This window comes from Pyxidicoccus sp. M15, from assembly GCF_056858435.1.
This window is the reverse complement of the sequence record NZ_CM166495.1, coordinates 11,102,391-11,160,061: the sequence shown is the minus strand read 5'-3', so window position 1 is coordinate 11,160,061 and position 57,671 is coordinate 11,102,391. Positions and strand designations below refer to the sequence as shown.

Genomic DNA, 57,671 nt, shown 5'->3' with positions numbered 1-57,671 from the left:
GCACGCCCATGACGTCCGCCGCGAGGCGCGCCGCCGTCAGGGTGCGGATGAAGTGGCTGGTGGGCACCAGCACCTTGCCGCCCATGTGGCCACACTTCTTCTCGCTGGCCAGCTGGTCCTCGAAGTGCACGCCGGCCGCGCCGGCCTCAATCATGCCCTTCATCAGCTCGAAGGCGTTGAGCGGGCCGCCGAAGCCGGCCTCCGCGTCCGCGATGATGGGCGCGAACCAGTAGCGGTCATTGCGGCCTTCCGCGTGGTCAATCTGGTCCGCGCGGCGCAGGGCGTTGTTGATCTTCTTCACCACCGCGGGGACGGAGTCCACCGGGTAGAGGCTCTGGTCCGGGTACATCTGCCCGGCCGAGTTGGCGTCCGCCGCCACCTGCCAGCCGGAGAGATAGATGGCCTTCAGGCCCGCGCGGACCATCTGCACCGCCTGGTTGCCCGTGAGCGAGCCCAGCGCGTTGATGTAGTCCTCGGTGTGGAGCAGCTCCCAGAGCTTCTTCGCGCCCAGCTCCGCCAGCGTGTAGCTGACGGTGATGGAGCCGCGCAGCTTCTCCACGTCCTTCTGGGTGTAGTTGCGGGTGATTCCCTCGAAGCGCTGAGCGTGGAGCTTGGCGTGAGGGGAGGCTTCGGTGGTCGTCGGCGTGGCGTCGTACATCGCAGGCTCCTCGCTACAGTTGAAGTGGTTGAAAGACGTGCTGCGCAAGTCAGCCCTGTGCGTCCAGGGCCTCGTAGGCCGGCAGGGTGAGGAAGTCTTCGAAGGTGGAGGCGGTGGACAGCTGCTCGAAGAGGGCGCGGGCGCGCTCCAGGTGGGCGGCGCCGTAGCGCTCCTTCGCGCCCTCCTTCTCAATCCGGGCCATCTCCTCGCCGAGCAGCGTGCGGAACAGCTCGCCCGTCACCTTGCGGCCGTCGTCCAGCGAGGCGCCGTGGTGAATCCACTGCCACACCTGGGCGCGGGAGATTTCCGCGGTGGCCGCGTCCTCCATGAGGTTGTAGAGCGGCACGCAGCCCAGGCCGCCCAGCCACGCGGAGGTGTACTGGATGCCCACGCGGATGTTGTGGCGCAGGCCGTCCTCGGTGCGCGTGCCGGACGGCACCTTGAGCAGCTCCGCCTCGCCGATGCGCACGTCCTCGCGCTTGTTGGCGATTTGATTCGGCCCCTTCATGTTCGCGTCGAAGATGTCCTTGGCCACCGGGACGAGGCCGGGGTGGGCCACCCACGTGCCGTCGTGGCCGTTCTTCGCCTCGCGCAGCTTGTCGGTGCGGACCTTCTCCAGCACCGCCTCGTTGGCGGCCGCGTCCCCCTTGATGGGGATGAAGGCCGCCATGCCGCCCATGGCGTGCACGTTGCGGCGGTGGCAGGTCTGGATGAGCAGCTGCGAGTAGGCGTTGAGGAACGCCTTGTCCATGGTGACCTGGCCACGGTCGGGCAGCACGACGCTGGTGTCCGACTGGAGCGTCTTGATGAAGCTGAAGATGTAGTCCCAGCGGCCGCAGTTGAGACCGGCCGAGTGCTCGCGCAGCTCGTAGAGGATTTCGTCCATCTCGAACGCGGCGGGCAGCGTCTCGATGAGGACGGTGGCCTTGATGGTGCCGCGCGGGATGCCCAGCTCCGACTGGGCCAGGTGGAACACGTCGTTCCACAGCCGGGCCTCCAGGTGGCTCTGCATCTTCGGCAGGTAGAAGTACGGGCCGGTGCCGCGCGCCAGCTGCTCGCGGGCGTTGTGGAAGAAGAAGAGGGCGAAGTCGAAGAGCGAGCCGGAGATGGGCTTGCCGTCGATTTCCACGTGGCGCTCGGGCAGGTGCCAGCCGCGGGGGCGCACGAAGAGGACGGCCGTCTTCGGGTTGAGGGCGTAGTGCTTGCCGCCCTCGGCGGTGAAGCTGATGGTGCGGCGGACGGCGTCGCGCAGGTTGAGCTGCCCGCGCACCACGTTGTCCCAGGTGGGGCTGTTGGCGTCCTCGAAGTCCGCCATGAAGACGTTCGCACCCGAGTTGAGCGCGTTGATGATCATCTTCCGGTCCACCGGGCCGGTGATTTCCACGCGGCGGTCCTGGATGTCCGCGGGCAGGGGCGCCACCGTCCAGTTGCCCTCACGGATGGCCTTCGTCTCCGCCAGGAAGTGGGGCCGCTCGCCCTTGCGCCACGCCTGCTGCACCACCTTGCGGCGCTCCAGCAGGGCCTCTCGGCGCTCCCCGAAGGTGCGCACCAGCTTCGCGACGAACTCCATCGCCTCGGGGGTGAGCACCTCGGCGTAGTCGGGGTGCCAGAGGCCCTTCACCACCACCCCCGCGCCGAAGGACGGGGTCTTGTTCGAAGGGGCTGCCGCGCTCATCCAGACTCCTTGGCCTGATGCGTTGTAAATCGCTCCGACGGTCCCAAAAATGGATCCTCAGAGGGAGGAAGGGAAGTGTTGGTGAAGTTGTGCCTGCTTGCCTGTAATCCTGTCAACAAGCGGTGGATTAAATCTGTAAATCAACAAACGGGCGGGGTGGGGCGGCGATGACCCACCGGCGGCGAGGCAATGCCGGGCGGGCGCAATCGGGAGCGCCGACTTCCGTAGGTAGGGACGAGGGCCGCTGACGCCAAGGGCGGCCCACTGGGGAGTGACACACCATGGACGCCATGAAGCGCTGCACGGCCTGTGTGGAGGAGATGAAGGTGGAGGCCACGAAGTGCCCGCACTGCGGGACGCGGACGGAGCCGATGCACCGCGGGGTGGAGGGGCGGACGCTGTCCGGCGTGTGCGCGGCGCTGGCGCGTCAGTTCAACCTGGACCCGGCGCTGGTGCGCGTGGCCTTCCTCGTGTCGCTCCTCTTCTCCTTCGGTACGACGATGCTCGTGTACCTGCTGCTCTGGGCCTTCACGCCGTCGTCCCCGGTGAGCAAGGCCCCGTTGCAGAGCACGGTGGACTGGCTCGGCAGCCTGGGGAACTCCGACGAGGCGCGCGTCGAAACGCGCGTGTAGCGCCCGTGGGCGGCCCGGGCCTCAGGGCAGCTTCGGGCGGATGATGCGCGGCGCGTCCGGATTGACGTCCAGGAGCCGCACGCCGTCACCCTCGCGCACCGTGCCGCCCCGCAGCACCTTCGCGAGCTGCCCGCGCCGGCCCCAGCTCTCCTTCAGGAGGCCGGGGCGCAGCGCGTCCAGCTTCCAGCACGGCACGCACGGCTCCGTCAGCTCCACCAGGACTTCCTCCCCCAGGGCCAGCCGCTGGCCCGGGGGCAGGGTGTCCAGCGACAGCCCCTCCACCAGCACGTTCTCCTTCAGCGCGCCCACCGGCACGTCCAGCGCCGCGCGCGAGGCGTCGTCCAAGAGCAGCACCTGGCGCTTGTGCCCGAGCGCGCGCTGGGAATGGCGGTCTCCCTCCAGGCCCCGCCCCTCGACGGCCCGGGCCTCGGGGACGCGGAGCATGGGCGTGCCCCGCGCCTGGGCCAGCAGGAGGGCGCGGATGGTGCCGCTTGCGGTGGGAGTGCTCACGTCCCAACGGTAATCACGCCGGGACGGCGGCCGCGAGCCCGGGCCTGTTATTCCCTGGCGCCCCGCATCCCCCTTTCGAGGAGTCCCCCGCGTGAGCACGAAGAACGTTCGCATCGAAAAGGACACCTTCGGCCCCATCGAGGTGCCCGCCGAGCACCTCTGGGGCGCCCAGACGCAGCGCAGCCTCCAGAACTTCGCCATCTCCACCGAGCGCATGCCGCCCGCGCTCATCCGCGCGCTCGTGCTGGTGAAGAAGGCCGCAGCGCTGGTCAACATGGAGAACGGCACCCTGCCGCGCGAGAAGGGCGACGCCATCGTCAAGGCCGCCGACGAGGTGCTGGCCGGCCGGCACGACGGCGAGTTCCCCCTGAGCATCTGGCAGACGGGCAGCGGCACCCAGACGAACATGAACGCCAACGAGGTGCTGGCCAACCGCGCCTCGGAGCTGCTCGGCGGCGAGCGCGGCGAGGCGCGCAAGGTCCACCCCAACGACGACGTCAACAAGGGGCAGAGCTCCAACGACGTCTTCCCCACCGCGATGAGCGTGGCCGCCGCCACCGCCCTCGTCGAGCAGGTCCTCCCCGAGCTGAAGTCCCTCCGGGACGTGCTCGCGGAGAAGTCCCGCGCCTTCAAGGACATCGTCAAGATTGGCCGCACCCACCTCCAGGACGCGACGCCCCTGACGCTGGGCCAGGAGCTGAGCGGCTACGTGGCGCAGTTGGACCACGCGCGGGGGCACCTCGAGATGGCGCTGCCGCACCTGTACGAGCTGGCCCTGGGCGGCACCGCCGTGGGCACCGGCCTCAACGCGCCGAAGGGCTACGCCGAGCGCGTGGCGAAGGAGATTGCCCGCCTCACCGGCCACCCCTTCGTCACCGCGCCCAACAAGTTCGAGGCGCTCGCCGCCAATGACGCCCTCGTCCACGCGCACGGCGCCCTCAAGGGCCTGGCCGCCTCGCTCTTCAAGGTGGCCAACGACGTGCGCTGGCTGGCCTCCGGGCCCCGCTCCGGCCTGGGCGAAATCACCATCCCGGAGAACGAGCCGGGCAGCTCCATCATGCCGGGCAAGGTGAACCCCACGCAGAGCGAGGCGCTCACCATGCTGTGCGCCCAGGTCATGGGCAACGACGTCGCCGTCTGCGTCGGCGGCGCATCCGGCAACTTCGAGCTGAACGTCTTCAAGCCCCTCATCATCCACAACGTCCTGCAGAGCTGCCGGCTGCTGGCGGACGGCATGCGCAGCTTCCGCCTCCACTGCGCCGTGGGACTCGAGCCCAACATGCCGCGCATCCGGGAGAACCTGGAGCGCAGCCTGATGCTCGTCACCGCCCTCAACCCGCACATCGGCTACGACAACGCCGCGAAGATTGCGAAGAAGGCCCACAAGGAGGGCAAGACGCTCAAGGAGGTCGCCGTCGAGCTGGGCCTGCTCACCGCCGAGCAGTTCGACCAATGGGTCCGCCCGGAGGCCATGACGGGCCAGAAGGACTGACGCCCCGGCTTCGTGTGCGAGAAGGTGAGCCGGGCCTTCATCGGCCCGGCCCCCGGACTCGCAGGGCGGGAGGGCGGCCGGGAGGGCGTCGTGGGACGTCCGGAGCCGAAGCGTGGGGCAGCGCACGCTCCGGGAAGAAGGGACGGGCGCGCCGGGACGAGGGGGATTAGGGTACTGGGGCCATGAACGTCCCCTTCGTCATTGAGACCACGCACCGCGGCGAGCGGGCGTACGACCTCTACAGCCGGCTCCTCAAGGACCGCATCATCATGCTGGGCACGCCCGTCAACGACGACGTGGCCAACATCATCGTGGCCCAGCTCCTGTTCCTGGAGTCCGAGGACCCCGACAAGGGCATCAACCTCTACATCAACTCGCCCGGTGGCTCGGTGACGGCGGGCCTGGCCATCTACGACACCATGCAGTACGTGAAGTGTCCGGTGTCCACCATCTGCGTGGGGCAGGCGGCCTCCATGGGCGCGCTGCTGCTGCTGGCCGGCGCCAAGGGCAAGCGCTACGCGCTTCCCAACAGCCGCATCATGATTCACCAGCCGCTGGGCGGCGCGCAGGGCCAGGCCACGGACATCGACATCCAGGCCAAGGAAATCCTCCGCCTGCGCAGCTACATCAACGGCCTCATCGTGAAGCACACGGGCCACACCATCGAGCGCATCGAGAAGGACACCGAGCGCGACTACTTCATGAGCGCCGAGGACGCCCGGCAGTACGGCCTCATCGACGAGGTGGTGGAGAAGCAGCGCATCATGACCCCCACCGCCGGGAAGTAGTCCCTGGCTGGCGCCGCCCGTCCGCTCCCACGAGCGGGCGGCCGGCTGCCCCGGGACGTCGTCGTGAAGCACGTCAGGACGCGGGCAGGGGGGCGCTGGAGGCCCTGGCCGGCGCCTGGGGAGCGAGCAGCCGCGCGATGAGCTCCGCTCTCGCTCGGACGCCGAAGCGCCGGTAGATGGACTTCGTGTACTGGTTCACCGTGAAGCGGCTGATGCCGAGCTGGCCGGCGATGTCCTTGTCCGTGAGCCCGCCCAGAAGCAGCTCCAGCGTCTGACGCTCGCGCGGCGAGAGCCGGGCCCGCAGGCGCTCGTCCTCCGTGAGCTCCGGCATGTCGAGCATCCGCCCGCATTCGGCGTGGAACAGGTGCATCAGCTCGCGGTCCGCCTCGTCGAAGGGCCGCTCGTTCCGGCCGCGGTAGAAGCCGAGGCCCTGCACCACCGACGGCACGTCCGTGCGGTGAATCGAATACAGCGAGTCGTCGAGGTGCGCCGGCCAGACGTGGTGCTCGAGGAAGGGCGAGCCGTACCAGGTCCGGTCTCCGGTGAGCTCGCGCCGCGTCGCGGTGATGATGGCGCCAGCCTCGGGGCGCCGCTTCATCAGGGCGCGGATGCTCGGGTTGAAGGCGCTGCCGTTCTGCCCGAGGACCCGAATCGCGGTGAGCGTGGAGTCGTCCCAGCCATCCAGCACGATGGATGTGAAGTAGCCGTGTCCTCCCGGTCCGAAGTCACGGTCCAGGACGCAGGCCCCCACGGCGGCGCCCAGGATGCGGCGCATGCCGGCGAGCAGGTGCCGAGGTCTCTCGGTACGGCCCACCTCGTGGGCCTCGTTGAGCAACCGCACCAGCGCACGGACCTGGGAAACTCGGAGCTGGCCCTCGGCCATGGGACCTCCAGGAGTCGTTGAGCGCGCGGAGTATACTTCATGATTTTATTGAATTCCTGATTGAGCAGGCTTGGCGAGGGTTTGTCGCGTGAAACATCTCGACGCGGTTGAAGCCCTGAAGGGGCGGTGCGGGTTCCGGCACGGGGATGATTCCCGCGAGGCACCGGCGCAGACCCTGCGCTGGTAGCCCGGGCAGGCGCAGGTTCTTCGCGCCGGCAACGCGTGCTCCCTCGCCTGCGCGTGGCACGGTCCATGCTCAATCTCAAGGTATGCCTCCGCCCCGCCCCCGCTTCGTCCTGCGCATGCTGCTGCCCGGCGCCATCCTGGCCAGCGGCGCCTGTGCCACCAGTCCCACCGGCAGACCGCCCGAGCCTCCTTCGGCGTATTCCGTCCAGCAGGAGCTCGGGCAGCGCGACGTCATCCAGGCGGGGCAGGAATACGCCCGGAACAACAGCTTCCTGGTGGCCGAGGCCCGCAGCGATGCGGTGGAGCTGCGCCCCAACTACTGGCGCATCCGCTTCGGGTTGGCGGACAAGCCGGGGCGCGGGGTGGAGCTGGAGTTCGACGAGCTGGCGCGCCGGGTGACGAGCATCCAGGAAATCGAAATCATTCCGGGCGAGCTGCCCGAGCAGGGCGCGGGCGGGAGCGGGTTCAGCGTGCCGGGCGGGAGTCAGGGCCGCGGGGTGCCGCCTCCCTGAGGTCAGGCGTTGTCGTCGAAGAGGCCGGTCGGCAGCCCGTCGAGGCTGCGGACGTTCTTCTGGCGCCGGTAGGTGTCGAGGCCTTCCGGGCCCTTGGCCTCGGCCCACTTCGTGAGCGTGGGGCGCTCGCCTTCGTACGCGTAGAGCGGCACACCATAGCCGCACGAGGTCTGCACCAGCTCGACGTCCAGCTGGATGATCTGCCGTGCGCCGAGCGGCTCCTCACCCCCGAAGTGGGACGTGAGCACGTGCGTGTATTCGGGGCCGCCGTGACGGAGGACCCGGCCGCGCCCGTAGAGGCGCAGAATCATGGGGGGCCCCTCGAAGGCGCAGAACATGATTGTCAGCCGCCCGTCCGCGAGCAGGTGCGCGGCCGTCTCGTTGCCGCTGCCGGTGAGGTCGAGCCAGGCGACCGTCTTCTCGTCGAGCACGCGGAGCGCGTCGAGCCCCTTGGGCGAGAGATTCACGCGCCCGGTGGACGCGGCGGACGCGGTGAAGAACACCCGCTGGCGCTGGATGAACTCACGGTGGGTGGGTTCGAGCTGCGGGAACTGTTTGGCCATGCGGTGGACCTCCTCCCGCATCGTAGTCCTTCTGGCTTCTCCCGGCCGCGTGGACTTGCGGCTCAGGGGATGACGCGGCGGCGCCGGAAGTCGTCGAAGATGCCCAGGAACATCGCCTCCGTGTCCACGTACTCATGGAAGCCGAAGCGGCGCGCCTTCGAGCCGTCGGCGAACATGTCGTAGTTCCAGGAGAAGACGAAGTCGCCGAAGCGCCAGGAGGACACGTCCTTGTAGGCGTGCCGCTCCAGCCCGTGCTTCTCCTGCATCGCCTTCCACAGCGGCTCCTTGTCGGCCATGACGACGTCCAGCGACATGGGCAGCGGCGGTGCCACCTCCAGGCCGAAGTGGCGGGCGATTTTCGGCCACAGCTCGCTCCACCGGAACAGGTCGCCGTTGTTGATGTTGAAGGCCTGGTTGGCGCAGCGCTCGTCGGTGGCCGCCCACACCGTGGCCTTCGCCAGCAGCCCCGCGTCCGTCATCTCCAGCAGCGAGTCGTACGCACCCGGCTTGCCGGGGAAGCGCAGCGGCAGCCCCAGCTCCTTCGAGATGGCGGCATACACGGCGATGACCATCGCCAGGTTCATCGGGTTGCCGAGCGCGAAGCCGCACACCACGGATGGGCGGATGGCGGACCAGCTCCACGCCTTGCCCTTCTGCCGCGCCTCCAGGAACGCCTGCTGGTCCACGTTGAACTCGGGCGGCATGTGGTTCGCGTCCGTCTCACGGGCCGGCGTCTTGAACGGGCCCAGGTGCGCGCCGTAGACCTTGTAGCCCTGCATCAGGCTGACGTGACGCAGGCCGGGGGCGATGGGCTCCACGGCGTCCACGACGTTGACCAGCATGGCGAGGTTGGGAGGCACCAGCTCCGCCCAGGTCGGCCGGTCCTGGTAGGCGGCGTAGAAGAGATGCGTGACGTGGGTGAGTCCGCCCAGCTTCGCGCGGCAGTCGGCCGCGTCGAGCAGGTCCACCTCCACGTGCCGCACGTGGCCCTCCGAGGGGCCGCCCCGCCGCGACAGGCCGATGACGTCCCAGTCGCCGAGCGACGCGAGGTGGGTGACGAGGTTGCGGCCGATGACTCCCTGGGCTCCGACGACCAGGGCGACCTTGTTCTTCGGACTCATGGGCATGACTCCCGTGGAAACGGCGCTGGCGCGCGGGCACGCAGGCAGCGGCCCTCGATGGGGCCTGCCTCGCGGCGACAAGCGCGAACGCTCCTGATAATGGGCTCCGCACCGCTCGTGGACCACGCAGTCACACGGCATAGGACTTGTGAGGTGAACTCACGATGGCGCGTCTGGACGTCAACCGCTCGGGAGAGATGGAGGTGTTCGTGAAGGTCGTCGACCTCGGCGGCTTCTCCGCCGCGGCGCGCGCGTTCCGGATGACACCTTCCGCGGTGAGCAAGCTGGTGGCCCGCCTGGAGGCGCGGCTGGGCGCCCGGCTGGTGAATCGCTCCACGCGGAAGCTCCAGCTCACCCCCGAGGGCGTCACCTTCTACGAGCGGAGCGTCCGCGTCCTCGCCGACCTGGAGGAGGCCGAGCGCGGGGCCGCGGCGAGCACCACGCCCCGGGGCCTGCTGCGCGTCAACGCGAGCGTGCCCTTCGGGAGGCACTTCCTGCTGCCCCTCGTCCCCGGGTTCCTCGCCCGTCACCCGGCCGTCTGCCTGGACCTCGTGCTCACCGACGCGGTGGTCGACCTGCTGGAGGAGCGCACGGACGTGGCGATTCGCAGCGGGCCGCTCAAGAGCTCCGACCTCGTCGCGCGCAAGCTGGGCGAGACGCGCATGGTCATCGTCGGGGCGCCGGCCTACCTGAAGCGCGCCGGCACTCCGGCGACGCCGAGCGAGCTGGAGCGGCACAACCTGCTCCGCTTCGGCTACGCGCGCGCGGTGGAGGGGTGGCCGCTCGTGGAGCGGGGCACGCCCGTCACGGTGATGCCACGCGGCAACGCCCACGCGAGCGACGGCGAGGCGCTGCGCGAGCTCGCGCTCGGAGGGCTGGGACTCGCCCGGCTCGCCGCGTTCCAGGTGAAGGAGGACCTTGCCGCGGGCCGGCTCGTGGCCGTGCTGGAGGACTTCAACGCCGGAGACACCGAGCCCATCCACGCCGTGTTCCTGGGTGCGGGCGGACAGCTCCCCGCCCGCGTGCGCGCGTTCCTGGACCACCTGGCCGCGAAGGTGCGGCTGGACTGACGCGACGTTCCACCCGCCTCCTCCAGTGGTGGAAGGAGGCGGGTGACGCGACGCCCGGCGATTACGGCGCGGGCGGCGGCAGGATGCCGGTGATGCGGTCCAGCGCCGGGACGGGCAGCGGGCTCGCCTGGCTGCTGTTCGTCTTGAGGTAGTTCTCCAGGGCGTCCGTGTCCACGGCGCCGCCCAGGCGGTTGCGGCCCTCGTTGAGCACCGCGAAGCCGTCGCCGCCGGTGGAGAGGAAGCTGTTCACCGTGACCCGGTAGTCGGCGGCCGGGTCGATGACCGCACCGTCCAGGCGCATCTGCGCCGGGTCGATGCGGCTGCCAATGGGCTGGGTGGCGTCGTAGGTGTACGTGAAGCCCGCGGACGGATGGAGGATGCGGGTGATGACGTTCGTCGCCGTCTGCTGCCACTGGCGCTCCAGCAGCGCTTCGAGCTGCGCGCCGGTCAGCGTCAGGGTGACCAGGCTGTTGCCGAACGGCTGCGCGGTGAAGGCCTCGCCGTACGTCACCTCACCCGCGGCGATGTCCGCGCGCACGCCGCCCGGGTTCATGAAGGCGATGCGGGCGCCGCCCAGGTTGGCCGGCTTCGTGGCGGCGAGCTGCGCGTCCGCGATGACGAAGCCCAGCGTGGACTGGCCCACCGGGTCCTTCTGGTTGCCCGGCGTCTGCAGCGTCCCCGCCACGTGGCCGATGACCCGGTTGGCGAGCGGAGCGGAGCGCTCCTGGTACTTCGTCACCAGCGCCTGGATGCGGGTGTCCTCGGCCACGGTGCGGGTGGCGATGACGTTGTTGGCCTTCGCCTCCACCACGTCGCCCGTCGTCTTGTCGAGCTTCAGGTCGATGTCGGTGACGAGCCGGCCCAGCGAGGCGGCGCTGGTGACGAGCTTGCCGTCGATGACGCAGTTGTAGGCGTTGTGCGTATGGCCGCTGACGATGACGTCCACCTCGTCATCGATGCCCTTGGCGATGTCCACGATGGCGCCGGAGATGAGGCCGTCCGCGGTGCCCGTGCCCTTGCACTCGTTGACCAATGCGCCCGAGGCCGCGACGCCGCCCTCGTGGACCACGATGACGATGGTCTCCACGCCCTGCTGCTTCAGCTGCGGGACGAGCGCATTCACCGTCTCCACCTCGTCCTTGAAGCTCAGGCCGGAGACGAACGTCGGCGTGACGATTTCGGGCGTGCCCTCCAACGTCATGCCGATGAAGGCCACCTTCACGCCCTCGAAGGTGCGGATGTCATGGCGGGGGAAGAGGGTGCGGTCCGCGCTGGTCGCCACGTTGGCCGCCAGGTACTTGAACCTCGCGCCTTCGAAGCCATCCCCGTCCTGGCAGCCGTCCACCGGGTGGCAGCCGCCGTTCTGGATGCGCAGCAGCTCCGAGGTGCCCTCGTCGAACTCGTGGTTGCCCACCGCGACGAGGTCGAGGCCCAGCTGGTTCATGGCCTCGATGGTGGGCTCGTCATGGAAGAGGGCCGAGAGGAGCGGGGTGGCGCCGATGAGGTCACCCGCGGACACCACCACGGTGTTGGGATTCGTCTCGCGCAGGTCCGCGATGTGCTTCGCGAAGTACGTGGCGCCGCCCGCATTCACTCGGTCCGGGCCGCCGTCCGGGAGCACGCCCGTCTGGATTTGCCCGCTGCTGCCCGCCGGAGCCTCCAGCTGGCCGTGGAAGTCATTGAACGCGAGAATCTGGACGCTCACCGTGGTGGAGCCGGCGTCCGTGCCGGCGTCCGTCCCGGCGTCCGGCCGGGGCTGCTCGGTGGGCCGCGTCTCGCACGTCTTGTTGATGCAGACCCACTCCTGGCCCTGGGAGGGCGCGCCGTTGTTGTCCTGGCAGTCGGCGGCGCTCTCACAGTCGTCGCTGCCGCAGCCCGCGTGGGTGAAGAGGAGCAGGCCGGTGACGAAGGCTCCGGCGAGCAGGAAGGTGCCAGGCCGCGCGCCGAGGCGCGGTGGGGACGAGGTCGATTGCATCGCAGCGGCTCCTGGAGCGGGAGGGTGGGAGACCCCGCTCGGGTCGGCGGACCTTGTCGTAGCCACGTGGCAGGCAGGTGAAACCCCTGCGGCTGGCAGGTGCCGTTACCGTGGTTCAAAGGACACGGAGCCATTCTCCCGAGTCGCTCTCTCAGGCGCTGCGCGGTGGGAAGCGCGGGCGGGCCGTCAACCCCCAGAACCCGGCGTAGTACTCCGGACAGACACAGTCCACGTTGGCACGGGGAGGTTGGATGAGCCGGTCCAGATAGGGCTGGAGCACTGCCTCCAGGCGCCTGGCATTCTCATAATCCGCCTCGGTGACGTGGACGGAATCGCCTTCGGCTCCCGAGAGAATGAGGGAGAGCACACCGTCCTCGGACTCGAACCGCGCCCCCTCTTCCAGCTCCATCCCCAGCTCCTCCAGGTTCGCCGACAAGGAGCCCTGAAGCTGCGCCAGCTCCGTCTCCCAGGCGCAGCGTAGGGAGATGAGGAACCCGAACCCTTCATCCGGCCCTCCACACGAAGAGTAGAAGCGAAAGTGCTGGAGCCCGGTGGCCCACCGGCGGACCTCCTCCTCGCGGTCGGGCGGGTAGGCGCGGCGGTGGGGCGGCAGGAGCATGCCCGTCACGTCACCAGGAGGAGGGATGGCGTCTGGTGCCGCTCCTGGCTGCTTGTAGAGGCCGGCGATGTAGTCGTGGAAGTGAGAGGCGCCCGGATGCCAGGTGTCGAACTGCCGGAAGCCGTGTGGGTCCCGCTCCTGGATGTCGACATTTCCGGACTCGAGCAGGAAGAGCACGTGCTCGAGGAACGCCGTCCAGCTCGGGGCGACCACGTAGTTGGTGTCCTCGCGGGCCCCGAAGAGGATGACCTGACCTGCCTGGCCCTTGGGGCCTGGCGCCAGATCGATCCCCAGATAATTGCCTCCCGAATCATGAGTGACAGGCACCCAGCCTGGACAGGCGCGGAAGGGCTGGATGGCCCCCTCTGGCTTCGTGGCAACCCCCTGGAGCCAGGCGGGCATCTCCGTGGCCTGGCGCTCGAGCTCCTCCATGCATGTCAGGATTTCGTCCAGCGGCAGGAGCCTGAGCCCGATGACGAGGCCGGTGTTCGATGCGTCCTGCTGCCCGTTGTGAAGCGCGTAGGAGGCCCGGAAGTCCTCGGGCAGGGGGCACCCGAGCCGCTGCTCGAGCTCGGCGAGCTGCGCCTGCGTGGCTCCCGGATTCAGGAGGGGGACCAGCTCCGGGACATAGTCCTGGTACCAGGACTTCAGGCGCTGCCAGACCGCGAGCACGTCAGACATGGACTCCTCCCAGACATGGCGCGCGCAGTATCACATGAGGGCCGTCGGACTGCGTTGGAGGCCGACTCCCTCGCGAGTAGCCTGTCCGTGCGCGGAGTCAGCCGCCTACGAGGCCTTTCATGGAGTCCAACCACCTCAAGCCGGCACGCCTGCCCCCGGGGACGTCCATCGGTCCGTGGCGCCTGCTGGAGCAGCGCGGCCGGGGCGCCTACGGCGTCGTCTACCGGGCCGAGCGCGTGGAGGCGCCTCAGGGCGCCGTGGCCCTCAAGCTGGCCCTGTACCCCGGCGATGCCCGCTTCGTACGTGAGGCCGAGCTGCTCTCCCGCATCCACCATCCGGCTGTCCCGCGCCTCTTCGACCACGGACAGTGGACGCCTCGCGGCAGCGCGTCCTACGCCTGGCTCGCCATGGAGTGGGTCGAGGGCGCGTCCCTCTATGACTGGGCCGTGGCGCAGTGCCCATCGTCACGGCAGGTGCTCCACCTCCTCGCCCGGCTGGCGCGGGCGCTGGAGGCCACCCATGCCGCCGGAGGCGTCCACCGCGATGTGAAGGGCGAAAATGTCCGCGTGCGACGCGCGGACGGACAGCCCTTCCTCATGGACTTCGGCTCGGGGCACCACCTGGGCGCTTCCACGCTGACGTGGCAGCCGTTTCCTCCCGGCACTCCCGCCTACCGCGCTCCCGAGGCCTGGCGCTTCGTGCTGTGCTCCAGCAAACCTCCCGCTGTCGCCTATGCCCCCGGCCCCGCCGATGACGTCTTCGCCCTGGGCGTCACGGCCTGGCGACTCGTCACCGGCAAGTACCCGCCGTCGGCGCATCCGTGTGACGACGATGCCTGGCTGTGGCACCCGGAGAAGCTGGCGCTCTGGACTGCCAGCACCATCAACGCCCGCTGCGCTCCGGAGCTGAGCGCCTGTGTGTCCCGGATGCTCTCGCTACAGCCGGAAGCGCGGGGGAGTGCGCGGGAGGTGGCCGAAGCGCTGGAGCAGGCTGCATGGATGGCGGGGCCTGATGCGGATGTGCCTCTCTTCACCGGCGAGGAGGCGAGGCCCGCAGGCCCCTTTCTTCCGGTCCAGCGCGTCGCGGTGCGGCCACCTCCTCGCGTGGCGAGGTGGCCCCGGCTCGTGGCGGCCAGCCTCGGTGCCGCCCTGGCCCTGGGCGTGGGAATGCTGTTGGGCACGTGGTCCGTCAAGCCGTCCGAGAAGACACAGCTCGCGAAGGGGGAAGAGGCGAAGGATGGAGGCTCGGTCGCCGTCGGAGACGCCGCGCTGACGGCCCCCGTCGCGCCCGAGCGTGCGCCCTCCTCGGGGTCGGCCCTCCAGGCGGAGTTGCCGCCAAAGCCCTTCCCAAAGCAGCGGAGGCCCGATGGTGACGGGCGGTGTTCCGGGAAGGGACTGGTCGCAATCAACGGCGGCTGCTGGGCGAAGTTGCTTGTGGAGCTGAAGGACTGCGAAGCCACGGACGGCTTTGTGTTCAAGGGCGAGTGCTACGTCCCCGTCTGGGTCCTGCAACGCCCTGCCACTTCAGGTTCCACGCATCGCGACAACCCTCCATAGACTCGACCTCAGGGGCACCCATCTAGACATCTCTGGCTGCTGTTTGGCTCGACCGGATGACGGCCGCGTGAAGTCCCCACAGCAGCCCCTGTGTTGTCATTGTCCCGGAGGGGACGGCCCGAGATGGCCGTCCCCTCCGCGTTCTCCAGAGACTGGGTGGACCCAAGAGCTACCTAATACTCATTGAATGGCTGGTGCTCCCGGGCCAACGCGTCAAACGCGCTGCGCTGGGACTGCGCGAGCTTCGTGAGGTCCGTGGCGCAGTACGGGCAGAACTGGATTGGCGTCTTGAGCAGGACGTGAATCGGCGCAAGCCTCCCGCGTTCGTTCAAATACAGAGGTGCCAGCAGCTCACGTGCCGCCTCATCCTGCCCCAGACGCTTCAGGACGTCCGCCTGATGCCTGGTGAAGGGGCGGGAGTGGAGGACGAATTGCGGCTCGCCCCACTCGAGCGACGCGACGACGCTCGTGCCGGCCTCTCCAGCCTGGAGCAGCATGTTCTTCAGCCAAGTGCAGCAGGGTTTGAGCATCGTGTGCCTCGCTACGGTACCAGGAACTGGTTGAGCTTGGCGGCGGTGTCCCCCAGGAAGACCAACTCCTGGGCGTAGCTGCTCGTTCCCTGCAGTTGGTCGAGCCTCGATTGCACGTTGCTGGCACGCTGCATCTCCATCAGCCAGCGGGTGGGAACCTCGAAGCGGTACACCTGGCCTCCGTACTGGTTCGCGTACTGCGTCGCATGGGAGAGGTCCGGGGTCGTGGAGAACTTGCCCGGCCCGACGACGCCATTGACGAGCTTTCCTCCATGGAAGAGGGTCGTCTTCGCGAGGTCCCTGCCCTTGTCGGAACCCGCGCCGCCTCCGAAGAGGGCCGCGAACATCATTCCCCCGCCGTAGACGACCTCGCCCGTGGTGGCCGTGGCGCTCCCCGCGAGGACATAGGCGCTGGAGGCCCCGAGCGTGGCGCCAATCGCGCCGCCCACCAGTGCTCCCTTCGTCACCGCGGCCCAGTCCACCCCGCGCCCCGGCTCGTAGGTGCTGATGGCGGCCCAGCCCGCTCCGATGATGGCCCCACCCGCGGCGGTGACCACGAGAAAGGGCACGCGGCCGCTCGGGTCCGTGTACCCATACGGGTTGTTGAAGACATAGGCGTAGCCATTCGAGCCCTGGGGATTGCTCGCCTCGGGCCAGGCCGTATCGCGGCTGACGAAGCGGCCCAGGGTGGGGGCATACAGGCGCGCGCCGTAGTCATAGAAGCCCGTGTCCGCATCCAGGACGCGGCCGTTGTAGTGGCGGGGGATGGCGGCGTCGGTGGCCGTCCAGCGCTCGCCCCAGGGCTGGTAGTCGAGCCGGGCCACCACGCTGCCCGTGGCGTCCGTGCGCGCCAGGACGCTGCCGGTGAGGTCCGTGTGCAGCCACTGTCGCTCGGCGCAGGGGGGCGCCGAGGCCCCGAGGCACCCTTCCACCGCGACGAGCCGGTCCGCGACGTAGAGGTAGTCCCGCAGCCGCTCCCCCGTGGGCAGCGTCTCCGAGATGAGGCGGCCGGACGCGTCGTAGTGGTACAGCGTCGAGCCGCTGGTGGCTGTCTTCTTCACCCGGTTGCCGCGGCCGTCATACAGGTAGGTCGCGCCATCCGACGTCGAGGCGACCTGGCCCGCGCTGTTCCAGGAGAGCGTGAGCGCGGCGGGCACGTGGGGCCCCGTCGCGGAGGCCAGCCGGTTCTTCGTGTCGTAGGTGTACGTCGTCGTGAAGCTGCCGACGGAGGCCAGGGTGCGGTTGCCGAGCTCGTCGTAGCTGTAGGTCGCGGTGCCCCAGAGCGAGGGGGCCGTCGACACCTCGAGCCGGTTGAGCTTGTCGTACTGCATGCTCCGGCTGGAGCCGGGCACCGCCGCGTTGTCGAGGGACGTGACGTTGTTCACCCCGTCATAGCCGTAGTCCAGCTCGACGACGCCCGCCGTGGTCAGCGTGTCGACACGGCCTCTCGCGTCGAAGGTGACGCTGGTCGCCCTGGCATTGCCATGGGTCATCGCCTTGATGCGGTCCGCCGGGTGGTACGTGACGTTGCTGGCGATGGTGCTCGCTCCCACGGAGACGCGCGTGACACGGTTCGAGGTGTCACACGTCATCGTCAGCGTCGTCCCGGTGGGGTACGTCATCGACGTGAGGCAGCCGGCGCGGTTGTACACATAGGAGGTCGTGTAGCTGCGCCCCTCGTACGTCCAGGTCTGCGTCTCGAGCCGGTTCAGCTCGTCGTAGTCGTAGACGAACGTGCCACCGTTGGTGCTCGCGAGCCGGGTGAGGTTGTGGTCGTCGTCGTACTCCATCGCCACGTTCTCGGCGGAGCCCGTCCCGTACGACACGCCGCGGAGCCGGCTCAGCGGGTCGTTGTAGGTGTACGTCGCGACGACGCCCCGGGCATCCGTGCGGGTGCCCACCTGGCCGAGGCCATTGTGTCCGGCCAGGGTGATGGTTCCCGTCTCGGCGGTGGTCTCGCTCGTCTGGTACTGCCGGGTCGAGTCGTAGGTGAAGGAGCGGTTGCCCCTGGCCACGGGGGCGGTGAAGGTCTTGAGCTTGCCGTGGGTGGAGTAGGCGTACTCCCACTTCTTGTCGTTCCCGTCGGTGACTTCCCGCAGCCGCTGCTCACCGGGGTCTCCGAAAGAGATGAAGCAGTGCTTCCGGGTGAGGGTGTTGCCCGAGGCGCGCTGCTCGTGGGTCGTCGCGCAGTTCTGGGAATAGACGGTGGTGACGGTGCAGGCGCCCGCGACGTCGCAGGTGTTCGTGGCCGGGCGGTATCCCCGGGTCAGCGTGGTGACGCGTCCCAGCCCGTCGAACTCGAACCGCTCCCCCGTCTCGTTGATGGAGCTGTCATGCGGGTAGGACTTGAACGAGGTCCGCCCCATCGTGTCGTAGCGGAGCGTGGACACCTTGCCGGTGGAGTCCGTCACCGAGGTGGTGCGCCCCAGGCCGTCGACGTTCGTGGTCTGCACGAAGCTGCCCCGCGTCAGGGTGCTCGAGGAGCCGTTGGTCGCGTAGGTGTAGGTCGTGGGCTCGTTGTCGCCTGGAGGGGTGATGCTCGTGGGGCGGCCAATCTTGTCGTAGGTGTAGTCGGTGACGTCGCCCCGGCCATTCGTCTCGCTCTTCAGGCGGCCTTCCCACCAGGCGGTGCGCGTGAGGGTGAAGGCGTTGTTGAAGTTGGCGGAGGTGGCAATCCCGTATCCCGCGGCGTAGCCGCTGAGCGTGAGCTTCTGGCCGAGGGGGTTGGTCACCGTGTTCAGGTTCCCATCGGAGAAGTAGTCGAACGTCGTCGTCAGCCCCGCGAGCGTCTCGGTGTCCCTGGCGAAGCCCGGCTCGTTGTACGTCCAGCTGTTGGCGACGCAGTCGGTGCCGATGCAGACCCGCTGGGTGAGGGGACGGCCGTGGACGAGGTTGAGCGTCTTCCCGCTCGCGTCCTGGAGCGCGTAGAAGAACGTCAGCGTGGTGGTGCGGGTCTGCTGGCCAGTCTCGGTGACAGTCTTCGCCTGGCCATAGGCGTCGAAGTTGGAGTAGCCGGTGGTGTACGTCACCCCATCCCGCGTCACCGTCCGCTGCGTCATGACGGGCGACGTGACGGTGTTGTCCCAGACCAGGTACGGCCCGCAGTTGGTGGAGTAGGCGGGGGCGCTGTAGACGGCGTTGGAGAGCGTGTTGCCGGCGCTCCAGGTGAACTTCTCGACCTCGGCCCCGTCGGCTCGGGAGATTTCCGAGGGCAGGCCCACCATCCACGTGCTTCCGGCGGCGTTCTTCCCCGCGACGAAGCCGAAGCCGTGGAGCTTGTGGAGGTCCTTCTTGCCGTCCGGCCGGGTGATGGTGGTCGTATGCAGGGCCGTGCCCGAGGCCGGTGAGACGTAGGCGTAGCTCCAGGTGGCCGGGGTGACGCCGCGGCCCCCCACGGTGCGCCCGGTGACGACCGAGAAGGGGACGCTCTCGCGGCCGGTGAAGAAGGTCGCGTTGCCGTACGTGTAGGTGGTGGTTCCCCCCGCCGGCAGGGTGACGGACGTCAGGGCGTACTGATTCTGGACCAGGGTGTTCTGATATCCGTACGTGTAGAGGTAGGACGGCCCGCTGGGCGGCGTCACCTCCGTCAGGAAGCGGCGCTTGCCCGGCAGGGGCAGCCTTCCCGTTCCTCCCGTGTTGGCCCCCGTGTAGGCGGTGTAGCTGTACTGGTAGACATTGGCGTTGGCGGTGATGGAGGCCAGCCGCTTGCCATCCACGTCCGTGGTGTAGCTGAACGTGACGGTGCGGTTGTAGGTGTCGGTGATGCTGCTGACCGCGCCACTCTGGTCCGCGACGTAGGCCACGCTGATGCGGTTGTTGAAGGAGTCGACGATGCCGGAGGCGGGCCAGACCGGCGTCGTCCCGATGAAGAACTGGTTCGTGGAGGCGTTGGAGAACTCGAGGCGGATGCCGGTGCTCGTCCAGACGCAGGCCCCGTTCCCCGACAGCGCGGCGCAGCCCTTCTCCATGCGCCAGGAGTCCTTGGAGAAGAAGAGGGTGTTGCTCCCCGGCGCCGGGTAGAAGACGTGCGAGGTGCCGTCCGGCGCCTCATAAATCGGAAAGTCTCCGCTGCACGTGCCGGACTGTCCGGAGGCATTGGGATTGCGCAGCCGGCCCATGTGCAGGCTCCAGCCGTAGCCGAGGACGGTGCGCTCCTTCTCGGCGAGCAGGGGCTCCATGTCCAGCGCGTCGGAGCGTCCCCAGAGCTTGCTGCTGTAGGAGCGCACGATGCGCAAATCCAGCCCGGCCTTCCCGGGCAGGACGAGGTCCGTCTGGATGAGCCGCAGCGTGCCCGTGAAGGGGTCCACCGTCTCGCCGGGCAGCTCGTGGACGAAGACCTTGTTCCGGGTCTCCGTATGACGGAAGAACGGGTCGAAGACGTCTCCCGCCGCGTGTCCTTGATTCGTTGCCGCGAGCACTCCGAAAAGGAGCACGCCGACGGCCAGGGTCGTTCGATGAAGTCGAAGCATGTCTGTCAATCCGGGTTCGGCCCTGGTGCTTCAGGGCGAGGCGTTGTTGGTCGTGGCGGTCAGGTTGCCCGCGTCGTCGTAGAGGAACGTCGTCACGCGCGGGCACTGCGGCCCGGTGCCCCGGTTGAATCTGCTCGGGTACTGGAGGTTGGCCCGGCAGTAATAGAAGACGAGGACCCCGTCGAAGTCGTCGTAGAAGTCGAAGGTGTAGCGGATGTCAGCGCGGAAGGGGGCGCTGCCGTAGTTCTGGTTCAGCCACGCCTCTGTCTGCTGGTCACACGGCGGATGGTCGTAGCAGTAGCCCGGCGTGGAGTAGTCGCACCACTGGTATTGGAATGCCGGCTTCTGGGGGAGGGAAGTCCATTCCGCCACGCCGAAGTCACGGTGCTCGCAATATCCATACGTGTTGCAGCCGGGGGTACTGGGAGCGCAGGTGCTCTGGGCGAAGTGCGTCTGATTGGCTCCGGGGCCACCCTGGGGGAGGCCCGAATCGCTGTCGTGGATGGTCGTCGCCGTGAAGATTGCCGCCAGGAACAGCAGGGCTGCTCCCCAGGTGAGGTAATCCATACGACTGGCGCGAGCAGGGGAAGGGGGCCCTGCTGGAGTGGGGGTGGGGCGTCCTCGGGAAAAGAATGTCAATCGCGTAGCCTCCAGGCCGCCGGTGGGGTGAACCGACGGGTATCCTGGATACGAACGCGCGGAGGCTCCTGGTTGGACGAAAGCCGATAAGGCGTTGCTTGTGAATTTCCCGTGCCAATGCAGTCGAGTTGCAAATGGCTGGGCGTGACGGAAATGTTGCTTCAGCCGCCGCAGAAGCGCAGCCCGGCGGGAGTGTCCACGCGGCCCACCAGCACGGCCACCTGTCCGTAGGCGCGGCCCAGGCGCTCGGCCTCCGCGCGAGGCAGGCCTGGGACGAAGAGGCTGTCCTCGGACCAGCTCTCGTCCTCCGCCACGCCGATGGCATCCACCACCCGCCAGCCTCCCGCCGCCAGCTCCGACTTCAACTGCTGCTGGGCGCGGTCGTTCTCATCCTTGTCCCGCGGGCGCGAGCCCGGGTTCCAGGCCGTCAGGAAGGCCCACTCGCGGTGGCCGTGCGCAACGAGCGCGGCGTCAACCTCGGGGTGGAGGGCATCCACTCGCAGCACCCACTCCCTTCCTCCCGTGAGGACGTGGGGACGGACGACGTAGCGCGTGGCCCGGTAGGCCTCTTCCAGTCGCTTCCGCTCGGCGTCGTTCATGCGCGGTCTGCCTCTCGCCTCATCGTGCGGTCTCCGGCGACCACCGGGGGGCGAAGCCTGCTTCTGTTAAATGCCGTGAATATTGGAACCCCCCCGACGTCCGAAGGGCCTGCCACGTTCCATTGCGGAACGTTCTGGTTCGAGGGGAAAGCAAATGATGCGTCGAGTCGTCGCGGGTGCCGCGCTGTTCATGGCGTTTGGAACGGGCTGTGTCTCTGTCAGCCAGGTGCAGACGGCAGACACGCTGGGTTCGGGCAAGTTCCAGTTCGGCATCGAGCCCGGCGTGGGCGGCGCGGCCGTCATCAGCGACGACGTCGGCGGCGGCAGCATCTACTACCCGCACGTCGACCTGTCCGCGCGCTATGGCGTGTCCGACAGCGTGGACCTGGGCGTCCGCTTCGGCTCGTCCCTGGTGGAGCTGCAGAGCAAGTTCCTGCTGACCGACCCGCAGGACCCGGGCAAGGCCATCTCCCTGGCGCCCTCCGTGTCGGGCGTGTTCCTGGGCTCGTCGGAAGGTGACGACAGCAGCATCAGCTACGTCAACGTGTCCCTGCCGCTGCTGGTGGGCTTCAAGACGAGCGGCGGCTCGGAGTTCGTGCTCGGGCCCCGCGTCACCGGCACCCGCCTGTCCGGCAACGCGCTGGATGAGGGCGCCGCCGTCAACATCCTCAGCGTGGGCGCCTCGGTGGGCTACGCGCTGCGCGTCACCGAGGGCTTCCGCCTGATGCCCGAAGTGGGCGTGTCCGTGCCCGTGCTGGGTGAGGTGAACACCTCGGATTCGGACTCCGAGGTGGCCTCCGGCTTCGGCGGCGGCTTCGTGCAGTTCAAGCTCGGCTTCCTGTTCGGCGGCGGCCGCCCCATCAACCGCAACGCCGACATCGACGTCGAGGACATCGACCACGGCGGCGACGACGCCAAGGACGGCTACGAGGACTGAGGTTGCCGCCCGCGCGCTCACGGTGAGGGCTTCACGCCTCCCGTGACGCGCTTCACCGTCTGGCCCGCGGGCAGCGTGTCCCCGGGCTGGACGCCGTTGATGAGTGCCACCTCCTCCACCGGAATGGTGGAGGGGTGCTTCTGGTGGAACTCGCGCACCGTCATGGGCGCCTGGAGCTTCACCAGCTCGATTCGGGCCGGCTGCACGGCCAGCGCGGCGGCGTCCGTCAGCTCGCCGAAGCTGGTGAAGGTGGCGCGGAAGGCGTCGTCGTACGCCGGGAGCTGCTCCGCCGTCGTGTAGCCGAGCAGCTGCAGCGTGGCGCCCGCGTGTGTGAAGAAAGCGGTGACACCGCGCACGACGCCCTGCTCCGTCTGTGCCTGGAAGTACACCGAGCCCTGCGGGTAGCCCGTGGCGGGCGTGTCCGCCACCTGGACGCCCTGCTGCGTGACGAAGGTCTTCAGCGCGTCCTGGGGCGGCACGCTGCCCGCCGACGCCAGGCCGAGGAGGGCGTCCTCCTTCGGGCTGATGGCGAGCACCGCCTGCATCTGGTTCACCGTCTTCCAGCCCTGCGGGAAGGTGAGCTGGAAGCGCAGGCCCGGGTGGAGGAAGCGGCTGCCCTGGAAGAAGCCCTGGCGCGGGTCCTCTCCGTAGGCCATGCCCTGGAGCATGGCGAGGTACTCCTCGCGCCCCTGCTTCAGGCGGGCGACGTCCACGTTGGCCTGCTCGGCGCGCGCGCGCGCCGTCTTCACGCGCTCTCCCGGGTCGGGGTGCGAGGACAGCCAGGAGGGCAGGCCGCCGCCCGCGGACTCCCCCACGCGGCCCAGGGTGACGAAGACGTTGGCCGCCTCGCGCACGTCGTAGCCGGCCTCCAGCATGTAGCGGAAGCCCAGCTCGTCGGACTGGCGCTCGTCGTCGCGGCCGTACTTGAGGAACAGGAGCTGGAGGCCCGCCGCGGCCAGCCCGCCATACTTCGCGATGTCCTCACTGAGGACGCTGCCCACCACGAGGCCGACCTGCGCGAGCTGCGCCTGGGACAGCTGCTCCACCGAGTGCCGCGCGGTGATGTGGCCGATTTCGTGCCCCAGCACCGACGCCAGCTCCGCCTCCGAGTTGAGGTGGCTGAGCAGGCCGCGGGTGACGAAGACGGGGCCACCCGGCAGCGCGAAGGCGTTCACCACCGGGTCGTCCGCCACCTGCACCGTCCACGGCAACTCCGGCCGCTCCGAGCGGCGCGCCATGGGCAGGCCCACCGCCGCCACGTACTCCTGCACCTTCGGCGAGTCGAGCAGGCCGATGGACTGCTTCACCTCCATCGCGCCCTGCTTGCCGAGGGCCACCTCCTCGTCCTGGGACACGAGGGACAGCATGCGCTTGCCGGTGGCGGGGTTGCGCACACAGGCGGTGAGCGAGAGCAGCAGCAGGGACAGCACCCGGAGACGTAGGGCCATGAGACCTCCTGAAAGGGGGGTGTCCCGGGAAGGCCGGGCCCGGGAGCGGGGTTCGACTTAGGGCAGAGGGGCCCGGAGGACCACGGGCGGTGCGGATGGGGTGTCACTGCCGGACAGAAGGGCGCGCGGACGGGGCCGTCTTCCGTTACGTTCAGCCCTTCCCGGCGCACGGGTTTCACGGGCAGGAGGCTCTCGGATGGACACGCTCGAGGCACGGATGGAGCGGCTGGAGCGCCGCTGCCGGTGGTGGCAGGGGCTGACGTTCGCCGCGCTCGCGCTGGGCGGGCTGGGGCTGGGCGCGGCGGCGCTGAGGGACACGGCGGTGCCGTCCGGAGAGCTGGTGGCGTCGCGGCTGGTGCTCACCGACGCGCGCGGGCGCACGCGGGCCACCCTGGGCACCGACGAGGCCGGCAACGCGGCCCTGGTGCTGCGCGACGGCGCGGGCAAGCCTCGCGCGCTGCTGGGCGTGGGCGAGGACGGCTCGCCGAAGCTGCGCTTCTCCACCGCGGCCGGCGAGTCGCTGGCGGAGCTCACCGTGTACTCCGACGAGGCGCCGCGCCTGACGCTGTCCAAGCCCGGCGGCGCGGACCTGTTCTCCGTGGGGCTCCAGGTGGACGGCTCGTCGCGGCTGGAATTGGCGGATGCCAACGGGCGGCCGCGCGCGATTCTGGGCGCGGACGAGCACGGCGCGCCCAACCTGCTGCTGGTGGACCGGCGCGGTCAGGCGCGCGTGGCGCTGCGGGTGAGCGCCGCCGACGCGGCCAGCCTGGTGGTGGAAGGGCGCGACGGCGAGGTGTTCCGCGCGCCCGGCGTGCAGTGACGTTTCAGCAGGCCTTCACTGTGAAACTCAAGGATAAGTCACCCTCATTCCCTGGTGCCCAATGAATAAAGAGACCAACGCACTCGGCCAGTTCTGCTCGATCGCATAGTCTCTCTAGATTTCAGTCCACCGTGCAGGTTGCGGTTGGATTCTGAAGTGCATTCACAAGGCTTTGGCGGACCTCCTCATTTTCCAGTTAAATGGAATAGGCGCCGAGTTGACGGATGTGCCCGAGCCAACGCTAAGATTCAGTTCTCATCGCAGTAATGTGTCGAGGAATTCGATGCCATCGAAGGTCAATCTGGATGCATTGATTAGGCGTGAGGATTTTGAAGTGACGAGTGACCAGCAGCCGGCGCTGGCTATTCAGACACTTCAGGTTCGCGACCTTGAGAGTACGGCCTTTTTCTATCCTGCTCTGCGAAAGCCCGACTTTCAGCGAGAGACTGCGGAATGGACGCCCAATCGAATCTGCGAGCTTGTGACGAGCTTTGTTGATGGCGATCTCATTCCGGCAATAATTCTCTGGCGATCGGGAGCGTATACGTTTGTGATTGATGGTGCGCATCGCCTGAGCGCGCTTATTGCTTGGGTTCAGGATGACTATGGGGATGGTCCGCGCTCCAAGGAATTCTTCGGGGAAAACTTACCTAGTGAGCAGGTTCGGGCGGCGAGAGAAACTCGGGACCTTATTAACGAGAAAATCGGCTCCTACGCTCAGTTCCGCAGTGCCGCGCAGTCGCCGACGGCTGCTAATTCCGACCTTGCACATCGTGCCTTACGGCTTGGCGCCCTTGCCGTCCAACTTCAATGGGTGACAGGGAGTGCTTCAAAGGCAGAGGATTCATTTTTCAGAATCAATCAGTCTGCGGCTCAGATTAATAAGACGGAGTTGATGATTATTAAAGCCCGAAGGCAGCCGCAGGCGATTGCTGCTCGCGCTATTATTCGGGCGGGTACAGGGCATAAATATTGGTCTGCGTTTTCGGCGGTAAGGCAGGCAGAGGTTGAGGCGCTGGCTGGTGACGTTTATAGGTCGTTGTTTCTTCCAGAGGTAAAGAGTCCGATCAAAACGCTTGAGTTGCCAATGGCTGGAAAGGGGTACTCATCCGAGACCCTGTCGTTGGTTGTTGATTTCGTTAAGCTTGCTCAGGGGGACGCGAGTCATGAAGAGGCAGTTGATGACAAGGACGGTGCTGCGACCGTTGCTTGCTTGACTAAGTGTCGCGATGTTGCGCGGCGGATATCTGGAACTGATTCCCGTTCTCTGTCGCTGCACCCGGCGGTGTATTTTTATGCAAGATCGGGAAGGTATCAGCCACCTGCGTTTCTTGCGGTTGTTAGCATGATTCTTGAGCTTGAACGCGAAGGGACCGCAGGATTCAGGCGGTTTATCAAGCTGCGCCGCCCCTTTGAGGATGTTCTAGTCGCACATAAAGGCCTGATTAATCAGTTGGTTAAGAAGCATGGCGCAGGCCTTCGTTCGCATGCGCGTATTGCGGATTTCTTTAAGTCCGCGTTCGTTGCTATTGAATCTGGCGCTCAAAATCCGCGCGCCGTCGTTGAGAAGATTCGTGCAACTGATCCCCGATTCTCTTTTCTCGAAGTCGATGAGTCCGGCGGGGATGACGAAGGAGTGAGTTCCAGTTTCTCCAATGCGTCTAAGTCGGCCGTGTTTCTCCGCCAAGCGCTTGAATCTTCACTGTACTGTGGTATATGCAAAGCACATGTGATGGGATCGACTGCTGCGATTGATCATATTCAACGGAAGGCAGATGGTGGGGCTGGGGTGCCTGAGAATGGTCAGTTGGCGCATCCGTTCTGCAATTCTGTGATTAAGCAGTAGGGCCGGCGAAGAGGTTCGGGCCCCACGGAAGTCGAGAGCAATTCGGTTGGATGCCGCGGTGCTGTGTCCGCAGGTCGCCAAGGCTGAGGAGAGGCTTTCGAAGCGCAGAGCCCCTGCGGGCACGTATGAGGCCGTGTGACACTCGCCAATACCGATAGGGAGGTCATCACGGCTTCGGAGGCACCACCTTGTAGCCGCGCTGAAGGAGGGGGGAGAGCTGATCCGAGATGTCCCAGGCCTCCACCACTTTGCCGTCGCGCATGCGGTACAGCGACTGCCCGTTGAGCAGGAGCGGCTTCGGCTTGCCGGTTTCGTCCAGATTCTTCGGGTCCGAGCCCAGGGCCTTCCAGTGCACCGCTACCAGGTCGCCTTCCGCGACGAGGTGGAGGATGTCGAACTTGAGGTCGGGGAACTGCTGGAAGTGGGCCTCGGCCTGCTGGCGCATGAGGGCCGGGCCCACGACGTTCGGAGGTGTGCCCGGTGAGTGGTCCACGAAGTCCTGGGCGATGAACTCGGGGATGCGGTCCAGCTTGCGGAGGTTGTAGAGTTCCTCGGTGAGCAGCCGCGCGCGCTCCTTGTTCTGAACTTCTAATGCGGCGGCGCGCTCCACGGGAGACAGGGTGGCGCAGCCGGACAGCCATCCCAGGGCACAGAGCCACAGCGTCACATGTCGAGTCATGGGGACAGGGAGTCTGCCCGGGCCACCGCAAGCCCGTCAGCGCCCCGGCCCCGCAATCGTTCACCTCATAGCGCCCATGGGGGGAAGGGGCGGGGGCGTTGTTGGATCCTCTGCACACCCTGGTTCGTGAGCCAGTCCCTTCCCGACTGGGGGCCGGTGCGATAAGCGGGACTCTTGCCGCACTGCATCGACTCCGGGAGCGAGTCCGTCATGGCCAAACTCGAGAAGCTGACCATCAAGGGCTTCAAGTCGATCCGGTCGCTGGAGGGGCTGGAGCTTCGTCAGCTCAACGTGCTCATCGGCGCGAACAGCGCGGGCAAGAGCAACTTCATCGCGTTCTTCCGGCTCTTGAATGAGCTGATCGAGGGACGGCTGCAGCTCCATGTGGCCCAGCGCGGGGGGCCGGACGCGTTGCTGCACTACGGGCGACGAATGACTCCCGAACTCAAGGCCGAACTTTTTTTTGGACAGAACGGCTACATCTTCAGCCTCACTCCTACAGTAGATAATCGGCTGATCTTCTCTGACGAGTCGTTCTGGTTCTCCGATGGTAGGGAGACGTCTACCAGGGGGATCGTATCCGGACATACAGAAAGCCTCGCGCAAGAGGCCAGGGATCTGATGTCTGAGAGGTTCTCCTCTGGGGTTCCGAACGTCCACGCGTGGCGCGTCTACCACTTCCACGACACGAGCGACGCGGCGAACGTCAAGCGGGTAGGGGCCCTCAACGACAACCACTTCTTGCGCGCGGACGCGGGCAATCTGGCAGCCTTCCTCTATCGATTGCAGGTGCAGCACCGGGCTGAGTACGAGCGCATCCGCGACGCGGTCAGGCAGGTGATGCCCTCCTTTGACGACTTCCTGCTGCGCCCCTCGCCGCTCGCCCCCAACTCCATCGAGCTGGAGTGGCGGGAGCAGGGCTCCGACTTTCCATTCCTGGCGCATCAGCTCTCGGACGGGACGCTGCGGTTCATCTGCCTTGCGACGCTGCTGCTCCAGCCCGAGCTGCCGTCCACCATCCTCATCGACGAGCCGGAGCTGGGCCTTCATCCCTACGCCATCAATGTCCTGGCTTCCCTGCTGCGAAGCGCTTCGACCCGGACCCAGCTCATCCTCGCGACCCAGTCCGTCACCCTCATCGACCTGCTGGAATTGGAGGACCTCATCGTCGTGGAGCGGCACGGCGGGCAGTCGACGTTCAAGCGGCTCTCCTCCTCGGAGTTCGCGCAGTGGATGGAGGAGTACAGCCTGGGCGAGCTGTGGATGAAGAACGTCCTGGGCGGGAGGCCCTCCCGGTGATTCGGCTGAACATCATCGTCGAGGGACAGACCGAGGAGACCTTCGTGCGGGACCTGCTCGCTCCCCACCTGGGTGAGCATCAGGTCTTCACAGTGGCTCGTTGTGTCGAGACAGGGCGCCGCAAGCAGCGCATCTACCGGGGCGGGCTGCTCAGCTATGCCAAGGCCCGGCAGGACATCCAGCGCTGGCTGTCACAGGACCCGCAGGCGCTCGTCTCCACCATGTTCGACTACTACGCCCTGCCGGATGATTTCCCGCAGCCAGCCGTGCCTCGGGGCGGCACCCCCATCCTGGAATGGGTAGCGAGGCTGGAGGCGGCCCTGGCCGCAGATATAGGAGGGGGCTCCCGCTTCGTGCCGTACATCCAGGCCCACGAGTTCGAGGCGCTCCTCTTCAGTGACGTGGAGGCGACGAGCCAAATCCTCGGTGCCACCCCCGCGCAGCTCCAGCAGCTTCAGATGATTCGCGGGGACTTCGAGACACCCGAGCACATCAACGACTCACGGGAGACCGCTCCGTCCAAGCGGCTCATCCAGCTCTTCCCCGCGTACGACAAGACCTTCTTCGGTCCGGCGGCGGTGAGCCGGATTGGCCTGACCGCCGTCCGGCGTGAATGCTCTCACTTCGCAGACTGGCTCACGCGCCTGGAGCGCCTGTCCGCACAGCCCGAGGGGGGCGAAGCCACCGGAGGGTAGACCCCGGCGGCTCCGTTCATGGCGCCAGCCGGCCCAGGCCGATGGGCGCGGCGAGGCTGGTGTCCGGAATCCCAAACGCGTCCACCAGGGCCACCGCGTCCGGCCGCACCTCCGCGCACAGCCGCTCCACCTCCTTGCGGATGGCCTTCGCCTTCGAGCCCTCCAGCAGCCCGTGCTCCAGGAACCAGCCGCTGGCCGACTCCAGGCACGACAGGCCATACAAGTCACACATCCGACCCAGCACCGTCTTCAGCCCCGGCTCCTGCACCGCCGCCACGCCCTTGAGGAACTGCTCCAGCACCAGCCGCTCCACGTGCGCGTGCGCCAGCGCGAGCAGGTGCTCCTGGCACTGGTTGAAGGCCTCGAACGCCTCCACCCCCGCGCCCAGCCGCTTGCGCAGCCGCCGCGAGACGGAGGCCAGCAGGTCCTCCTCCCGGTAGCGCAGCACGCGCAGCTGGAAGTCGCCGTCGCGCAGGTGCTCGGTGTCCGTGCGGCGCGTCGAGAAGGGGTTGCGCTCCACCACCCCCGCCGCCCGGTCCGCCAGCAGCTTCAGCACCGCGAAGACGCGGTCGTCCTCGAAGCGCTGCCGGTAGCCCGTGAGCAGGCCCTTCGCCACCAGCTGCATCAGCACCGTGTTGTCGCCCTCGAACGTCGTGAACACGTCCGTGTCCGCCTTCAGCGCCGGCACCCGGTTGGCCGTCAGGTAGCCCTGGCCGCCGCACGCCTCGCGCGCCTCCTGGAGCACCGCCGTGGTGTGCCACGAGGCGTACGCCTTGAGGCCCGCCGCCAGCGCCTCCACCTCGCGCGCGTCCTCCTCCGTGCGCTTCACGTAGCGCTCCACCAGGTACTCCAGCGCGAAGTCCAGCGCGTACGTCTTCGCCAGCGGCTTCAAGAGCCGCAGCTGGTGCGTCTGGTGGTCCAGGAGCCGCACCTCCTGCGCGCCCACCGGGCCGAACTGGCGCCGCATGTCGCCGTAGCGCACGGCGATGGTGAGGCCACTCTTGGCCGCGCTCAGCGCCGCGCACGCCACGCTCACCCGGCCCGCCACCAGCGTGCCCAGCATGGTGAAGAAGCGCTTCGAGTCCCCGGGGATGGTGCTGTGGTACTCACCCTTCGCGTCCACCTGGCCGAAGCGGTCCAGCAGGTTCTGCCGCGGGACGCGCACGTGGTCGAACCAGATGCGGCCGTTGTCCACGCCGTTGAGGCCCATCTTCTCGCCGCAGTCCTCAATCCGGATGCCCGGCAGCACCTTGCCCTGCGTGTCGCGCAGCGGCACCAGCAGCGCGTGCACGCCCAGCGCCTTGCCGCCCACTTCCAGCTGCGCGAACACCGTGGCCATGCGCCCGTGGCGCGCGGCGTTGCCAATCCACTCCTTGCGCGCGCCGTCCGAGGGCGTGTGCACGATGAACTCGCCGGCCTCCGCGTCGTAGCGGGCCGTCGTCTCCACGTCGCGCACGTTGGAGCCGTGGTGCAGCTCGCTCATGGCGAAGCAGCCGGGCAGCTCCAGCGAGGCCACCTTCGGCAGGTACTCGCGGTGGTGCCGCTCCGTGCCGAGGAAGAGGATGCTCGCGCCGAAGAGGCCGAAGTGCACGCCCGCCTTCACCACGAGGCTCAAGTCGAAGAAGGCCAGCGTCTCGAAGGCGGCGATGAAGGCGCCCAGGTCCGCGCGCGTCTCGTCCCCTTCCGGGTAGGCGATGCGGCCCAGCCCCTGGTCCGCCAGCGACTTCAGCCAGGAGAACACCCTGTCGCGGTACGCGTCCGTGTCATGCGTGTCCACGTAGCGGAAGGCCGGCGCCTCCAGCCACGCGCGCACCTTCTGGCGGGCCTCGGGGTACTTGCGGTCCAGCACCGCGCGCAGCGCCTCCGGGTCGAAGGAGGTCGTCTCCGTGGGGCCGTGGCGCGGCGGCGCGGGGGCGGCGGCGGGCACCAGGGAGCGCACGGCCTCCCTGCCGGAGATGCCCAGCGAGTCCTCCAGCAGCTTCAGCGCGCGCGCCAGCTCCGGCATGGGCGCGGGCAGCCCGTCCTTGCCTGTCGCCACCTCCGCCAGCTGCGCGCCCAGCTCCGCGAGGCTCTGCTGCCCACTATGGGACAGTTTCTCGGCGGTGCGCTGGATGTGCTCCCGCACCGCGGCGAGCTCGCCCGCGCTCGGGGGGAGGACGGGGTCCAGCCAGCGCGCCAGCACCATGTTGGAGCGCAAATCCAGCCAGGGCTGCTGCCGGGCCGCGTCGCCCAGCGCGCGCAGCTCCGCGTGGCTCAGCTCGCCGTCCGTCCAGGCGACGTACAGCATGGGCACCAGCGGCGCGAGGCGGGGAAGTGAGAGCAGCTCGTGCGCTGTCGGACGGGTGTCTTCCACCATGGTTGGCTCTCCAGGAGGCGAGGGAACGGGCGCAGTGTGGCCAGCCCGCTCCCTGGCGGCAATGGGAGAGCGTGCTCTTTCGGGGGGCAGGCGGGCGAGCGCCCGGTGGCGGGGGCAGGGAAGCATCCCCACGTTGCCGCGCATGGACGAAATGCAGGAACTGGAGGAGATGCTGCCCCAGGCCGGGGCCCACTTCCTCGACAGCGACAGGGACCGGGCCCGGCACGAGATGCAGGGGCCCTTCATGTTGCCACCGGGGCCCGCGGGGTTCTCCTTCTCGCTGTACCAGTCCGTGGGCGTGGGGCTGATTCCGGGCCACCGGCTGGAGCTGCTGGAGAACGGGACGGTCTTCGACCGCATGCTGGAGGACATCCGCGGCGCGAAGCAGAGCATCCACATCCTCGTCTACATCTGGCGGCCCTGCGAGCTGTCGGACCGCATCGTCGAGGCGCTGGTGGAGCGCGCCCGCGCGGGCGTGCAGTGCCGCGTGGTGGTGGACCCGGTGGGCAGCGAGGAGGTCAGCGGGAACAAGGACTTCGACCTCCAGGTGGAGAAGCGGCTCACCGAGGCCGGCGTGGAGGTGCACTACTACCGGCTGCTCGCGGGCAAGGTGATGGGCCGGCTCCTGGGGCGCACCCACAACAAGATTGTCGTCGTCGACGGACGCATCGGCTACACGGGCGGCTTCGGCATCTGGAAGGTGTGGGAGGGCGACGGCCTCAAGCCCGAGGAGTGGCGCGACACCAGCGTGCGCGTCGAGGGCGCCGAGGTGCGCCGCATGCAGCTGTCCTTCTCGCGCCACTGGCAGGAGTCCGGGGGCGGGCTGCTGCCGCCGAGCGCCTTCCCGGAGGTGGAGGACCAGGAGTCGGAGGGGCCGGCGAGCGCGGGCTTCGTCGACAGCGCGGGCAAGCTGGGCGTCACGGATGCCGAGCGCATGGTCCGCCTCGTCATCGCCGCCGCGCGCGAGCGGCTGTGGATTGCCAACGCGTACTTCACCCCGCCCAACGCGATTCTGGAGCAGCTCGTGGAGAAGTGCCGGCAGGGCGTGGAGATTCGCGTGCTCGGGCCCGGGCCCATCCACGACGTGCCCATCATCCGCGCGTCGCAGCGCTCCACGTACGAGCGACTGCTGGATGCGGGCGTGCGCATCTGGGAGTACCAGCCGTCGATGCTCCACTCGAAGACGATTCTGGTGGATGACTGGCTCGCGGTGGTGGGCTCCACCAACCTGGACGTGCTGTCGCTCAACAAGCTGGGAGAGGGCTCGCTGGTGATGAGCGACCCGGAGTTCGTCCGGAAGCTGGAGCGGTGCTGGGCGAAGGACTTGCGCCACTCGAAGGAAATCACCCTGGAGAACGGGGGCCGCACCAACCCGTGGCGGCGCCTGGCGCGGCGGACCACGCAGATGGTGGGGCGGGACAGGTAGGACGCGCGACGGGCCTTCGCTTCACTTCAGCGCGGGTCCGTCACGCCCACCTGGCGGCAATACTCCAGCACCGGGCACGTGGAGCACTTCGGCCGCGTGCCCGTGCACACGTGCTTGCCGAAGGGCACCAGCAGCCGGTTGATTTCCACCCAGTACGCGCGCGGCAGCTGCGTCTCCAGCGCGGCCAGCGTGGCTTCCGGCGAGCGCGCCCGCACGTAGCCCCACCGGTTCGTCACGCGGTGCACGTGGATGTCCACGCTGATGGCCTCGTGCCCGCAGGCGATGCCGAGCGCCAGGTGCGCGCACTTGGGGCCCACGCCCTTGAAGGACTGGAGCACCTGGGCGTCGCACGGCAGCGTGCCGCCGAACTCGTCGCGCGTGCGCACGGCGATGGCGTGGATTTGACGCGCCTTCGGCTCGTGGAAGGTGACGGGCTGGATGATGGCGTCAATCTCGTCGGGGGTGAGACGCGCCAGCGCCTCGGGCGTGGATGCGCGGCCCAGCAGCGCGAGCGACACCGGCAGGCTCACCTCGTCGCGCGTGCGGATGGAGAGGATGCAGGCCACGAGCTGCTCGAAGAGCGAGTCGTGCCCGTTGGCGGCGAGCGCGAACATCGCGGCGTCCGCGAAGTGGCGGACCTCCTCGCGGATGCGGCCGAGCACCTCGTCGATGTCGAAGGGGGCCTTGTCCTCGCGGGGCGGCGGCTCGGCCACCACCCCCGGGGCCGGAGTCTCCTCCGGCGCCCGGGGCTGGCGGACCGTGCGTGCACTCACCCTCGCGGGGGCGCGCCGGCTAGACGCCCTGCTGTTCCGGGTTGGGCTCATCCGAGCGCGCTTCGCCATTCTTGTTGGGACCACCGTGGGTGCCGAAGTCTCCCGCGTTGCGATTGGCGGGGTAGACGTCCGTGTCGTCGCGGCGCTCACGCCCCTGGCCCGACACGTCTCCGGAGTCCGCCTTGCGGGGCGGGTTCTCCGGCGCGTCAACTCGTCCTTTGTCCTGCTTCTTCGCCATGGTCTGCCTCCTGGTCCCCCAAAGGTGGGGACCGCGGCGGGACATGGCCCGGGCTCGCCCCCGGGCCCGCTGGTAGGGCAGGGGAGCGAGGGTCTTCTGGCGGAGAGGTGACCTGCGAGGTCAGGCGGCCGGCTTCGTCAGGTCCAGCGCGTACCAGTTGTCGCAGCCGAAGTGGCCCGTCTTCCCCATGGGCGCGCAGAGCGGCTCGAAGCCCAGGCGCCGGTAGAGCTTCTGCGCCTGCTTCATTCCCGCGAGCGTCTCCAGGTAGCAGCGAGTGAAGCCCGCCTCGCGCGCGAAGGCCAGGCAGTGGCGGAGCATGCGCTCGCCCGCACCCAGGCCCCGGGCCTCGGGGAGGAAGTACATCTTGCGCAGCTCGCAGACGCCGGGGTCTCCGCCTTCCAGCGGGGCGATGCCGGCGCCGCCGATGACGCGACCGTCGCGCTCCACCACGAAGTAGGCGTGACGGGGGCGCGAGTAGGCCGCGCTCATCGTCGACACCTCGGGGTCATGGATGGCGAAGCCGGGGCCGTCCGCGCCGAACTCCGGCATCACCGTGCGGATGATGGAGGCCACCGCCGCGTCGTCCCGGGGCTCGATGGGACGGAGGACCAGGGTTTCCGTGCTCGTGCTCATGGGGACCGCAACGTTCCACAGCCCGCGCCGGAGGGCCAGCGTCCACGTGAGGTGCGTGCCGGAGCGCGCACCCGGTGTGCACCCCGGTGCACAGGTGGCACAGGGGTGACGCACCGGCGCGGGGCGTCCCAGAGGGGGCCGGTTTCCATGGGCTTGGAATCCGGGGCATCCTGCGTGGCACGTCCGTTGTAACGAGGGGGGGACATGTATTGCCCTGACTGCCGGCAGGAACGGCTTGGCAACGCCAGACATTGCGCGCTGTGTGGCACCGCGATGGCGCTGCGTCCTCGCGACGCCGTGGAGGCCGAGCTCGCGCACGTGCACTTCCTGCTCGATGAGCTGAAGCGCTGGGATACCTCCGAGGTGCCGCGCAACGTGTCGCGGTTCCTGTCGGAGCGGTACGAGCGCCAGGCTCGCATCCTTCTCTCCGTGCTCACGGAGATGCCCGTGGACGCGAAGGGACGCGCGCCCGTGACGAACGCGTCCGGGGTCACTCCGCTCCCGGCGTCGGTGGCGGCGTGGACCGGGGAGGTGGTGAAGCCACAGCCGGCAGCGGCGGGTGTTCCGGTCGCAGCGGTGGGGCCTGTCGCGGCGTCGGTGGCTGCGCGTTCGGCGGAGACGGCTGGTTCGACGCAAGCCGTTGAGCTTGCCGCGGCGTCGGTGGCGCGTTCGACGGAAGCTGTTGAGCCTGTCGCGGCGTCGGTGGCGGCGCGTTCGACGGAAGCTGTTGAGCTTGTCGCGGAATCGGTGACGGCGCGTCCGGCGGAGCTTGCTTCGACGGAAGCCGTTGAGCCTGTGGCGGCGCGTTCGACGGCGCCTGCTGCGACGGAAGCTGTTGAGCCTGTCGCGGAGCCGGTGGCGGCGCTTCCGGTGGAGCCTGCTGCGACGGAGGCCGTTGAACCTGTCGCGGCGCCGGTGGCGGAGTCTGCTGCTTCGACGGAGGCCGTTGAGCCTGTCGCGGAATCGGTCGCGGCGCGCCCGTTGGAGCCTGCTTCGACGGAGGCCGTTGAACCTATCTCGGAGTCTGCGGCTTCGACCGAGGCTGTTGAGCCTGCCGCGGAGTCGGTGGCGGCGCGTCCGGCGGAGCCTGCTGCTTCGACGGAGCCCGTGTCTCCTCCTCCGGAGGCAACGCAGGACGACACGCGGGAAGAGCCGGCCCGTGAGCGCGGGGCCCGCGCACCGGGGCTGCCCCGTCCCCGCCGACTGCCGCTGCCGCCGAATCCGGCGGAGGCGTACGCGGAGCCTCCGCAGCCGCGCAGCGCCACCGCGCGGCTCGTCGAGGAGACCTCCACCTGGAACCGGGTGTGGAGGCCGTTCCTCTACGAGAGCATCATGTGGTTCGTCGGTGCCTTCCTCATCCTGTCGGGCACCCTCTACTTCGTCTTCGAGAGCTGGGCGGGGATGTCCTCCAGTCTCCGCTCCCTCACCGTGTTCGGCATGACGGCCGGGTACTCCGCCGGCTTCTCCATCTGGGGCGGCTACCTCGCCCGGCGCGAGGCGCTGCGCAACCCCGGCCACATCCTGGGCCTCATCGGCTCGGCCGCCGCGCCGCTCGCGGGCATCGCGCTCGGGCCGCTCGACATGGGTGAGTCGCTCCACTTCAGCGGCGTGGGCCCCCTGCTGCTCATCCCCATGTTGCTGGCGTGGTCCGGTGTCGCCGCCGTCCTCGTGCGCAAGCCGGCAGAGTCTCTCGACGCTCCCTCCCGGCCGCTCGTGCAGGCCGCCCTCGCCGCGAGCACGCTGATGATGGGCCTGGCCCCGCTCGCCGCGAAGCTCGGCGGCGCCGCGCTGTGGCTCAACCTCCTGCCCTGCGTGCTCTTCTACGTCCTCTCCTCGCGCTCGACCTTGGAGCCGCGCAAGAGCGAAGCGCTCGTCTTCGCCGTGGCGGCTCCGCTCTACCTCCTCGCCCTCTACTCGGTGCGCCTGCACGTGGCGCTGGTGGGCGTGGACCTGGAGCCCGTGCCGGGCACGTACGCGCCCTTCGTCGCCATCCTGCTCGCCACGGCGCTCCGCTTCCGCACGCTGGCGCCCGAGCGCACCGCCGACACGCTCGCGCTCGGCGTGGTCTCCCTCCAGGTGGCTTCGCTGGTCGCCGCCGCGACGGCCCCCGCGCCCGCCTTCTTCGTCACCGCCGCCGTGCTCACGTGGACGCTGGTGTCGCTGGCGCGCGGCGGGATTGCCCGGCTGCCGTGGGTGTACGGCGCCTACGCCAGCACCTACTTCGCCTACGCCTCCAGCGCGCAGCTCATCCCCGGCCCGGTGAAGCGCTTCATCGACGCGCTCAAGGGACGGCTCGGCTACCCCGTCACCGACAGCCTGCCCCTCCAGTACGGCGCGCTGTCCGCGCTGCCCTTCGTCACCGCGGGCGCCGTGCTCGCGGTGATGCGGCTGTGGCGCGGTGAGCGCACCGGCAACGCGCGCGACCTCGCCTTCGCGGAGGTGCTGCTGCGCGCCACCGCCGTGGCCAGCCCGCTGTTCGCTCTCTATGGCATGGCGGGCCCTGATTCGCGCCCGGCCTTCTGGAGCGCGCTCGGCATGTGCCTGGTGTGTCTGGCCGCGGGCCTGCTGGTGGAGCGCTTCTATCTGACGGCCGTCGGCGCCGGTCTGGCGCTGCTGCTGCCACTCCACGCCGCCATCGCGCTGGGGGCTCCGGGCGCGTCCGTCGTTTCCGGCGTGCTGGCGCTGGTGCTCGCCACCGTGAGCCTGCTGTGCACCTCGCGCACGCGCTGGCTGCTCGCCACCGTCGTGGGCGTGACGGCGTCGCTCGGCTTCCTGATGGGCATCTCCGGTGGCAGCGCGCTGTCCGTCACGGGCGTGGTGTTGTGCGGCGCCGCGGCCCTCGTCGCCGCCTGGGCGGTGCAGAGCGCGCCGGCCCTGGCGTTCGCGGCGCTCCTCGCCGCGGCGGCGCTGCCGAAGCTGGCCGGGCAGGTGTCCGGGGACGCGGTGGCGCCCGCGCTCGCGGTTGCCGCGCTCGGCCTCGCGCTCCTGGGAGAGCGGGGCGGGCTGGCGCGGCTGCTGGGGTTGCCCGCCATCTTCTATTCCGTGCTCGCGCTGGCCTGGGGCACGGCGTCCGAGGTGCCGGGACTGGGGCTGGTGGTGCTCACCGCCGCGGCCTCCGTCGCCGTGACGTCGCGCAAGTTCCCCGTCGTGCGGCCGCTCGCGGTCATCATCGCCGCGCTCGCGCTGCTGCCGGACCTGCGGGACGTCTACGAGCCCTGGGGCGGGTGGATGTCTCCGGGCCTGTCCGTGTCGCTGTTCGTGCTCTGGTCGCTGGGCACCTCGCTCGCCGCCGTGCGCTGGGGCAGGAGCGCCAGCACCACCACGGCGGCGCTGGTGGCGCTCCTCTTCTCGCTGGTCCCCTCGGTCGTGGGCTCGGGGCAGCACGTGCCCCTCATGCTCGGCGCGGCGCTCGCGGCGCTGCTCACCGCGCGCGCACTGCCCGCGAGTCTCAGTGTCGGCGTGGCCGCGCTGTATGCCGCCGTTGCCCTCGCCGACGTGGGCCCGCTGGCGATGCTGGCGCTGGCCGCCGTGCTGAGCATCCTCGCCGTGCTGGAGGAGGTCCCCGCCGTGCTGCACGCCGGTGCGGGCGGCAAGCGCTTCGCCCTGGTCGCCACGCTGGCCGCCGTCATCGTGCTGGGAGCCAGCGTGGTGCAGTGGGACGACGCGGGCCTGCCGTTGCTGGTGGCGGGCACGCTGGTGATGCCGCTGCTGTGGACACGCGCCAACCAGATGCCCTTCTTCGCTGCCCTCATGGTGCCCTACACCCTGGTGGGCATCGCCGTGGTGGGTGGGACGCCGCCCGTCTGGGCACAGGTGCTGCCGCTGGTCGCACTGGCCGTGGTTCGCGCCGCGGAGCACTTCCCGGCCGTGGCCTCGCTGCTCCTACGCTCGAGGGAGGAGAAGCCCCGGCGCGAGCTGTCCGTGTGGATGCAGGGCGCGCTCGCGGTGGTGACGCCGCTGCTGCTCCTGTCGCCGTGGTCGGGCTCCGGTCCCGTGTACTTCCTTACCGCCGCGCTGGCGCTGATGCCGGGGCCGCGACCCTTCCTGCGCGTCTGTGGGGCGGCGCTGTTCCTTCTCTTTGTGCCCCAGGCTCGGCCCGTCGTCACCGGGCTGCTGCTGGCGCTCGCCCTGGCCGAGCACCACAGGCCCACCGTGCTATGGGCCTTCTTCCGGTGTGAGCCGGACGCGACGCTGCGGCCCGCGGCCGTCTTCACGGCGCTCGCCTTCGCGGTGCTGCCCGCGCTGGCGCAGCCCACGCCCCTGCACCTGGCCGTGCTGGCCGCTGTGCTCGCCGCCGCCGCGTTCCTGCTGTCCCGCCGGTGGCTGCTGACCCCCGCCGTGTTGGCCCTGGCGCTCGCGCCCGTGGGCCAGGTCGATGCTCACGCCTTCCTGGAGTGGCGGCCCGAGGCGGGGCTGCCCATCATCGCCGTGGCGCTGGGCGCGGCGCTGCTGTCCGCCGTGTGCCAGTCCGGCCGCGTGCAGCGTGCGCTCACCACGGCCTTCGCCCGCGTGCTGCCGGAGTTGGAGGGCACGTGGAGCGAGCCGCTGTGGGTGGGCGGCGCGGGCTCGCTGGGGTTGCTGCTGGCGGGACGGTTGCTGGACGCGGGCCCGGGCGCGCTGAGCCTTCCCGTGGCGCTGGGCGCGGGGCTGACGTCGTGCGTGCTCATGGTGGCGCGCACGCGGTGGATGGCCAACGTGGCCACCGGGCTGCTGGGCCTGTCGCTCATCGCCGCGGTGCCGCCGCTGTGGGCGCCCGCGGTGGTCAGCGGCGCGGGGCTGACGCTGTGCCTGCTGGGCATGTGGCTGGACAGGCGTGGCCTGCGCGTGGGCGCGGCGCTGCACCATGGCGGCTGGGTGCTGTCGCTGCTGTCGCTGGCAGGCCTGCGCGACCTGGAGCACCTGGGCACGCCGCTGTGCATCCTCTTCGGCCTGGGCGCCGCGTGGACCGTGGTGCTGCGGCGCCGCGAGCGCGAGGTGGTGGGTTGGCTGGCGTCACTCGCCGCCGTGCATGGGTGGCTGCTGCACCTGGGCGCGGTGTACGCGTCCGGGCGGAGCTTGGAGTTCATCCTCCCGTACTGCGGCGTCGCCAGCGCGCTGCTCGCCACGCTGGCGACGCGCGTGGCGGGGAAGCCGTGGCGCCGGGGCGTGGGGTACGGCTTCACCGTCGTCGCGCTCATCGAGGTGCTGCTGGGCCTGGGGCAGCCCACGCCCCTGCATCTGTCCATGCTGGCCGCCGTGCTCGCCGCCGCCGCGTTCCTGCTGTCCCGCCGGTGGCTGCTGACTCCCGCCGTGTTGGCTCTGGCGCTCGCGCCCGTGGGCCAGGTCGATGCTCATGCCTTCCTGGAGTGGAGGCCCGAGGCGGGGCTGCCCATCATCGCCGTGGCGCTGGGCGCGGCGCTGCTGTCCGCCGTGTGCCAGTCCGGCCGCGTGCAGCGTGCGCTCACCACCGCCTTCGCTCGCGTGCTGCCGGAGTTGGAGGGCACGTGGAGCGAGCCGCTGTGGGTGGGCGGCGCGGGCTCGCTGGGGTTGCTGCTGGCGGGGCGACTGCTGGACGCGGGCCCGGGTGCGCTGAGCCTTCCCGTGGCGCTGGGCGCGGGGCTGACGTCATGCGTGCTCATGGTGGCGCGCACGCGGTGGATGGCCAACGTGGCCACCGGGCTGCTGGGCCTGTCGCTCATCGCCGCGGTGCCGCCGCTGTGGGCGCCCGCGGTGGTCAGCGGCGCGGGGCTGACGCTGTGCCTGCTGGGCATGTGGCTGGACAGGCGTGGCCTGCGCGTGGGCGCGGCGCTGCACCATGGCGGCTGGGTGCTGTCGCTGCTGTCACTGGCGGGCCTGCGCGACCTGGAGCACCTGGGCACGCCGCTGTGCATCCTCTTCGGCCTGGGTGCCGCGTGGACCGTGGTGCTGCGGCGCCGCGAGCGCGAGGTGGTGGGCTGGCTGGCGTCACTCGCCGCCGTGCACGGGTGGCTCATGCACCTGGGCGCGGTGTACTCGTCCGGGCGGGGCTCGGAGTTCATCCTCCCGTACTTCGGCGCCGCCAGCGCGCTGCTCGCCACGCTGGCACTGCTCGTGGCGGGGAAGCCGTGGCGCCGGGGTGTGGGGCACGGCTTCACCGTCGTCGCGCTCACCGAGGTGCTGCTGGGCCTGGCCCTGCTGGGCGCCACCGGGGACGGGTTGCGCGAGGCGCTCGTCGCCACCGTCGCGCTGGCCGTGCTGCTCTTCGCGCTGGTGCGCCGCGCCGCCGTCAAGGAGGACGAGATGTCCGCCTTCCTCGCGCAGGGCGTGCTCGCGCTGGGCTACCTGTCCGTGCGCCTGCTGGGCATGGGCGTGATGCCCGGCGCCGCGGACAGCCTCGCCGCGCTGGTGGGCGGCGCCGTCTTCACCGGCCTCTACTTCTTCGTCCAGCGCGAGGGCTCGGGACTGGAGGTCTTCCGCCGGCCCGCGCTGGTGGGCGCGTTCCTCTTCCCGTTGGCCGGCCTGCTCTCCGCGCCGTGGGGCGAGCCGCTCCAGGTGGCCGCGCTGCTGGTGGGCCATGCGGCGCACTTTGCCGCACTGAGCACGCACCCGTCGCGCCGGGGCCCGGCGTCGCTGGCGGCGGTGGTGGCCTTCAACGCGGCGCTGCTCCTCGTGTGGCAGGGCACCGGCGCCGGGGAGCCGCAGCACTACGTCATCCCCGCGGGGCTCTCGCTGCTCGCGCTGCTGCGCGTGTTCCGCGCCTCCATCGAGGAGGACACCTACGCGCGGCTCCGCGCCTTCGCTGTCACCGGCATCTACGTGGCCGGCGCGTGGAAGCCGCTCATGTTCAGCGACGGCAGCTCCATGCTCCTGTGCGTGGTGCTCTGCGTGGTGGGCGTGGGCTTCGGCATCGCCCTGCGCATCCGCTCCTACGTGTACCTGGGCACCGCGTTCCTGGTGACGTGCATCGCCGCCAACCTCGTGCGCTTCGGCATGAGGGACCACCGCATCGCCGCCGCGTCGCTGTTCCTGCTGGGCCTGCTCGTCATCGGCTCCATGGTGATGCTCAGCGCCCACCGCGCCGCCCTGCTCCAGAGGTATGCGCGGGTGCGAGACATGCTCTCCACCTGGGAGGGCTGACACGGAGAGTTCTTGGCGACACGCCCGGGAGGTGGGATTGAATGCAGCCCCAACAACCCCCCGGGAGGAACGCTGTTGCTTCGCCTTCGTCTGCTCGCCGCCATCCCCCTGTGCGCTCTCGTCGGCTGTGCCACCGTGAAGTCCCGCGCGGCGGAGCCTCCGGTGGCGATGGCGCCCGCGGCGGCGGTGACGGACGCGGCCACGACGCCCGCCAACCCGCACGCAGAGGCAGGGCAGGCAGGCCTGGACGCGGTGGAGGAGAAGGTGCGGCTGGTGACGTCCGGCGTGATTGCCGCCGCGCTGCAGGCCGCGAGCCTGGTGACGGGCCCGGCCAGCACCACGGGCCGCTTCTGGGATGAGCTGCTGTCGCCGACGGAGCAGGCGCGCTCCATCGTCCAGCGCTCCATCCAGCTCGTCGGTGAGCGCAACCTCGGCCGCGTCAGCCGGAGCGTGCCCAATGACTGCTCCGGCTTCGTGCGGCTGGCGTACCTGGCGGCGGGCATCGACCTGGTGGCCCACGGCTTCCTCGCCGGGGAGAACGCCGTGTCCGCCATCTTCCGCCGCGCGCTGGACGTGGGCACCGTCCACCACCAGGCGCCGCGCCCGGGCGACCTCGTCTTCTTCCGCGAGACGTATGACCGCAACCGCGACGGCCGCCGCAACGACGGGATGACCCACATTGGCGTCGTGGAGACCGTGGATGCCGACGGCACCGTCACCTTCATCCACCGCGGTGGCAAGGGCGTGGCGCGCGGGCGGCTCAACCTCTCCGCCCCCGCGAAGCACCAGCTCGGCCAGGGCGGGCCGGTGTTGAATGACTACATCCGCCCCGCCGCCAAGGGCACCCGCGCCTACCTCTCAGGAGAGCTGTTCGCCGCGTTCGCTTCCCCTGAGGGGCTGTAACCTTCCAGTGGCGCGCCCACACCCGGCGTGGCTTTGAAGAGCCGCCGCGCTGGGGCGTCATACGCGGCATGCGAATCGCCCTGCTGCTCGTTGGGGGGCTGCTTCTGGCCCCGGGTTGTGTCCTCCACACGCGGCCGCTGCCACGTCCCGCGCCGCGCCCGCAGCCGCCGCCTCCTCCCCCACCACCGCCGCGTCCCTCGGCCATGTCCTACAACGAGGCCGTGGACCTGGGCTTCGGCCAGTGCCGCTCGCGCGGCTACGAGTGCCGGCTGAAGGAGGCCCACCGCACCGGCAACCACGTGTGGAAGGTGAAGTTCGCCGCCTTCACCTCCGGCGCGAAGGGCCACCTCCACCTGGACTACGACGCGTACTCGCGCAACCTCCTCAAGGTGGACGAGAAGGTGAAGGCCCGTCGCGACGACTGGGACGACGACGACTGGGATGACGGCCATGGCCATGGCAGGGGCAGGGGCAAGAAGAAGGGCCACGCCCACCGCGACGACTGAGCTCCTCCTTCCGCTCGGACGTCCGTCAGTGGGGTGTGAGCCCACATGGCCCGGAGGCCGGGCCGGGCTGTTTTCATTCACGGGTGTCCGCGGATTCGCGCCCGGGTGTCTCCAGGGTGCGGCGCCATGACTCCCACGTCCCAGGTCGACATCTCCTCGCTCTACCGGCGCCACGTGGCGCTGGTGCGCGGCTGTGCGCTGCGCATCCTCGGCGAGCCCGCCGCCGCCGAGGACGTGGCGCAGGAGGCCTTCATCCGCTTCCTGCAGCACCGCGAGCGCAGCGGTAACGAGCAGGACACGGCCGCCTTCCTCTACCGCACGAGCACCAACCTCGCCCTCAACCGGCTGCGCGATGCGCGCCGCCGCAAGGGGCTGCACGACGCGCACCTGCCGGACGCGGAGCCGCACAGTCCGCACTCGCCCGAGGACGGGCTGGCGCTGCGCAAGGTGCTGGCCGAGGCCGACCCGGAGCAGGCGCAGATTGCCGCCTGCTACTTCATCCACGGCATGGAGCACGAGGAAATCGCCGGGTTGCTCGGCGTCCCGCGCCGCACCGTGGGCCGCCGGCTGGAGAAGTTCCGCGAGCACGCCGAGCACATGCTGCAGGGCGAGCGCAGAAAGGAAGCAGGCCATGGTGGCTGAGCCGTTTCCCAGGTCCAAGCTGTCCGCGGAGTGCCTGTCCGGGTGGCGTGTCTCGCAGGTGGTGCTCGGGCTGCTGTCCGCCGAGGAGCGCGTCCCCGCCGAGGCGCACCTCGCCACCTGCGCGGCGTGCAAGGGGCGCGTGGACGCGGAGCATGCGCAGGCGCGGGCCGCGGCGTTCGAGCAGGTGCCGGAGGCGCTGCTTGCCGCCGTGCCTTCGCGGCCCGCGCGTCCGCGGTGGTCGCCGTGGAGGTGGGTGCCTGCCTTCGCCGTGCCCGCGCTGGCGGTGGGGGTGTTCCTCGCGGTGCGGACTCCGCCGCCGGTGGAGCGTTCCGGGGAGCGGTGGAAGGGGGGCGCGTCGCTGGATGTGGCGGTTGCGCGCGAGGGGGCGCTCGTGGTCAACGGGATTCCCGCGGAAGAGGTGGCAGGACTGAGGGCGGGAGACCGGCTGCGCCTGCGCGTGCAGGGTGCGCCGCCGTCCGCGTGGCTCATCCTCCAGGGAGATGAGGAAGGACAATGGACCCCGTACTTCGAGGGGCTCGCGCCCCAGGGCGGCTGGCTGCCCATGGGCATCACCGTCACGCCGGAGGGGCGCACGCGGATGCGCCTGCTGACGTGCGCGGAGAAGCCTCCGCGCGGCGTGCCGCCCGAGGAGATCTGCCGGGTGCGCGTCTACGACTGGGGCATGGCCGGCACGCCGTGAGCCGCTCGCTGGCGCTGGGGCTGGGCGTGCTGCTTGCCCTGGTGCCAGCGGTCTCCCATGCGAGCGAGGCGCGCTATGCGCTGCTGGTGGGCGCGCACAAGGGCAACGCGGACGAGCCCCGGCTCTACTTCGCCGGACGCGACACGGAGCGGCTGCGCGAGGTGCTCGTCACCCTGGGGGACTTCCCGCAGGAGAACGTCACCGTCCTCACGGACCCCAATGCGGACCGCGTGCGCACCGCGCTGGCGCGGATGAACGCGCGCATCCGCGAGGAGGTGGCGCATGACCGCTCCAGCGTGCTGCTCGTCTTCTACTCGGGCCACGCGGACGCGGAGTCGCTGCACCTGGGCGGCACGCTGCTGCCGTGGGAGGAGCTGCGCAACCTCACGTCGGGCTCGGCCGCGGCGGCCCGGCTCCTGGTGGTGGACGCGTGCCGCTCCGGACAGGCCACGCGCGTGAAGGGCACGAAGCTCACCGCGCCCTTCGCGCTGCCTCCCGACGTGGAGTCGCACGGGCTGCCAGAGGGCTTCGCGATTCTCTCCTCATCCGCGGCGGGGGAGAGCGCGCAGGAGTCGGACTCGCTGCAAGGCTCCTTCTTCACGCACCACCTGGTGGCCGCGCTGCGCGGCGTGGCGGACACCAGCGCGGACGGGCTCGTCAGCCTCGCGGAGGCGTACCAGTACGCGGCGGACCGCACGGTGGCGAGCACCGTGGCCACGGTGGGCGGCGTGCAACACCCCACGTACCTGTATGAGTTGAAGGGCCGCTCGGAGCTGGTGCTCACGCGGCCGGGGCGCAACCAGGGGCTGGCGGCGGTGCGGCTGGAGGGCGCGGGGCAGTACTTCTTCCGGCAGGGCGGGCGCGACGGCCCGGTGGTGCTGGAGGCCGGCATCTCCCACGAGGCGCGCACGGCGCGGCTGGTGCCCGGGACGTACTTCGTGCAGCACCGCCTGCCGGATCGGCTGCGCGAGGCGCGCGTCCTCGCGGAGGAGGGCCAGCCGCTGGAGCTGGCCAAGGCGTCCTGGAGCGTGGTGGAGCTGGACCAGCTCGTGCGCAAGGGCGGGAGCGGAGGGAGCACGTGGACGGTGGGCGCGTGGAGCCGGGGAACGGCGAGCCTGCTGGAGGGCTTCCCCTTCTTTCCGTCCGGCGCGGTCCAGGTGTCGCTCGACACGTCGGCACTGACGCTGGACATGGAGGTGGAGGGCGCGCACTCGGGCTACACCGACGACGCGAGCCTCAAGCGGCGACTCACGCTCGGCGCGCTCCGGGCAGGAGCCCGGAAGGTGTTCGACGTGGGGCCCTTCTCCCTGTCGGGCGGCGCGAGGCTGGGCGCTGCGTACGTGGACCAGCGCTTCTTCGGGCGGCTGGCGCCGAGGCGCTGGCAGGTGGTGCCGCAGCTGGACACGCTGCTGCGCGCGGACCTGCACCTGCCCCGGGGTTTCTTCGTGGGCGCGGAGGCGGGTGTGCGGGCCTCGTGGATGCGCGTGCTCCCCGGAGTGGGACCGGAGGAGGTGCGCACGCCGGTGAAGCCGATGTTCGCGGCGGGACTGGGGCTGCGGTGGTGAGGCTGACCGCCGCGCGCGGGTCGGGGGTCTCTCGTGCGTCCCCGCGCGTGGGGCTGGCCGCGCGCTTCGTGGGAGGGAGTCCTGTCATGACATGGAATCGGTTCGTGAAGCCGCTGGGCCTGATGCTCGCGCTCGGGAGCGCCGTCGGATGCGGAGAGGCCTTGAGGGACAGCACCTACGTGGGCGAGGCCCGTTATGTGGTGCAGGGCGAGGTGAAGTCGCTGGCACCCACCACGAAGCAGGGGACGACGCGCGTCACCCTGGCCTGGGACAACTGGGCTCGCGAGGGAGACGTCATCTCGTACCAGAGCGTGGAGCTGACGAGTCAGAACCCTCCGTTCGACTACCAGCTGAGCGTCGTCGACACCCCGGAGGAGATGGCGCTCAATGACTTCCAGGGGGGCCTCATCGGCTTCGCCTACCTCCTCGTCTACGAGGACGGGAATGGGGATGGCATGCCCGACGGGGACGAGGCCCGCCACTGGAACACCCTGCGCGGCATGGCGCGCAACCACGTGGTCATCTACGTGCCCCGGCTCACCCCGGGCTTCGTGGAGGCGCTGCGGGATTGGGGTGGCTTCCTCAACGCGGAAGACTTGAAGCCGGGCTTCAACCTGGCGCGCGGCGTCTGCACGGGGACGGACTCTTCGTTCGACACGCTGGAAATCGTCCCCGACGAGCCCGTGCTCGTGGCGGACCCGGGCGACAAGAGTGTCAGGTCCTGCATCAACTACCACTGAGTGTACGGAAGAGCGTCTCTGGCTTTGGGTGTGTCAGTGTCAGGAAATTCAATTCTTGACATGGATTGACCGCCATGAGTCTCATGCGCGCGCTGTGAAGGCTCAGACGGTGGCCGGTGAGCCCTTCAGGTTTCAGAGCTCGCTGTGCATATCTTCAAGCGCGTGAGCGCAGGCCTGAACTGGGTCTGCCTCGGCCTCCTGGGGGGACTGGCTTGTACCGAGCCGCCCCTCGGCACTCCCCCTGAAGCCCCGTCCGTGCTCTCGGAGCACCGCACGACGCTGGCGTCCGCTCCCTCGAAGGAGCTGGGCGAGGCGTGCACCGCGCACGGTGCCTCCGAGTGCCGCTCCGGCATGTGCCTGCATACCGGCGCGGACCCGGCCGAGGGCTACTTCTGCAGCACGACGTGTCAGGCGGAAGCGCAGTGCCCGTCGCAGTGGAGGTGCACGCAGGTGCACCCCGGCGCCCAGGCACGTGTCTGCATTCCTCCCACGGAATGGCAGGCCCACGCGGTGACTCCGCGCGGCTGAGCTTCGCTTCCCTCCAAAGCCTTTCAATCTTCAGCGTCGGGAGACGCCTGTGTCCTTGCTTGCCCGAATCGTGACGTGTGTCTTCTTGCTGGCGCCCTTCTGGGACGTCCAGGCCGCCAATGTCTGCAGCCCGGGTTCATCGACGAGCTGCTCCACCGAAGGCGGCTGCGGTGGAACGAGGTACTGCTTCGGCGACCCGGATGACCCGCGCAGTGGGGAGTGGTCCGAATGCATGCCCCACAACCGGCCCCAGGCGTGCACCTCCTGCAACGGAGGTGGCACCGCCGTCTGCGTGGATGGGGAGAACCTGGGCCCGTGCCAGCCCGCGACGGCGCAGGCCACCGACATCTGCAACAACCACTGTGACGAGGACCGCGACGGCACGGCGGACGAGGACTGCGCCGGCAGCTCCACCTTCGACTACTGCGAGCGCAATCCTTCCGGCGGCGGCTACACGCGCTGGACGTGCGGCTGCGGAGACGGGCTCAACGTCGGCTACTGCCTGGGCTCGGGAGACTCGCAGGCGTCGTGCAGCAGCCCTTCGGGCTGTCTGAAGGCTCCGGCCTTCGGCACCAGCGGTGCCTCCCAGGCGGGCGGCAACTACCAGTGCTGCGTCTCCAGCAAGCCCTGCTACGCGGAGGGCTATGACACCACGGCGCTGCACTGCAGCGCGTGGAACACGCCCAACTTCGAGTGCACGCCGGGCGCCTCGTGCGACGACAGCAACGGGTGCGGCAACACCTGCGCCGGCATCGCCCCGCAGGTGGACCGTACGACGGGCACGCGCGTGGGCAGCGGCGCGTACTGCGCGGCCGGGCCCGTGTGCAGCCAGGCGCAGGGTGGCTTTGGCACGCCGGCCAACGGCGTGCGCGCCATGCTGCTGGACAGCTACATCGAGCTCTGCGGGCTGATGACGTACAACCATGGTGCGTCCTATGTCTGCAGAGAGGTGCTTTACCGGCCGGACCCCGTGGAGTCGCTGCCTCCGCGGGATGTGCCGGGAGGTGGCGGTGGAGGTGGGGGTGGCAACGATGGGGATGACGGAGAAGCGGACGGTGACGAGGGTGACTCGGAGGGCCCCGCGCCGGAGACATGCGGGCCGGCCACGGAGGGCTCCGAGGTGGTGGGGGCGGCCGTCTCGGCGATGTCCGTCCCGCGCGTGCAGCTGAATGACTTCACCACGCGCCACACCGAGGCGGACCTGGGCCTGCACGGCGAGCTGGGCGGCTTCAACTTCGTGCGCAAGTACGTCTCCACCGACACCTTCTGGTCCTACCAGTCCATGCTGGGCGCCAGCGGTGAGGCCTTCGTGCCCAAGCCCTTCGGCTCCAGCCCGAGCCGTCAGACGTCCATGCGCTGGTGGCACACCCTCTACAGCTTCGTGCACCAGAAGGGCATCACCGCGGGCGTGAGCACCTGGGCCGTGCGTGACACGGACGGCGAGGTGCTGGAGTTCTTCGCCTGCAAGAACACCGGTTCGGGCTGCTTCGCCACGCCGCGCAAGACGAGCCGCTGGTCCAACGCCAGCCTCTTCTGGACGGGCACGTCCTACGTGCTCATCAAGCCCGGCGAGGGACGCTTCGTCTACGCGTCGGGGTGGGCGGCCCCCAACGCCCCCATCAAGCGCTACTTCCTGACGCGCATCGAGGAGGACCGGCTGACGGGCACGCCGCGCGTGCGCCTCAGCCTGGAGTACGCGCCGCAGACGCTGGTGAACCAGTACGGCCAGACGGTGGTCTGCCCGGGGCAGAGCTCCATGGGCAACGGCGTGCCCTACCTGGCGACGGTGACGACGGAGGAGGGCTCGAAGCTGCGGATGTACTACCGCCTCATCAACAGCCTGCATGCGTCGCCCGCCACGGAGTGCGTGCTCGACAGGCTGGCCATGCGAAAGAATCCCAACGCCACCGACTCCGCGCTCAGCCAGGAGGAGGTCACCGTCGCGCAGTACCGCTACCCGGTGCCCTCGGGCTTCGGCTTCCAGGCGGCCGGCCTGCTCTCCAGCATCGAGTACCCGGAGACGGGCGACGTCGTCACCTACGGCGACAGCACCACCACCACGGCGACGGCCACGGAGTGGAACGTCTCCGTCAACCAGTCCTCCGTCGCGGCGCACCAGTACGTCTCCGGCAAGGTGGCTTCGCTGAGCACCGGCACCACGTCCGCCACGGCGATGACCTCGGGCTCCGGTGACTGCAGCGGGCCCGACCCCATGTCCGGCGGCTCCACCTGCGTGCCTCCCAGCGCCGAGCCCGCGTCGGGCAGCGCGGGCGACTCGGCGGGCAGCACGGTGAAGTACCGCCGCACGCTCTTCCCGACGAACATGTCCTACTCGCCGCACAGCGTGCTCGGCTCGTACCGGGACGAGTGCCTGGCGAGCACCGGCAACTGCAGCGGCTTCTCCCCGGGCTGGGTCCACTACGGCTACGAGGAGCCCGCGAACGGCACGCTCTTCCTGCGCTACATGAGCGACAAGGCGGGGCGCTTCGACTTCCGCAACAAGACCTTCGCCGCGGCCGGCACGGCATCCGTGCCGGGCGTCGTCAGCCCGGTGCAGGGCGAGACGCGCGGGTATGGCCAGGACTACTACGGCGCGGGCGGCGTGGTGGGCACGGCCACCAGCCAGACCTTCGTCAACGCCCCCTCGGGCGCCCTGGCCCACCCGTGGAAGCCGGTGAAGCAGACGGTGGACTCGATTGCGTCCGTCCTCCAGCCGAGCGGCCAGGCCGTGACGCGCACGACGTACGACGAGGCCACGCGCTTCACGAAGTCCATCATCCGCTCGGGCTACACGCAGACGTTCGACGCCGTCAGTGGCGCGTGGACCAGCCCGGTGCTCCGGCACGTGGGCACCTTCTACTTCAACCACCACCGGTGCGCGGGCGGCACGGACACGGGCGGCACGGTGGTGAAGGAGGTGCACGGCCCCTGCACCGTCAGCGGGCCGGAGGCGACGGACTGCTCCGGCAGCGACTACCCGATTACGCAGTACCACTACTACGGGCCGCCGAGCGTGGAGCGCAGCAACCGCGCCAACCGCCTGATGAAGGTCTCCCGCTACACGCACCACGCGGGCACGCAGGGCTGCGCGCCGTACACGCCGCTCGACACGCTGTATGGCGGCTACGACTCCCGCGGCAACGTCACCCAGATGACCTCGGCGCAGGGCGGCGTCACCACCTTCGACTACCGGGGTGGCCGGCTGGAGGGCGTGACGACCCAGGGGCTGACGACGACGCTGCTGTACGAGGGGGCGCGGGTGCGGGCGACGCGCAAGCCGGCGGGCGACTACACCGTCTACTGCTACCGCACGGGCACGACGCCGGAACAGGGCTGCACGGGTGGGACGAAGACGTCGCTGCTCCAGTGGGTGGCCACCGCGAGCGACGAGAACGGCGCCGACTGGAGCGAGCTGAACGTCAAGACGTACTGGCCGGACGGCTCGCTGAAGTCGGAGGAGGCGCGCTCCCGGCGCGGCGGCGTGGTGGAGAGCCGGCGGGTGTCGGAGTACCACCCGGACCCGCACCGGCGGCCGTCCTATACGCGCAAGGGGGCGGGCCCGGGCAGCTTCGCCTCGGTGGAGGCGTTCGACCTGAACGGCAACGCGGTGGCGCTGGGCCAGCCCTTCGACGGCGCCCCGGACTTCTGCCGCAATGGGGACCAGTCCCTCTCCGCGCTGTGCACGTCGCTGGGCTACGACACGGCCGACCGGCTCAACCGGATGTCGGAGACGTTCCCCAATGGCACGCAGCAGCACACCACCTTCGCGTATGACGCCCAGGGCAACGTGAGTGCCGTGCGCACGGGCTGCTCGAGCCCCACCAGCACCTGCGGCACGCTCGCCTCGTACCAGTACGATGACTTCGGCAACCTCGTGGCGGTGAAGCTGCCCCATGCAGCGGGGCCGGTGCGCCACGCGTACGATGCGCTGGGCCACCTGCGCGTGAAGCAGTCGGAGGCGATGCGCCAGGCCGGTGAGTGGCTGGAGTATGGCTATGACCTGCCGGGCCGGCCGACGACGGCGGCGCGTCGCCGCGGTGGGGCCAGCCCGCTCGACGAGCTCCTCTACCGCTTCGCCTATGACGTGGACGGGGCGGTGCCGTCGTACTGCGGGAGCGGTGAGCTGTACTCGGTGGGCCTGCCCCGCTACCGGGACGACTCCTTCGGACGGACCTGGTACCGCTATGACTTGAGCGGGCGCCTCGTGGCCGAGCATCGGCAGCGGCAGGACGAAGCTGGCTGCACGCCCGAGCTGGAGACGCGCTACACGTACGACGGCGTCGGCCGGCTGTCGGGGTTGCTCTACCCGTATGGGCGCACCGTTTCCTACGTCTATGGGACGGGAGCGCTTGCCCAGCGCGTGTCCGCCATCGACGTGAGCCTCTTCACGGCGACGGGCACCGAGACGCGGCGACTGGTGAGCAACATCACCTGGGAGCCCTTTGGCGGGCTGCGCGGCTACCAGCTCAATCCGCCCTCGGGTACGGCGCGCGCGGTGGAGTACGCGCTGGGCGACAACGGCACCCTGGCTCCGGCCAACTGTGCCGTGGGCTTCCCGTCGGAGCTGGACTCGGACCGGACGGGCCGCACGCGCTCGCTGCGCGTGTCCTCCGGAGCCTTCACTCCGGGCAGCGGCAGCGGTGACATCTACAAGCGCACGTACACGTGGAAGGCGGACCAGGTGATGCGCACCGACACGTGCCTGCTGGGCGCCACCACGCCGCGCACCGAGCTGTTCAACTACGACCAGACGCTGCGCCTCACCTCCGCCACCCGGCCCTCGGGCAACGACGACGCCACTGGCGGCGCCTTCTATTCCCAGGCCTTCGGCCATGACTCGCGGGGCAACCGAAGCTCGTTCCTGCAGTCGGGTGGCTACCGCGTGACGAACCTGACGTACGACACGGGAGACAACGTGGACCGGCTGCTGTCGGCCACGCCGCAGCATGACGCCTTCCAGCGGGTGGCCTTCCAGTACGACGCGGATGGGCGGGCGGTGCGCAAGGAGTCCGGCCGCTACACGTCGGGCGCGGCGGCCAACGTGCTGGAGCTGGGCTATGGGCCCTTCGACGCCAGCGGGCAGGGCTCGGCGCGGGAGTCGGTGTTCCGCGCGGTGCGCGTCAACGGCGCGACGTACAGCTACTACTACGACGCACTGGGACGCCGTCGCGCGAAGGTGAACCCCTTCAACCAGCGCGACGAGTACTTCCACGGCGCGGGCAATGAGCTGCTGGTGGACCAGGGGTGGAACCAGGTCATCCAGTCGAGCTTCCGCGTGGTGGATGACTACGTGTGGCTCGGGGGCCGGCCGGTGGCGCTGCTGCGGGGCCGGCTGGACGCGAGCCTCCCCGTGCGCCAGCCGGACACGACGGCGGACTGCCAGCGCAACGGCGACGCCGCGGCCTGCGGTGCGTACTTCCCGGTGACGGACACGGTGGGCAAGCCGGTGCTGATGCTCGACGGCGCGGGCCGGGTGGCGGGCGCGGCGGACTACCAGCCCTTCGGCCACGTCAACCGCGTCAGCAGCGGAGACCCCACCGCGCACCCGTATGGGGATGATGACAGCGAGAGCATCTCCAGCTTCGTGCAACCGTCGGAGAACGCGCAGGTGAAGGTGCGCATGCGCGGCCTCTTCCAGCTGGTGGACACCCAGGACGACATGGACGGCGTGGACGATGTGACGCTGCTGGACTCGGACACCGGCGCGTTGCTGGCGCGGCTCAAGGGCCCGGAGCAGGGGCGCATGGTGACGCCGTGGATGCAGCCGTCCGCGGGCCGCGTCGTGGTGAACTTCACCGCGGACGCTCAGGGCGACCAACCCAACACGTACACGGGCGTGGTGGTGGAGGGGTACGAGTACCAGCGCTACCAGACGGGCGCGCAGCCCTTCTGGACGCCGCTGCGCTTCCCCGGCCAGTACCACGACGAGGAGACGGACCTCTTCGAGAACTGGAACCGGTACTACGACCCGAGCGTGGGCCGGTACCTCCAGCCCGAGCCCCTGGGCGCGGACTCCGGGTTCGTCCAGGGCATGGCCCAGCGGGGACATGCCCTGCCGGCCTACGCGTACGCGCTGAACAATCCCAACGGGTATGTCGACCCCGATGGGCGCAATCCCCTCGTGCTCCCGTTCCTGATTGGCTTGTGGGCGGGCTACACCCTCGAGGAGACGCTCGCCGCGTCGGAAGTCGGGATGGACGAGGCTCGGCAGCTGAGCGTGCCGAATGCCGATGCACCGACTGGAGGCCAGTTCGATGCCTTCAGGCACTGCGTGGCGAGCTGCGAGGCCACCCAGCGGACGGGCCGGGTCCCGGCGGCGGCGGCGGGCTACCTCAACGAAATCATTGGCTGGGACCGGAACGACGCCGAGCAGCGGTCGATGGACCTCGACAACAACGCCTGCGGCCGGGAGTTGGGGAAGGGGTTTGACAACTGGAAGGATTGCGCGGTCGGCTGCCGTGGAGCGCTGCTGGATGGACGACTGAGGACGGACTCTCCCTGATGCCCACTTCTCGTCGCGAGGTCATCGGGACGCTGGTGACGGTGGTCCTGGTGCTGGGGGGCGTCGTCGCCGGAGCCACGTACTGGCTGGGGCGCACCTCCATCCTCGTGCTCAACGAGACGGGGTGCGCGCTCAGCACCCTGCGCGTGGAGTTGCCGGGCCTGGACTGCGCCTTCACGGACGTCGCCCCACAGGCGTCCGTGAGGTGCGAGGGCCGCGCGCGGGGAGATGGCCTGCTCGCGGTCGCCTACCAGGGCGGGGCGTGTGGCGAGCGTCAGCTCCAGACGAATGAATACGCGAACCCCACCCTCGGCTGGCGGGGGGTGCTGCTCTTGAGGGCCGATGGGAGCGTGGGCTCTACCGAGCTGCGGTGACCCGGCTCCTTCACTTCGGAGGGTGAATCATGCGTCGTTACGCACTTGCGCTGTCTTCGCTCCTGCTGCTCGCGGCGGGCTGCGGCCATTCACGGGCAAACCTGCCCACGCTGCCCGCCAGCCATGGGCGCCTTTCCAAGGCGCTGGAGCTGTACGTGAAGCAGTTCCCGGAGGCCGCGGGTGACTTCGTGCCCGCGGCAGGGAGCATGGGAGAGCCCAAGCTGGTGGTGGAGCCCGCGCAGGCGCCAGCGGTCCATGCCGAGGCCGTCAAAATCTTGCGCGGAAGTCCTGGCCCGGAGGAGGTCCGTGATGCGGAGGACGACCTGCGCGCCGCGTGCCGGGCCGACCTGGCAGAGGCGTGCCGCTTCTTGCGCGAGCAGTTCAGGCCTCCCGTGAACATCACCGGTACCCAGCCGCAGATGACGAACGCGGCCATGGCGAATGGGACCTTCGCCACGGTCGTCGTCCGCTGCGAGCTGGGCGCGGACGGCCGGGTCCGGGACTGCCAGGTGCTGGAGAGCGCGCCGGATGGGCTCACGGAGTCGGTGCTCACGTACGCCGCCATCGCGAGGTTCCAGCCCGCGACGCTGGCGGGACATCCCATCCCGATTCCCTACACCTTCACCATCAACTTCATGCCCGGTCGGGTGGACCTCACCCTGGCGCAGCGAATCCAGCTGGCGAAGTCGCGCACGCAGCGCTTCCCCAAGAGCCCACCGGCCTGGGCCCACCTGGCGAACCTGCTCTCGAAGGTTGCCCCTGAGGACCCCGCGTTCGTGAAGTCCCTGAGCGCGCTCGAGGCGCTCGTGCCGTCCTACTGGTGGCCGGTCAACGAGCTGGCGTGGCTCCATGTGCAGCAGAAGCGTCATGCCGAGGCCGCGCCCCTGGTGAAGCGGGCGATGAGCTGGGAGCCCGACAACTCCTATGTGCTCGAGACCTCCGCGGCGGTGCATGCCGCCACCGGGCAGTGCGAGCAGGCGCTGAGCGAGCAGCGCCGCGCCGTGGAGAGGCTTCCCGCGGAGTGGCCCGCCCCGGAGCGGGAGCGCTTCATGCGCACGCTGGAGGCGTACCAGCGCCAGTGCGCGGGGACGGACGCGGCACCTCCGGGGGCTTCCTAGTCGCCCTTCCTCTTGAGCTTCTTGATGGCGGCCGCGGCCTCGTCATGGCCGCAGCTGCCGCTGGAGAAGAGCTTCTTCTCCCGGGGCTGCTCGGTGACGCGAGTCAGCGCGGGGATGGCGTCCGAATCACCGAGCCCGGCCAGCCGCTCCGCCGCGCGTGCGCGAGTGCCGCAGTCCTTCGACTCCAGCGCGGCGGTGTACGCGTCCACCAGGTCCACGCCGTCCGTGGCCCTGGCGAACTCCAGGTAGCGCAGCGCGCCCCACTGCTTCGGCGAGGACGTCTCTTCCGCCACGTCCTCGAAGTGGCCGAGGACCCGATTCCTCGGAAGGCTGCCCAGCACCTTGCGCAGGCCCGCGTCGCCCTCGTCGTGCCCGAAGTCCTCGGCCAGCCCGTCGAGGACCGTGTCCTCCACGTCCGCACGCCCGTCGTCGTCCAGCCCGTTGAGCTGCGTGTATTCCTTGTCGTGCTCGCCGTACGCATGGAGCACCGCCGCGCGGGCCCGGCGGATGGCGGGGTCCTTCAGCGCGTCGTCCGGAACCGTCTTCAGCCGCGCCAGCGCGTCGTCCTTCCTGCCCTCATCCAGCAGGGCCAGGATTCGCACGGCCGGGTCGTTCTGGTGCACCACCCACGCCACGCCCGCGCCCACCAGCAGCACCAGGATGCCCACCAGCAGCGCCTGCAGGCGCCGGTTGCGTCGCAGCGCCGCGGTCCTGGCGCCCAGCCACTCCTTCACGTGCCTCGAGCCCACGCCCAGCCGCTTCTTCACGGACAGGGCCGCCACGCGCGAGCCGAGCGCCTCCTTCACCCGGCCCAGCAGCGGGCCCATGCCGCTCGCCGGCGTGAAGCGCTCGCCGAAGGGCGGGCCCTCCGCGGCGCGGTGGCAGCGGTAGAGCTGGAGCTGCTCCTCGCGGCCGGGGAGGGTGACGCTGCCGCACGGCTCGGCGGTGGCCTCGGCGCGGTTGCGCGCCAGATTCACCGCCTCGGTGAAGGTGACTTCGTCCGCGGCGGCGACGTGCTCCACCGACTCCACCACCTCCATGGGCTCGCCCAGCACCGTGTCGGCCGTGACGAGCACCTCGCCCGCGTGCAGGCACACCCGCACGTGGAGCTGCTCCTCCGGCGGCACCGTCTGGTTGTGCCGCCACAGCCGGTCCTGCATGGCCATGCCGCACAGCACGCCCGCCGTGGGGGAGCGGAACACCACCAGCAGCGCGTCCCCGCGCTTCTGAATCAGGCGGCCCTCGTGCTCCTTCACCAGGGGCATCAGCAGCCGGTCATGCGTCTCCAGCATCCGCGCGTTCTCTTCGTGCGTCTGCCGGCTGGTGCGCTCGGTGAAGCCCTGGATGTCGGTGAGCATCACCGTCAGGTTCTGCGGCTTCACCACCGACGCGGAGCCCGACAGCGAGGGCACGCTTCCGGACGGCCGCGTCCCGAAGGCCGCCGTCCCCGTGCGCATCGCCACGGGCGCGGACGGGCCCAGGCCGAAGGCCGCGGTGCCGCTGCCCTGGGGGGCCATGGGGGCACCTCCCGCGAAGACGGCCGTGCCGCTCGGGCCCGGGGCGGCCGCGGCCTCGCCCGCGCCGAAGACGGCGGTACCGGAGGACGGCCCGCTCCCCTGCGGTGCGTAGACGGGCGTGCCCAGGCCGGGCGTGAAGGCGGAGAGGGCGGAGTACGCCGCGGCCAGCGCGTCCGCCAGCTCGTGCGCGTTCTGCGGCCGCTTTGCCGGGTCCTTCTCCAGCAGGCGCATCACCAGCGACAGCAGGCCGATGTAGCGCGACAGCGACGGCGCCGCCCGGTCCAACGGCAGCGGCGCGTGCGAGGCGTGCTGCGCGAGGAAGTGTCGCGGAGACGGCCCGTCGAAGGGCAGCCGGCCGGCCAGCACGCGGTACATCAGCACGCCGAAGCAGTAGAGGTCGCTGCGCGTGTCCACCTTCGCGCCCACGGCCTGCTCCGGGGAGAGGTACTCCGGCGTGCCCAACACCACGCCCACCTGGCTGACGGCGCTGCCGGCCTCCGGCTCCACCAGCCGGGCGATGCCGAAGTCCAGCAGCCGCGCCTGCTCCCCGCGCGCGCCGGGGGAGATGAAGACGTTCTCCGGCTTCAAGTCCCGGTGGATGATGCCCTTGTCGTGGATGGCGGCCAGCCCCTCCGCGAGCTGCTGGAGCAGTGGCAGCGCGCGGCCCGGGGGCATGGGGCCGGGGAGGAGGACGTCGTAGAGGCTCTGGCCCTCGACGAACTCCATGACGAGGCAGGCGTGGTCCCCGGACTCGCCGAAGTCGACGATGTGCACCACCGCCGGGTGCTCCACGGCGGACAGGAGGCGGGCCTCGCGCTTGAAGCGCTCGGCCATGCCGGCCTGGGCGTGCAAATCCTGGTGGAGGACCTTGATGGCCACCTTGCGCCCCAGGGACACCTGCTCACCCAGGTACACCTCGCCCATCCCACCCGAGCCCAGGGGTCTCAGGACCCGGAAGCGACCTTCGAGGACGAGGGAGTCGGGGGCCAACACGTGGGAGGCATATAGTCCGACTTCCGGCCGGGGTGCATGTCGTTCCTGCACGGTGCGTCGAAGCGGGCATCACGCCTCGTTGCCTGCTCCACAAGCGGGGGGATTGTCAGAAATTTCGAGGGCTTGGAGGGCGTGGTAGCGTTCCAGTCCCCGCGATGGCCAACGATAGCGACTCCACCA

The 57,671-nt window shown here is 69.7% G+C and carries 43 protein-coding genes (2 of these 43 cut by a window edge); 24 read left to right on the top strand and 19 right to left on the bottom strand.

Annotated elements, in window-relative coordinates:
• Both aceA and aceB read right to left on the bottom strand, forming a co-directional pair.
• A protein-coding gene (aceA, locus tag ACX9TP_RS41220; protein ID WP_482982301.1) for an isocitrate lyase crosses the window boundary here: on the bottom strand, window positions 1–658 show its 5' portion. 629 nt of this gene lie to the left of the window's left edge; 658 of the gene's 1,287 nt are visible here — the first part of the coding sequence; the start codon lies at window positions 656–658; its stop codon lies off the left edge, out of view.
• Between the two features lie 49 nt (window positions 659–707).
• Window positions 708–2,333, bottom strand: coding sequence for a malate synthase A (aceB, locus tag ACX9TP_RS41215; RefSeq protein ID WP_482976164.1), 1,626 nt, complete (start codon window positions 2,331–2,333; stop codon window positions 708–710).
• A 281-nt stretch (window positions 2,334–2,614) separates the two neighbouring features.
• On the opposite strand from aceB, the gene ACX9TP_RS41210 reads away from it, so the two are divergent.
• Window positions 2,615–2,965: a PspC domain-containing protein gene (locus ACX9TP_RS41210; RefSeq protein WP_482976163.1), complete on the top strand. Its 351-nt coding sequence runs from the start codon at window positions 2,615–2,617 to the stop codon at window positions 2,963–2,965.
• A gap of 21 nt (window positions 2,966–2,986) precedes the next feature.
• Here the strand turns inward: ACX9TP_RS41210 and ACX9TP_RS41205 are convergent, their stop codons facing one another.
• Window positions 2,987–3,475 (bottom strand): MOSC domain-containing protein, encoded by a 489-nt coding sequence (locus ACX9TP_RS41205; RefSeq protein ID WP_482976162.1) that lies wholly within the window; start codon window positions 3,473–3,475, stop codon window positions 2,987–2,989.
• Window positions 3,476–3,566: 91 nt separating this feature from the next.
• On the opposite strand from ACX9TP_RS41205, the gene fumC reads away from it, so the two are divergent.
• Window positions 3,567–4,967 carry a class II fumarate hydratase gene (fumC, locus tag ACX9TP_RS41200; protein ID WP_482976161.1) on the top strand — a complete coding sequence of 467 codons (1,401 nt, stop codon included), beginning with the start codon at window positions 3,567–3,569 and terminating at the stop codon, window positions 4,965–4,967.
• 182 nt (window positions 4,968–5,149) lie between these two features.
• Window positions 5,150–5,755 (top strand): ATP-dependent Clp endopeptidase proteolytic subunit ClpP, encoded by a 606-nt coding sequence (gene clpP, locus ACX9TP_RS41195; protein WP_482976160.1) that lies wholly within the window; start codon window positions 5,150–5,152, stop codon window positions 5,753–5,755.
• 73 nt (window positions 5,756–5,828) lie between these two features.
• Here clpP and ACX9TP_RS41190 read toward each other — a convergent pair whose 3' ends face one another.
• Entirely contained in the window at window positions 5,829–6,638 is an 810-nt protein-coding gene (locus ACX9TP_RS41190) for a response regulator transcription factor (RefSeq protein ID WP_482976159.1), read from the bottom strand.
• 269 nt (window positions 6,639–6,907) lie between these two features.
• On the opposite strand from ACX9TP_RS41190, the gene ACX9TP_RS41185 reads away from it, so the two are divergent.
• Window positions 6,908–7,336 (top strand): hypothetical protein, encoded by a 429-nt coding sequence (locus tag ACX9TP_RS41185; protein ID WP_482976158.1) that lies wholly within the window; start codon window positions 6,908–6,910, stop codon window positions 7,334–7,336.
• 2 nt (window positions 7,337–7,338) lie between these two features.
• Here the strand turns inward: ACX9TP_RS41185 and ACX9TP_RS41180 are convergent, their stop codons facing one another.
• A complete protein-coding gene (locus ACX9TP_RS41180) occupies window positions 7,339–7,899 on the bottom strand; it encodes a pyridoxamine 5'-phosphate oxidase family protein (RefSeq protein ID WP_482976157.1) in 561 nt (186 codons plus the stop codon).
• A gap of 62 nt (window positions 7,900–7,961) precedes the next feature.
• Window positions 7,962–9,020: an SDR family oxidoreductase gene (locus tag ACX9TP_RS41175; RefSeq protein ID WP_482976156.1), complete on the bottom strand. Its 1,059-nt coding sequence runs from the start codon at window positions 9,018–9,020 to the stop codon at window positions 7,962–7,964.
• A 164-nt stretch (window positions 9,021–9,184) separates the two neighbouring features.
• Here ACX9TP_RS41175 and ACX9TP_RS41170 point away from each other — a divergent pair, with 164 nt between their 5' ends.
• The gene (locus ACX9TP_RS41170; RefSeq protein WP_482976155.1) at window positions 9,185–10,090 is read left to right on the top strand and encodes a LysR family transcriptional regulator; all 906 of its coding nucleotides are present in this window, start codon (window positions 9,185–9,187) and stop codon (window positions 10,088–10,090) included.
• 61 nt (window positions 10,091–10,151) lie between these two features.
• Here the strand turns inward: ACX9TP_RS41170 and ACX9TP_RS41165 are convergent, their stop codons facing one another.
• Complete coding sequence (locus ACX9TP_RS41165) at window positions 10,152–12,065, bottom strand: bifunctional metallophosphatase/5'-nucleotidase (protein WP_482976154.1); 1,914 nt, start codon at window positions 12,063–12,065, stop codon at window positions 10,152–10,154.
• A gap of 151 nt (window positions 12,066–12,216) precedes the next feature.
• The gene (locus ACX9TP_RS41160) at window positions 12,217–13,365 is read right to left on the bottom strand and encodes an SMI1/KNR4 family protein (RefSeq protein ID WP_482976153.1); all 1,149 of its coding nucleotides are present in this window, start codon (window positions 13,363–13,365) and stop codon (window positions 12,217–12,219) included.
• A 119-nt stretch (window positions 13,366–13,484) separates the two neighbouring features.
• Here ACX9TP_RS41160 and ACX9TP_RS41155 point away from each other — a divergent pair, with 119 nt between their 5' ends.
• Window positions 13,485–14,921: a serine/threonine protein kinase gene (locus tag ACX9TP_RS41155; RefSeq protein WP_482976152.1), complete on the top strand. Its 1,437-nt coding sequence runs from the start codon at window positions 13,485–13,487 to the stop codon at window positions 14,919–14,921.
• Between the two features lie 173 nt (window positions 14,922–15,094).
• On the opposite strand, the gene ACX9TP_RS41150 is transcribed toward ACX9TP_RS41155, so the two are convergent.
• The 4 genes from ACX9TP_RS41150 to ACX9TP_RS41135 form a co-directional block, all read right to left on the bottom strand.
• Window positions 15,095–15,451 carry a hypothetical protein gene (locus tag ACX9TP_RS41150; protein ID WP_482976151.1) on the bottom strand — a complete coding sequence of 119 codons (357 nt, stop codon included), beginning with the start codon at window positions 15,449–15,451 and terminating at the stop codon, window positions 15,095–15,097.
• An 11-nt stretch (window positions 15,452–15,462) separates the two neighbouring features.
• Entirely contained in the window at window positions 15,463–19,920 is a 4,458-nt protein-coding gene (locus ACX9TP_RS41145) for an RHS repeat-associated core domain-containing protein (RefSeq protein ID WP_482976150.1), read from the bottom strand.
• Between the two features lie 30 nt (window positions 19,921–19,950).
• Complete coding sequence (locus ACX9TP_RS41140) at window positions 19,951–20,487, bottom strand: hypothetical protein (RefSeq protein ID WP_482976149.1); 537 nt, start codon at window positions 20,485–20,487, stop codon at window positions 19,951–19,953.
• A 233-nt stretch (window positions 20,488–20,720) separates the two neighbouring features.
• Entirely contained in the window at window positions 20,721–21,158 is a 438-nt protein-coding gene (locus ACX9TP_RS41135) for a DUF3293 domain-containing protein (protein ID WP_482976148.1), read from the bottom strand.
• 154 nt (window positions 21,159–21,312) lie between these two features.
• Between ACX9TP_RS41135 and ACX9TP_RS41130 the strand changes: the two genes are divergently transcribed.
• Window positions 21,313–22,095 carry a hypothetical protein gene (locus tag ACX9TP_RS41130; protein WP_482976147.1) on the top strand — a complete coding sequence of 261 codons (783 nt, stop codon included), beginning with the start codon at window positions 21,313–21,315 and terminating at the stop codon, window positions 22,093–22,095.
• A gap of 17 nt (window positions 22,096–22,112) precedes the next feature.
• Here the strand turns inward: ACX9TP_RS41130 and ACX9TP_RS41125 are convergent, their stop codons facing one another.
• Window positions 22,113–23,543 (bottom strand): M48 family metalloprotease, encoded by a 1,431-nt coding sequence (locus ACX9TP_RS41125; RefSeq protein WP_482976146.1) that lies wholly within the window; start codon window positions 23,541–23,543, stop codon window positions 22,113–22,115.
• Window positions 23,544–23,739: 196 nt separating this feature from the next.
• Here ACX9TP_RS41125 and ACX9TP_RS41120 point away from each other — a divergent pair, with 196 nt between their 5' ends.
• Together ACX9TP_RS41120 and ACX9TP_RS41115 are read left to right on the top strand one after the other, a co-directional pair.
• Window positions 23,740–24,363: a hypothetical protein gene (locus ACX9TP_RS41120; RefSeq protein WP_482976145.1), complete on the top strand. Its 624-nt coding sequence runs from the start codon at window positions 23,740–23,742 to the stop codon at window positions 24,361–24,363.
• Between the two features lie 283 nt (window positions 24,364–24,646).
• Complete coding sequence (locus tag ACX9TP_RS41115) at window positions 24,647–26,209, top strand: HNH endonuclease family protein (protein WP_482976144.1); 1,563 nt, start codon at window positions 24,647–24,649, stop codon at window positions 26,207–26,209.
• 166 nt (window positions 26,210–26,375) lie between these two features.
• Here ACX9TP_RS41115 and ACX9TP_RS41110 read toward each other — a convergent pair whose 3' ends face one another.
• On the bottom strand, window positions 26,376–26,876 hold the full coding sequence (locus ACX9TP_RS41110) for an ester cyclase (RefSeq protein ID WP_482976143.1): 501 nt from the start codon (window positions 26,874–26,876) through the stop codon (window positions 26,376–26,378).
• Between the two features lie 222 nt (window positions 26,877–27,098).
• Here ACX9TP_RS41110 and ACX9TP_RS41105 point away from each other — a divergent pair, with 222 nt between their 5' ends.
• Together ACX9TP_RS41105 and ACX9TP_RS41100 are read left to right on the top strand one after the other, a co-directional pair.
• Window positions 27,099–28,187 (top strand): AAA family ATPase, encoded by a 1,089-nt coding sequence (locus ACX9TP_RS41105; RefSeq protein ID WP_482976142.1) that lies wholly within the window; start codon window positions 27,099–27,101, stop codon window positions 28,185–28,187.
• A complete protein-coding gene (locus ACX9TP_RS41100) occupies window positions 28,184–28,882 on the top strand; it encodes a DUF4276 family protein (protein WP_482976141.1) in 699 nt (232 codons plus the stop codon). The genes ACX9TP_RS41105 and ACX9TP_RS41100 overlap by 4 nt, the downstream gene beginning before the upstream one ends.
• A gap of 16 nt (window positions 28,883–28,898) precedes the next feature.
• Here the strand turns inward: ACX9TP_RS41100 and ACX9TP_RS41095 are convergent, their stop codons facing one another.
• On the bottom strand, window positions 28,899–30,920 hold the full coding sequence (locus tag ACX9TP_RS41095; protein WP_482976140.1) for an acyl-CoA dehydrogenase family protein: 2,022 nt from the start codon (window positions 30,918–30,920) through the stop codon (window positions 28,899–28,901).
• A gap of 460 nt (window positions 30,921–31,380) precedes the next feature.
• Between ACX9TP_RS41095 and ACX9TP_RS41090 the strand changes: the two genes are divergently transcribed.
• Window positions 31,381–32,664, top strand: a complete 1,284-nt coding sequence (locus tag ACX9TP_RS41090) for a phospholipase D-like domain-containing protein (RefSeq protein ID WP_482976139.1) — start codon at window positions 31,381–31,383, stop codon at window positions 32,662–32,664.
• A 26-nt stretch (window positions 32,665–32,690) separates the two neighbouring features.
• Here the strand turns inward: ACX9TP_RS41090 and ACX9TP_RS41085 are convergent, their stop codons facing one another.
• The 3 genes from ACX9TP_RS41085 to ACX9TP_RS41075 all read right to left on the bottom strand — a co-directional run bounded on the left by ACX9TP_RS41085 (window position 32,691) and on the right by ACX9TP_RS41075 (window position 34,308).
• The gene (locus tag ACX9TP_RS41085) at window positions 32,691–33,437 is read right to left on the bottom strand and encodes an endonuclease III domain-containing protein (RefSeq protein ID WP_482976138.1); all 747 of its coding nucleotides are present in this window, start codon (window positions 33,435–33,437) and stop codon (window positions 32,691–32,693) included.
• Between the two features lie 19 nt (window positions 33,438–33,456).
• Window positions 33,457–33,675, bottom strand: a complete 219-nt coding sequence (locus ACX9TP_RS41080) for a hypothetical protein (RefSeq protein ID WP_482976137.1) — start codon at window positions 33,673–33,675, stop codon at window positions 33,457–33,459.
• Window positions 33,676–33,795: 120 nt separating this feature from the next.
• Window positions 33,796–34,308: a GNAT family N-acetyltransferase gene (locus tag ACX9TP_RS41075; protein WP_482976136.1), complete on the bottom strand. Its 513-nt coding sequence runs from the start codon at window positions 34,306–34,308 to the stop codon at window positions 33,796–33,798.
• 1,107 nt (window positions 34,309–35,415) lie between these two features.
• On the opposite strand from ACX9TP_RS41075, the gene ACX9TP_RS41070 reads away from it, so the two are divergent.
• From ACX9TP_RS41070 to ACX9TP_RS41020, 11 genes are all read left to right on the top strand, one after another.
• Window positions 35,416–41,403: a hypothetical protein gene (locus ACX9TP_RS41070; protein ID WP_482976135.1), complete on the top strand. Its 5,988-nt coding sequence runs from the start codon at window positions 35,416–35,418 to the stop codon at window positions 41,401–41,403.
• Between the two features lie 72 nt (window positions 41,404–41,475).
• A complete protein-coding gene (locus ACX9TP_RS41065; protein WP_482982300.1) occupies window positions 41,476–42,306 on the top strand; it encodes a CHAP domain-containing protein in 831 nt (276 codons plus the stop codon).
• 68 nt (window positions 42,307–42,374) lie between these two features.
• Window positions 42,375–42,812: a hypothetical protein gene (locus tag ACX9TP_RS41060; protein WP_482976134.1), complete on the top strand. Its 438-nt coding sequence runs from the start codon at window positions 42,375–42,377 to the stop codon at window positions 42,810–42,812.
• 126 nt (window positions 42,813–42,938) lie between these two features.
• Complete coding sequence (locus ACX9TP_RS41055; RefSeq protein WP_482976133.1) at window positions 42,939–43,454, top strand: RNA polymerase sigma factor; 516 nt, start codon at window positions 42,939–42,941, stop codon at window positions 43,452–43,454.
• Window positions 43,444–44,154, top strand: coding sequence for an anti-sigma factor family protein (locus ACX9TP_RS41050; RefSeq protein WP_482976132.1), 711 nt, complete (start codon window positions 43,444–43,446; stop codon window positions 44,152–44,154). The genes ACX9TP_RS41055 and ACX9TP_RS41050 overlap by 11 nt, the downstream gene beginning before the upstream one ends.
• Window positions 44,151–45,719: a caspase family protein gene (locus ACX9TP_RS41045; protein WP_482976131.1), complete on the top strand. Its 1,569-nt coding sequence runs from the start codon at window positions 44,151–44,153 to the stop codon at window positions 45,717–45,719. The genes ACX9TP_RS41050 and ACX9TP_RS41045 overlap by 4 nt, the downstream gene beginning before the upstream one ends.
• A gap of 86 nt (window positions 45,720–45,805) precedes the next feature.
• On the top strand, window positions 45,806–46,459 hold the full coding sequence (locus tag ACX9TP_RS41040) for a hypothetical protein (RefSeq protein WP_482976130.1): 654 nt from the start codon (window positions 45,806–45,808) through the stop codon (window positions 46,457–46,459).
• A gap of 255 nt (window positions 46,460–46,714) precedes the next feature.
• The gene (locus ACX9TP_RS41035) at window positions 46,715–46,987 is read left to right on the top strand and encodes a hypothetical protein (RefSeq protein WP_482976129.1); all 273 of its coding nucleotides are present in this window, start codon (window positions 46,715–46,717) and stop codon (window positions 46,985–46,987) included.
• Window positions 46,988–47,042: 55 nt separating this feature from the next.
• Complete coding sequence (locus ACX9TP_RS41030; RefSeq protein ID WP_482976128.1) at window positions 47,043–53,489, top strand: RHS repeat-associated core domain-containing protein; 6,447 nt, start codon at window positions 47,043–47,045, stop codon at window positions 53,487–53,489.
• The gene (locus tag ACX9TP_RS41025; RefSeq protein ID WP_482976127.1) at window positions 53,489–53,863 is read left to right on the top strand and encodes a hypothetical protein; all 375 of its coding nucleotides are present in this window, start codon (window positions 53,489–53,491) and stop codon (window positions 53,861–53,863) included. Before ACX9TP_RS41030 ends, ACX9TP_RS41025 begins: the two co-directional genes overlap by 1 nt.
• A 29-nt stretch (window positions 53,864–53,892) precedes the next feature.
• On the top strand, window positions 53,893–54,981 hold the full coding sequence (locus ACX9TP_RS41020; RefSeq protein ID WP_482976126.1) for a TonB family protein: 1,089 nt from the start codon (window positions 53,893–53,895) through the stop codon (window positions 54,979–54,981).
• On the opposite strand, the gene ACX9TP_RS41015 is transcribed toward ACX9TP_RS41020, so the two are convergent.
• The gene (locus ACX9TP_RS41015) at window positions 54,978–57,491 is read right to left on the bottom strand and encodes a protein kinase domain-containing protein (protein WP_482976125.1); all 2,514 of its coding nucleotides are present in this window, start codon (window positions 57,489–57,491) and stop codon (window positions 54,978–54,980) included. The two genes, ACX9TP_RS41020 and ACX9TP_RS41015, sit on opposite strands and share 4 nt — an antisense overlap.
• 155 nt (window positions 57,492–57,646) lie before the next feature.
• On the opposite strand from ACX9TP_RS41015, the gene ACX9TP_RS41010 reads away from it, so the two are divergent.
• A protein-coding gene (locus ACX9TP_RS41010; protein WP_482976124.1) for a flagellar hook-length control protein FliK crosses the window boundary here: on the top strand, window positions 57,647–57,671 show its start. The gene runs 9,524 nt beyond the window's last position; 25 of the gene's 9,549 nt are visible here — the first part of the coding sequence; it begins with the start codon at window positions 57,647–57,649; its stop codon lies off the right edge, out of view.

Coding starts and splice junctions, on each gene's coding strand:
- ACX9TP_RS41055 (WP_482976133.1), top strand. CDS start 42,939: ATGACTCCCACGTCCCAGGTCGACATCTCCTCGCTCTACCGGCGCCAC.
- ACX9TP_RS41185 (WP_482976158.1), top strand. CDS start 6,908: ATGCCTCCGCCCCGCCCCCGCTTCGTCCTGCGCATGCTGCTGCCCGGC.
- ACX9TP_RS41080 (WP_482976137.1), bottom strand. CDS start 33,675: ATGGCGAAGAAGCAGGACAAAGGACGAGTTGACGCGCCGGAGAACCCG.
- ACX9TP_RS41040 (WP_482976130.1), top strand. CDS start 45,806: ATGACATGGAATCGGTTCGTGAAGCCGCTGGGCCTGATGCTCGCGCTC.
- ACX9TP_RS41175 (WP_482976156.1), bottom strand. CDS start 9,020: ATGAGTCCGAAGAACAAGGTCGCCCTGGTCGTCGGAGCCCAGGGAGTC.
- ACX9TP_RS41025 (WP_482976127.1), top strand. CDS start 53,489: ATGCCCACTTCTCGTCGCGAGGTCATCGGGACGCTGGTGACGGTGGTC.
- ACX9TP_RS41145 (WP_482976150.1), bottom strand. CDS start 19,920: ATGCTTCGACTTCATCGAACGACCCTGGCCGTCGGCGTGCTCCTTTTC.
- ACX9TP_RS41020 (WP_482976126.1), top strand. CDS start 53,893: ATGCGTCGTTACGCACTTGCGCTGTCTTCGCTCCTGCTGCTCGCGGCG.
- ACX9TP_RS41135 (WP_482976148.1), bottom strand. CDS start 21,158: ATGAACGACGCCGAGCGGAAGCGACTGGAAGAGGCCTACCGGGCCACG.
- ACX9TP_RS41115 (WP_482976144.1), top strand. CDS start 24,647: ATGCCATCGAAGGTCAATCTGGATGCATTGATTAGGCGTGAGGATTTT.
- ACX9TP_RS41140 (WP_482976149.1), bottom strand. CDS start 20,487: ATGGATTACCTCACCTGGGGAGCAGCCCTGCTGTTCCTGGCGGCAATC.
- ACX9TP_RS41150 (WP_482976151.1), bottom strand. CDS start 15,451: ATGCTCAAACCCTGCTGCACTTGGCTGAAGAACATGCTGCTCCAGGCT.
- ACX9TP_RS41120 (WP_482976145.1), top strand. CDS start 23,740: ATGGACACGCTCGAGGCACGGATGGAGCGGCTGGAGCGCCGCTGCCGG.
- ACX9TP_RS41210 (WP_482976163.1), top strand. CDS start 2,615: ATGGACGCCATGAAGCGCTGCACGGCCTGTGTGGAGGAGATGAAGGTG.
- ACX9TP_RS41160 (WP_482976153.1), bottom strand. CDS start 13,365: ATGTCTGACGTGCTCGCGGTCTGGCAGCGCCTGAAGTCCTGGTACCAG.
- ACX9TP_RS41090 (WP_482976139.1), top strand. CDS start 31,381: ATGGACGAAATGCAGGAACTGGAGGAGATGCTGCCCCAGGCCGGGGCC.
- ACX9TP_RS41180 (WP_482976157.1), bottom strand. CDS start 7,899: ATGGCCAAACAGTTCCCGCAGCTCGAACCCACCCACCGTGAGTTCATC.
- aceB (WP_482976164.1), bottom strand. CDS start 2,333: ATGAGCGCGGCAGCCCCTTCGAACAAGACCCCGTCCTTCGGCGCGGGG.
- ACX9TP_RS41125 (WP_482976146.1), bottom strand. CDS start 23,543: ATGGCCCTACGTCTCCGGGTGCTGTCCCTGCTGCTGCTCTCGCTCACC.
- clpP (WP_482976160.1), top strand. CDS start 5,150: ATGAACGTCCCCTTCGTCATTGAGACCACGCACCGCGGCGAGCGGGCG.
- ACX9TP_RS41050 (WP_482976132.1), top strand. CDS start 43,444: ATGGTGGCTGAGCCGTTTCCCAGGTCCAAGCTGTCCGCGGAGTGCCTG.
- ACX9TP_RS41165 (WP_482976154.1), bottom strand. CDS start 12,065: ATGCAATCGACCTCGTCCCCACCGCGCCTCGGCGCGCGGCCTGGCACC.
- ACX9TP_RS41190 (WP_482976159.1), bottom strand. CDS start 6,638: ATGGCCGAGGGCCAGCTCCGAGTTTCCCAGGTCCGTGCGCTGGTGCGG.
- ACX9TP_RS41130 (WP_482976147.1), top strand. CDS start 21,313: ATGATGCGTCGAGTCGTCGCGGGTGCCGCGCTGTTCATGGCGTTTGGA.
- ACX9TP_RS41060 (WP_482976134.1), top strand. CDS start 42,375: ATGCGAATCGCCCTGCTGCTCGTTGGGGGGCTGCTTCTGGCCCCGGGT.
- ACX9TP_RS41075 (WP_482976136.1), bottom strand. CDS start 34,308: ATGAGCACGAGCACGGAAACCCTGGTCCTCCGTCCCATCGAGCCCCGG.
- ACX9TP_RS41170 (WP_482976155.1), top strand. CDS start 9,185: ATGGCGCGTCTGGACGTCAACCGCTCGGGAGAGATGGAGGTGTTCGTG.
- ACX9TP_RS41105 (WP_482976142.1), top strand. CDS start 27,099: ATGGCCAAACTCGAGAAGCTGACCATCAAGGGCTTCAAGTCGATCCGG.
- ACX9TP_RS41155 (WP_482976152.1), top strand. CDS start 13,485: ATGGAGTCCAACCACCTCAAGCCGGCACGCCTGCCCCCGGGGACGTCC.